47 protein-coding genes (1 of these 47 running past the window's edge) are annotated in these 56,583 nt (G+C 69.9%); 26 read left to right on the forward strand and 21 right to left on the reverse strand.

The features are described from left to right. Positions 1–66 precede the first annotated feature (66 nt). Positions 67–1,572 carry an HNH endonuclease signature motif containing protein gene (locus ACFO6S_RS09580; RefSeq protein WP_378416357.1) on the reverse strand — a complete coding sequence of 502 codons (1,506 nt, stop codon included), beginning with the start codon at positions 1,570–1,572 and terminating at the stop codon, positions 67–69. Between the two features lie 437 nt (positions 1,573–2,009). On the opposite strand from ACFO6S_RS09580, the gene ACFO6S_RS09585 reads away from it, so the two are divergent. Further along, a complete protein-coding gene (locus ACFO6S_RS09585) occupies positions 2,010–3,185 on the forward strand; it encodes a winged helix DNA-binding domain-containing protein (protein WP_378416359.1) in 1,176 nt (391 codons plus the stop codon). Between the two features lie 5 nt (positions 3,186–3,190). Here the strand turns inward: ACFO6S_RS09585 and ACFO6S_RS09590 are convergent, their stop codons facing one another. Continuing rightward, positions 3,191–4,702 (reverse strand): acetyl-CoA hydrolase/transferase family protein, encoded by a 1,512-nt coding sequence (locus tag ACFO6S_RS09590; protein ID WP_378416361.1) that lies wholly within the window; start codon positions 4,700–4,702, stop codon positions 3,191–3,193. A gap of 145 nt (positions 4,703–4,847) precedes the next feature. Between ACFO6S_RS09590 and ACFO6S_RS09595 the strand changes: the two genes are divergently transcribed. Then, positions 4,848–5,336: a nitrobindin family protein gene (locus tag ACFO6S_RS09595; RefSeq protein ID WP_378416363.1), complete on the forward strand. Its 489-nt coding sequence runs from the start codon at positions 4,848–4,850 to the stop codon at positions 5,334–5,336. A 34-nt stretch (positions 5,337–5,370) separates the two neighbouring features. On the opposite strand, the gene ACFO6S_RS09600 is transcribed toward ACFO6S_RS09595, so the two are convergent. Further along, positions 5,371–6,132, reverse strand: a complete 762-nt coding sequence (locus tag ACFO6S_RS09600; protein ID WP_378416910.1) for an SDR family NAD(P)-dependent oxidoreductase — start codon at positions 6,130–6,132, stop codon at positions 5,371–5,373. Positions 6,133–6,359: 227 nt separating this feature from the next. Between ACFO6S_RS09600 and ACFO6S_RS09605 the strand changes: the two genes are divergently transcribed. The 3 genes from ACFO6S_RS09605 (at position 6,360) to ACFO6S_RS09615 (ending at position 10,704) form a co-directional block, all read left to right on the forward strand. Then, entirely contained in the window at positions 6,360–6,761 is a 402-nt protein-coding gene (locus ACFO6S_RS09605; RefSeq protein ID WP_378416365.1) for a VOC family protein, read from the forward strand. A 107-nt stretch (positions 6,762–6,868) separates the two neighbouring features. After that, positions 6,869–9,082 (forward strand): thiamine pyrophosphate-dependent enzyme, encoded by a 2,214-nt coding sequence (locus tag ACFO6S_RS09610; RefSeq protein WP_378416367.1) that lies wholly within the window; start codon positions 6,869–6,871, stop codon positions 9,080–9,082. Between the two features lie 92 nt (positions 9,083–9,174). Beyond that, positions 9,175–10,704, forward strand: coding sequence for a hypothetical protein (locus ACFO6S_RS09615; RefSeq protein ID WP_378416369.1), 1,530 nt, complete (start codon positions 9,175–9,177; stop codon positions 10,702–10,704). Positions 10,705–10,732: 28 nt separating this feature from the next. On the opposite strand, the gene ACFO6S_RS09620 is transcribed toward ACFO6S_RS09615, so the two are convergent. Together ACFO6S_RS09620 and ACFO6S_RS09625 are read right to left on the reverse strand one after the other, a co-directional pair. Next, positions 10,733–11,422: a rhomboid-like protein gene (locus tag ACFO6S_RS09620; protein WP_378416371.1), complete on the reverse strand. Its 690-nt coding sequence runs from the start codon at positions 11,420–11,422 to the stop codon at positions 10,733–10,735. A gap of 32 nt (positions 11,423–11,454) precedes the next feature. Then, the gene (locus tag ACFO6S_RS09625) at positions 11,455–12,861 is read right to left on the reverse strand and encodes an ABC1 kinase family protein (RefSeq protein ID WP_378416373.1); all 1,407 of its coding nucleotides are present in this window, start codon (positions 12,859–12,861) and stop codon (positions 11,455–11,457) included. Positions 12,862–12,965: 104 nt separating this feature from the next. Between ACFO6S_RS09625 and ACFO6S_RS09630 the strand changes: the two genes are divergently transcribed. Beyond that, on the forward strand, positions 12,966–13,445 hold the full coding sequence (locus ACFO6S_RS09630) for a hypothetical protein (protein ID WP_378416912.1): 480 nt from the start codon (positions 12,966–12,968) through the stop codon (positions 13,443–13,445). A 25-nt stretch (positions 13,446–13,470) separates the two neighbouring features. On the opposite strand, the gene ACFO6S_RS09635 is transcribed toward ACFO6S_RS09630, so the two are convergent. Next, a complete protein-coding gene (locus ACFO6S_RS09635; protein WP_378416375.1) occupies positions 13,471–13,953 on the reverse strand; it encodes a 2-isopropylmalate synthase in 483 nt (160 codons plus the stop codon). A 282-nt stretch (positions 13,954–14,235) separates the two neighbouring features. Between ACFO6S_RS09635 and ACFO6S_RS09640 the strand changes: the two genes are divergently transcribed. Together ACFO6S_RS09640 and ACFO6S_RS09645 are read left to right on the forward strand one after the other, a co-directional pair. Beyond that, positions 14,236–14,949, forward strand: coding sequence for a hypothetical protein (locus ACFO6S_RS09640; RefSeq protein ID WP_378416377.1), 714 nt, complete (start codon positions 14,236–14,238; stop codon positions 14,947–14,949). Between the two features lie 228 nt (positions 14,950–15,177). Next, positions 15,178–15,945, forward strand: a complete 768-nt coding sequence (locus tag ACFO6S_RS09645; protein ID WP_378416379.1) for a hypothetical protein — start codon at positions 15,178–15,180, stop codon at positions 15,943–15,945. Between the two features lie 120 nt (positions 15,946–16,065). Here ACFO6S_RS09645 and ACFO6S_RS09650 read toward each other — a convergent pair whose 3' ends face one another. The 3 genes from ACFO6S_RS09650 to ACFO6S_RS09660 form a co-directional block, all read right to left on the reverse strand. Continuing rightward, on the reverse strand, positions 16,066–17,073 hold the full coding sequence (locus ACFO6S_RS09650) for an NAD(P)H-dependent glycerol-3-phosphate dehydrogenase (protein ID WP_378416381.1): 1,008 nt from the start codon (positions 17,071–17,073) through the stop codon (positions 16,066–16,068). A 108-nt stretch (positions 17,074–17,181) separates the two neighbouring features. Continuing rightward, entirely contained in the window at positions 17,182–17,841 is a 660-nt protein-coding gene (locus tag ACFO6S_RS09655; RefSeq protein WP_378416383.1) for a YdcF family protein, read from the reverse strand. A 91-nt stretch (positions 17,842–17,932) separates the two neighbouring features. Further along, on the reverse strand, positions 17,933–20,170 hold the full coding sequence (locus ACFO6S_RS09660; protein WP_378416384.1) for an MMPL family transporter: 2,238 nt from the start codon (positions 20,168–20,170) through the stop codon (positions 17,933–17,935). 226 nt (positions 20,171–20,396) lie between these two features. Here ACFO6S_RS09660 and ACFO6S_RS09665 point away from each other — a divergent pair, with 226 nt between their 5' ends. Continuing rightward, the gene (locus ACFO6S_RS09665) at positions 20,397–22,169 is read left to right on the forward strand and encodes a cholesterol oxidase substrate-binding domain-containing protein (RefSeq protein ID WP_378416386.1); all 1,773 of its coding nucleotides are present in this window, start codon (positions 20,397–20,399) and stop codon (positions 22,167–22,169) included. Between the two features lie 31 nt (positions 22,170–22,200). On the opposite strand, the gene ACFO6S_RS09670 is transcribed toward ACFO6S_RS09665, so the two are convergent. Beyond that, positions 22,201–22,716, reverse strand: coding sequence for an Lrp/AsnC family transcriptional regulator (locus tag ACFO6S_RS09670; RefSeq protein ID WP_378416388.1), 516 nt, complete (start codon positions 22,714–22,716; stop codon positions 22,201–22,203). A gap of 125 nt (positions 22,717–22,841) precedes the next feature. Here ACFO6S_RS09670 and ald point away from each other — a divergent pair, with 125 nt between their 5' ends. Continuing rightward, on the forward strand, positions 22,842–23,945 hold the full coding sequence (gene ald / locus ACFO6S_RS09675; RefSeq protein WP_378416389.1) for an alanine dehydrogenase: 1,104 nt from the start codon (positions 22,842–22,844) through the stop codon (positions 23,943–23,945). A gap of 31 nt (positions 23,946–23,976) precedes the next feature. Here the strand turns inward: ald and ACFO6S_RS09680 are convergent, their stop codons facing one another. Further along, entirely contained in the window at positions 23,977–25,497 is a 1,521-nt protein-coding gene (locus ACFO6S_RS09680; protein ID WP_378416390.1) for a flavin-containing monooxygenase, read from the reverse strand. A 235-nt stretch (positions 25,498–25,732) separates the two neighbouring features. On the opposite strand from ACFO6S_RS09680, the gene ACFO6S_RS09685 reads away from it, so the two are divergent. From ACFO6S_RS09685 to ACFO6S_RS09695, 3 genes are all read left to right on the forward strand, one after another. Next, a complete protein-coding gene (locus tag ACFO6S_RS09685; protein ID WP_378416392.1) occupies positions 25,733–26,533 on the forward strand; it encodes a crotonase/enoyl-CoA hydratase family protein in 801 nt (266 codons plus the stop codon). 68 nt (positions 26,534–26,601) lie between these two features. Next, a complete protein-coding gene (locus tag ACFO6S_RS09690) occupies positions 26,602–27,243 on the forward strand; it encodes a ribonuclease H family protein (RefSeq protein WP_378416393.1) in 642 nt (213 codons plus the stop codon). Positions 27,244–27,307: 64 nt separating this feature from the next. Continuing rightward, on the forward strand, positions 27,308–28,849 hold the full coding sequence (locus tag ACFO6S_RS09695; RefSeq protein WP_378416395.1) for an AMP-binding protein: 1,542 nt from the start codon (positions 27,308–27,310) through the stop codon (positions 28,847–28,849). A 14-nt stretch (positions 28,850–28,863) separates the two neighbouring features. Here the strand turns inward: ACFO6S_RS09695 and ACFO6S_RS09700 are convergent, their stop codons facing one another. Together ACFO6S_RS09700 and ACFO6S_RS09705 are read right to left on the reverse strand one after the other, a co-directional pair. Further along, positions 28,864–29,757 (reverse strand): amidohydrolase family protein, encoded by an 894-nt coding sequence (locus ACFO6S_RS09700; RefSeq protein WP_378416397.1) that lies wholly within the window; start codon positions 29,755–29,757, stop codon positions 28,864–28,866. 306 nt (positions 29,758–30,063) lie between these two features. Further along, positions 30,064–33,525, reverse strand: coding sequence for an indolepyruvate ferredoxin oxidoreductase family protein (locus tag ACFO6S_RS09705; protein ID WP_378416399.1), 3,462 nt, complete (start codon positions 33,523–33,525; stop codon positions 30,064–30,066). Between the two features lie 164 nt (positions 33,526–33,689). Between ACFO6S_RS09705 and ACFO6S_RS09710 the strand changes: the two genes are divergently transcribed. Further along, complete coding sequence (locus ACFO6S_RS09710; RefSeq protein WP_378416914.1) at positions 33,690–34,205, forward strand: Lrp/AsnC family transcriptional regulator; 516 nt, start codon at positions 33,690–33,692, stop codon at positions 34,203–34,205. On the opposite strand, the gene ACFO6S_RS09715 is transcribed toward ACFO6S_RS09710, so the two are convergent. After that, positions 34,184–34,978 (reverse strand): helix-turn-helix transcriptional regulator, encoded by a 795-nt coding sequence (locus ACFO6S_RS09715; protein WP_378416401.1) that lies wholly within the window; start codon positions 34,976–34,978, stop codon positions 34,184–34,186. The genes ACFO6S_RS09710 and ACFO6S_RS09715 overlap by 22 nt on opposite strands. A 125-nt stretch (positions 34,979–35,103) precedes the next feature. Between ACFO6S_RS09715 and ACFO6S_RS09720 the strand changes: the two genes are divergently transcribed. The 5 genes from ACFO6S_RS09720 (at position 35,104) to ACFO6S_RS09740 (ending at position 39,698) form a co-directional block, all read left to right on the forward strand. Further along, positions 35,104–36,270: an LLM class flavin-dependent oxidoreductase gene (locus ACFO6S_RS09720; RefSeq protein ID WP_378416403.1), complete on the forward strand. Its 1,167-nt coding sequence runs from the start codon at positions 35,104–35,106 to the stop codon at positions 36,268–36,270. Then, positions 36,267–37,313, forward strand: a complete 1,047-nt coding sequence (locus ACFO6S_RS09725) for an alcohol dehydrogenase catalytic domain-containing protein (protein ID WP_378416405.1) — start codon at positions 36,267–36,269, stop codon at positions 37,311–37,313. Before ACFO6S_RS09720 ends, ACFO6S_RS09725 begins: the two co-directional genes overlap by 4 nt. Then, positions 37,306–38,082, forward strand: a complete 777-nt coding sequence (locus ACFO6S_RS09730; protein ID WP_378416407.1) for an SDR family NAD(P)-dependent oxidoreductase — start codon at positions 37,306–37,308, stop codon at positions 38,080–38,082. The genes ACFO6S_RS09725 and ACFO6S_RS09730 overlap by 8 nt, the downstream gene beginning before the upstream one ends. Before the next feature lie 102 nt (positions 38,083–38,184). Next, complete coding sequence (locus tag ACFO6S_RS09735; protein WP_378416408.1) at positions 38,185–38,730, forward strand: NADPH-dependent FMN reductase; 546 nt, start codon at positions 38,185–38,187, stop codon at positions 38,728–38,730. Between the two features lie 41 nt (positions 38,731–38,771). Further along, positions 38,772–39,698: a DNA-3-methyladenine glycosylase family protein gene (locus tag ACFO6S_RS09740; RefSeq protein WP_378416409.1), complete on the forward strand. Its 927-nt coding sequence runs from the start codon at positions 38,772–38,774 to the stop codon at positions 39,696–39,698. A 69-nt stretch (positions 39,699–39,767) separates the two neighbouring features. On the opposite strand, the gene ACFO6S_RS09745 is transcribed toward ACFO6S_RS09740, so the two are convergent. Further along, positions 39,768–40,391: a TetR family transcriptional regulator gene (locus tag ACFO6S_RS09745; protein WP_378416411.1), complete on the reverse strand. Its 624-nt coding sequence runs from the start codon at positions 40,389–40,391 to the stop codon at positions 39,768–39,770. An 82-nt stretch (positions 40,392–40,473) separates the two neighbouring features. On the opposite strand from ACFO6S_RS09745, the gene ACFO6S_RS09750 reads away from it, so the two are divergent. Continuing rightward, positions 40,474–41,661, forward strand: a complete 1,188-nt coding sequence (locus ACFO6S_RS09750; protein WP_417715001.1) for an alpha/beta hydrolase family protein — start codon at positions 40,474–40,476, stop codon at positions 41,659–41,661. Between the two features lie 91 nt (positions 41,662–41,752). On the opposite strand, the gene ACFO6S_RS09755 is transcribed toward ACFO6S_RS09750, so the two are convergent. Both ACFO6S_RS09755 and ACFO6S_RS09760 read right to left on the reverse strand, forming a co-directional pair. Continuing rightward, entirely contained in the window at positions 41,753–42,496 is a 744-nt protein-coding gene (locus ACFO6S_RS09755; RefSeq protein WP_378416415.1) for an SDR family NAD(P)-dependent oxidoreductase, read from the reverse strand. Between the two features lie 31 nt (positions 42,497–42,527). After that, positions 42,528–43,451, reverse strand: coding sequence for a 3-oxoacyl-ACP reductase (locus ACFO6S_RS09760; RefSeq protein WP_378416417.1), 924 nt, complete (start codon positions 43,449–43,451; stop codon positions 42,528–42,530). Positions 43,452–43,774: 323 nt separating this feature from the next. On the opposite strand from ACFO6S_RS09760, the gene ACFO6S_RS09765 reads away from it, so the two are divergent. Together ACFO6S_RS09765 and ACFO6S_RS09770 are read left to right on the forward strand one after the other, a co-directional pair. Continuing rightward, the gene (locus ACFO6S_RS09765; RefSeq protein WP_378416419.1) at positions 43,775–45,262 is read left to right on the forward strand and encodes an MFS transporter; all 1,488 of its coding nucleotides are present in this window, start codon (positions 43,775–43,777) and stop codon (positions 45,260–45,262) included. Between the two features lie 170 nt (positions 45,263–45,432). Continuing rightward, the gene (locus tag ACFO6S_RS09770; RefSeq protein WP_378416420.1) at positions 45,433–47,064 is read left to right on the forward strand and encodes an acyl-CoA synthetase; all 1,632 of its coding nucleotides are present in this window, start codon (positions 45,433–45,435) and stop codon (positions 47,062–47,064) included. An 85-nt stretch (positions 47,065–47,149) separates the two neighbouring features. On the opposite strand, the gene ACFO6S_RS09775 is transcribed toward ACFO6S_RS09770, so the two are convergent. The 3 genes from ACFO6S_RS09775 to ACFO6S_RS09785 form a co-directional block, all read right to left on the reverse strand. Continuing rightward, the gene (locus ACFO6S_RS09775; RefSeq protein WP_378416422.1) at positions 47,150–49,384 is read right to left on the reverse strand and encodes an Ig-like domain repeat protein; all 2,235 of its coding nucleotides are present in this window, start codon (positions 49,382–49,384) and stop codon (positions 47,150–47,152) included. Positions 49,385–49,720: 336 nt separating this feature from the next. Continuing rightward, the gene (locus ACFO6S_RS09780) at positions 49,721–50,209 is read right to left on the reverse strand and encodes a nuclear transport factor 2 family protein (protein ID WP_378416424.1); all 489 of its coding nucleotides are present in this window, start codon (positions 50,207–50,209) and stop codon (positions 49,721–49,723) included. Between the two features lie 35 nt (positions 50,210–50,244). After that, positions 50,245–51,114 carry an LLM class F420-dependent oxidoreductase gene (locus tag ACFO6S_RS09785; RefSeq protein WP_378416425.1) on the reverse strand — a complete coding sequence of 290 codons (870 nt, stop codon included), beginning with the start codon at positions 51,112–51,114 and terminating at the stop codon, positions 50,245–50,247. Positions 51,115–51,325: 211 nt separating this feature from the next. On the opposite strand from ACFO6S_RS09785, the gene ACFO6S_RS09790 reads away from it, so the two are divergent. After that, on the forward strand, positions 51,326–52,210 hold the full coding sequence (locus tag ACFO6S_RS09790; RefSeq protein ID WP_378416427.1) for an IclR family transcriptional regulator: 885 nt from the start codon (positions 51,326–51,328) through the stop codon (positions 52,208–52,210). A 25-nt stretch (positions 52,211–52,235) separates the two neighbouring features. Here ACFO6S_RS09790 and ACFO6S_RS09795 read toward each other — a convergent pair whose 3' ends face one another. Continuing rightward, positions 52,236–52,751: a flavin reductase family protein gene (locus ACFO6S_RS09795; RefSeq protein WP_378416429.1), complete on the reverse strand. Its 516-nt coding sequence runs from the start codon at positions 52,749–52,751 to the stop codon at positions 52,236–52,238. A 155-nt stretch (positions 52,752–52,906) separates the two neighbouring features. On the opposite strand from ACFO6S_RS09795, the gene ACFO6S_RS09800 reads away from it, so the two are divergent. The 3 genes from ACFO6S_RS09800 to ACFO6S_RS09810 form a co-directional block, all read left to right on the forward strand. Beyond that, positions 52,907–53,776: an alpha/beta fold hydrolase gene (locus tag ACFO6S_RS09800; protein WP_378416431.1), complete on the forward strand. Its 870-nt coding sequence runs from the start codon at positions 52,907–52,909 to the stop codon at positions 53,774–53,776. 5 nt (positions 53,777–53,781) lie between these two features. Beyond that, entirely contained in the window at positions 53,782–55,479 is a 1,698-nt protein-coding gene (locus tag ACFO6S_RS09805; protein WP_378416433.1) for an FAD-binding protein, read from the forward strand. Between the two features lie 66 nt (positions 55,480–55,545). Further along, on the forward strand, positions 55,546–56,583 hold the 5' portion of the coding sequence (locus ACFO6S_RS09810) for an acyl-CoA dehydrogenase family protein (RefSeq protein ID WP_378416435.1). The gene runs 141 nt beyond the window's last position; the window shows 1,038 of its 1,179 coding nt (coding positions 1–1,038); its start codon is at positions 55,546–55,548; its stop codon lies beyond the right edge, outside the window.

Raw genomic sequence — 56,583 nt, forward strand, 5'->3', positions numbered from 1 at the left:
GAGGTCGAGGCTTCTCCGCCGCATGATGCAGACCGGTTGTAGGTAGGCATTCAGGCCTTCGCCTGGTCAGGTTCCGTGGATCTCGCGCCGGTTGTGAGCCGGCCGTGGTCTTCGCGCCGGGTCGACCCAGGCGGGTGGTGTGAACCACGGGAATCCGTCTGATTCGATCTTCACTGCCCAGTGGTTCTTGTGGATGATCGTGTGGTGCTTCTTGCACAGCAGCACCAGGTTCGACAGTGCGGTGGGACCACCGCTGGACCAGTGCCGAATATGGTGGGCGTCGGTCCAGGCGGCGGGGCGTCCGCAGCCGGGGAACGCGCAGCCGCAGTCCCTGGCCGCCAACGCCTTCCGCAGGCTTGGTGTGACGAAGCGGGTGCTGCGGCCGACGTCGAGGGGGTTGCCCTCCTTGTCGACGAACACGGCGGTGACCTTCGCGTCGCAGGACAGGTGTGCCGCGATGGCGGCGGACACGGGTCCAGCCCATGGCATGCTGGCGTGCGGGACGCGGCGGTATCGGCGGGGTGGTCTGGATCCGGAGGGGCTGGTGCAACTGCCGGTGCCGGTGCCGGTGCCAGTGCCAGAGCCGGCGGGGTGGCCGCTGTTCCGTACGGAAGGTCCAGCCGCATCGGTATGTCCGGTTGCGTTGGGGGAGCGGTAGTCCCAGCCGTTCTTCGTCCATGCCCCGGTCGCGGGTGTCGACGCGGTCTTGGCGACAGCCTCTTTGAGGGCGTCGAGGTCGATGGTCACGGTGACGTGCGGTTGTTCGCTGCCCTCGACCGGTCCTCGGGCGTTGTCGAGGTGCCCGCGGATGATCTGCTCCAACGCATCGGCGCGGCGCTTGGCGGCGGAACGCGGGTCGCGGATCGGGTTGCCGTCGTCGTCGGTGCTCGGGTGCGGCTTCGACAGGCCCGACAGCGCGGTGTTCAACGCCTCACCGACCTCGGCGTCGAACGATCCCTTCACGTGCACGCGCCCGCCGAGTGTGGCGGAGGCGTGGAACTCGTTGAGTTCGGGGTTCTCTCCGTCCGGTGGCACGGTCCCGTCGAGTTGCAGGAGCAACTCCAGTGCGCGGGCGCGGCGGCGGAGGACGGTGGCGTTCTCGAGTTGGGCGGCGATGAGGAGGTAGGCCTGGCAGTCGTCGGGTCGGCCGGTTTCGGGGTCGGGGTGGTCCCAGTCCGTCGCCGCCACATCACCGTCCGGCTGGCCGACGGTGAGTCGTTCGAGTCGGGCGAGGAAGTCGACGATCACCTGCACGTGTCCGAGTTCGATCCGCCCGGCATCCAGCGCCTCGGCCATCCGCGGGCGCAACGGCAGTTCCCGTCCGAGCCTGACGATCTTGCCGGCGTGCCCTGCCGTCATGCGGGTGGTGTCGGACAGCCAGGAGGTGGTGTCATCGGCACCGAGATGGTTCGGCACGCACCTCTGGTCGGCCTCGTGCACCAACCGGACCCGCAGAGCCTCCAACTCGAGGATCTTCGATGACAGCTCCGGGACCGTCGACGCGAGTTCGGTTTCGTCGAGTCGCCATGCCTCGACCCCGCTGGGGTCGGTGAGCATCTCGACGAGATCCATACACCAAACGATACTCGCACGCATGTTCGACTGCAATGATGTTTTGCCAGGTGAAGGATGTGTTGGCGGGTGAGAATTCTGGGGGAGACGGTGTCCGCGATGACGAAGCGGATCGCGGCGCCTGACCGCTCCAAGTCGATCGAACCCGATGGCCGCGCAGTGACTGACCGGAGCCGGTCACGGGCGGCGGGGCGGACCGCTCTGCCCGTGGTCGGCGCCGCCGGACCGGTGTCCTGCTTTCTGGGCGACCCGCTTCGTCGGCGGCGCTGAGGGCGAGTCGAATCCGGATGGTGATGCAGTCGAGTGGAACGTGACGAGGTGCGGGTGCAGCTTTCTCTCTCTTCAGTCCACATGCAGCGGGCGAGCACGAAATTGGCTGGAAGGACCGGTGGCCGACTGTGCCCGCGTGCCCGACCGTCGCGGTGCAGAATGGGCGGGTGCCGATCAGAATCGACGACGACCAGCGCCGCGCCCGACTGGCCCGACGCCACCGCCTGACCCCGGAGGCCCGCGCCGAGAGCGTTACGGAGGCGGCGAGAAGCCTTGTCTGCCTGCATGGTACGGATCCATCGACGATCTACCTGTCGGCCTGGGCGCGGGTCGGCGGCATGACCGTCGAGGACCTCGACCGCGCGCTGTACGCGGACCGCACCCTGGTCAAGCACCTGGCCATGCGCCGCACCCTGTTCGTGTTCCCGCGTGAGTCGCTGCCGTACGTGCAGGCCGGCGCCAGCGACCGGGTCGGCGATGCGGAGCGGCGCCGGTTGGTCCGCGAGGTGGAGAAGGCGGGTGTGTTCGCGGACGGCGCGGCCTGGCTCGATGCGGCCGGGGACGCGGTGCTCGACTCCCTCGCCGCCAGCGATCCGACGTCCTACACCGCACTGCGAGAGCAGATCCCGTTGCTGCACGGCTCGATGACCTATGGCGAGGGCCGCAGTTGGGGCGGTCAGGTGTCGGTGGGTCCGCGGGTACTCACGGTCCTGTCCGCGGAGGGTCGAATCGTGCGCGCCACCAACGACGGGCACTGGCGGTTGTCGCGGAACCGGTGGGCGACAACCGAATCCTGGCTCGGCGCCCCGGTCGAACGGGTGTCGGCCGCCGACGGTGCGTCCTGGCTGGTCGCGGAGTGGTTGCGCGCCTTCGGGCCCGGCACCGAGGCCGACCTCAAGTGGTGGCTCGGGTCGACGGCGACCATTGTCCGGAAGGCGCTCGCCGGCCTGGACATTGTCACCGTCGACCTGGACGGTCAGACCGGATACCTCCTCGCCGACGACCAGGATCCGGTGGCGCCCGTCGCGCCGTGGGCGGCCCTGCTGCCCGCGCTGGACCCCACCACGATGGGCTGGCGGGACCGGCAGTGGTACCTCGGACCGCACCGGGACCTGCTGTTCGACACCGCCGGCAACGCCGGGCCGACCGCCTGGTGGGACGGCCGGATCGTCGGCGGCTGGTGGCAGGACGAGGACGGGCAGATGGTGGTCCACCTCCTCGACGACGTCGGCTCCGAGGCGCGACGGGCCCTGGACGATGAGGCCGTGCGGCTGTCCGCGTGGTTTGGGGGAGTCCGGGTACTGCCGCGGTTTCCGTCACCGTTGGCGAAGCTGCACGCCTGACCGCCTCAGTGCTGCATGGATCCCGTCGCCAGGTACCGCTGGTGGAACGAGAAGGCCTCGCCGAGCAGGTGCGGGGTCTGTCCGGCACCCGGCTGGGCCTCGGCCCGGGCCAGGTAGTCGTGCAGCATTTCCCGGAAGTCCGGGTGCGCGCAGTTGTCGATGACGACCTTCGCTCGCTGCCGAGGGGACAGGCCTCGCAGGTCCGCCAGGCCCTGCTCGGTGACGATGACCTGGGTGTCGTGCTCGGTGTGGTCGACGTGCGGGACCATCGGGACGATCGAGGAGATCGCCCCGCCCCGGGCGGTGGACGGGCTCAGGAACATCGACACGTAGCCGTTACGGGTGAAGTCGCCGGATCCGCCGATACCGTTCATGATCTTCGTGCCCATCACGTGCGTCGAGTTCACGTTGCCGTAGATGTCGGCCTCGAGCATCCCGTTCATCGCGATGATGCCGAGGCGGCGGACCACCTCGGGATGGTTGCTGATCTCCTGCGGCCGCAACGTGATGTGGTTGCGGTAGAAGTCCACGTTCGCGGTGAACTCCTCGAGGCCCTTCTCCGACAGGGCGAGGGAGGTGGCCGACGCGTGCGCGACCGCACCGTCCTTGATCAGTCGCAGCATGGAGTCCTGGATGACCTCGGAGTAGCAGGTCAGGTCGCGGTAGCCGCCCCGGTCGAGTCCGCCGAGCACGGCGTTGGCGACGTTGCCGATGCCGGCCTGCAGCGGCAGCAACGAGTCGGCCGGCATGCGCCCTGCCTGCACTTCGCGTGCGAAGAAGTCGAGTACGTGCCCGGCGATCGCGAGGCTGACCGCGTCCGGTTCGGTCAGCGGGCTGGCGCTGTCGGGGCAGTTGGTCTCGACCACTGCGACCACCTTGTCCGGGTCCACCCGGAAGGTCGTCTGGCCGATCCGATCCTCGACGTGGTTGATCTCGAGGGGCTTGCGGTGCGGCGGTAACGCGGTGCCGTAGTAGATGTCGTGGATGCCGTTCATCGCGTCCGGCACCCACGAGTTGACCTCGAGGATCACCTTCTCGGCGACGTCGAGCCAGGTCTTGTTGTTGCCCACCGAGGCGGACGGGATCAGCTCGCCGGACTCGGTGATGCCGGCGACCTCGACCACGGCGACGTCGACGGTTCCGTAGTAGCCCTCCCACACCTGCTGCGCGACGTGGGAGAGGTGGATGTCGACGTAGTCCATCCGGCCGTCGTTGATCTTGCGACGGGCGGTGGCCTCGGACTGGTACGGCATCCGCAGGGCGATGCCGTCGATGTCGGCGAGCATCCGCTCGGTCTCGGCCGAGACGGACGCCCCGGTGAGCAGGTTGATCGTGAAGTTCTCGCCGGCGCCGCGGGCCTGGTGGATGCGATCCGCGAGCGCTGGGACGATCGCCTTGGGGGTGCCGGCGCTGGCGAAACCGCTGATGGCGACGGTGTCGCCGGCGTGGATGTACCGGACCGCGTCGGCGGCGGTGGTGACCTTCTCGCGAAACGCCGAGCTACGAATTCTTGCCATTTCCGCCCCGGATTCTGTTTCGTCGTGTATAGGAGTCACCGGGACAGGCTAGCGGGTGAGATCCGGGCCACCGCACGCGCCGCCGTCCACTACCGTGGTCGCGGACCGCACGATCGTGAAGACCCGGGCACCGGAGGAACTTGAAATGACCGACGCCGTGGACCGCTCGACGCCCCTGGATCCGCTCGGTTCGCTGGCGTCGTTTGCCGGGCGCTGGGTCGGCGGCGGGGACGGCCACTACCCGACCATCGACGACTTCTCCTACGAGGAGGAGATCGAGTTCACCGCGACGCCGGGTAAGCCGTTCCTCGGGTACCGCTCGCGGACCTGGTCGCCGGGCCGGGGGCGTCCGATGCACACCGAGAACGGCTACCTGCGGCGTGCCGCGGGAGAGGCCGTCGAGCTGCTGGTCAGCCAGCCCACCGGATTCGTCGAGGTGCATCGGGGCGAGGTGCGCGACGGGGTACTGGAGCTCACACAGCTGACCCTGAGCGCCTCGCCGGATGCCAAGCCGGTGCACGAGATCCGGCGGCGGCTGGTGGTCGATGGCGACGAGCTGCGGTACGACATGTGGATGTCGCATGCGCAGACGCCGATGACCCACCACCTGCAGGCCCGGTTGCAGCGCGGCTGAACCGGACCCGCAGGCGGGCCGAGCGGGACCGGTGTCAGCCCCAGCGGGACTGCCCGCCGTCGAGCGGGATGGTCGCGCCAGTGAGGTATCCGGCGTCCGGGCCGACCAGGAACGCGACGGCCTGGCCGATGTCGGTCTCGGCGTCGCCGATCCGGCGCATCGGGATGCTCGCGACGAACGCCTCGGCCTCCTCGGGGCGGGCGTCGGCCCACCGCTGCAGAGCGGGCGTCTGGGCGTGCGGGGCCACCGCGTTGACCCGGATGCCGTCGACGCCCCACTCGCAGGCCGCGGCCCGGGTCAGGGCGCGCACCCCCTCCTTGACCGCCGCATACCCGCCGTAGGTGCTCGCGTCCCACCGCACCGCGACAGAGCTGACCATGTTGACCACCGCGCCGCCGCCGCGGGCCTTCATGTGCGGGTAGCAGGCCTGCATGGTCCTTAGCGTCGCGACCGGTCCCGAATTCAGCCCGGCCGCGAGCACGTCGGGGTCGAGGTCGAGCACGGGGCCGAGCGGGTTGAGGCTCGCGTTGTTGACCAGGATGTCGAGCCCACCGAACCGCGCCACGGTCGCGTCGACGGCGGCGGTGATCTGGTCGGCATCGGCGATGTCGGCCAGGATCGGCTCGGCCTGTCCGCCGAAGCTGCGGATGCTCTCGCAGGTCTCGACCAGCTTCGACTCGGTCCGGCCGACGACGGCGATCGCCGCGCCCTCCTTCGCCAGGGCGAACGCGACGCCCTGGCCGACGCCCTGCCCCGCCCCGGTGATCAGTGCGATCTTTCCGTCCAGCTTGCCCATCATTTGCCCTTCCGCAGGTTTCCCGTCGCGCCGACGTCGGTCCGGTGCCGGCACTGTTCGAGGAGGAAGTGAACCAGTCGGCCACCGGGTGCGGGGCGAGGCTCTCGTTGGCCGGGAGTGCGCTGACCAGCGGGCCGATGAGTTCGCGTTGCGGCGTTGGTCTGTAACTGCGAACGTCCTCACGGATGAGGATGTGAACCGTCGGACCCATACGAAGGAGCCCCACAATGTCTCGAATGCTGTTCGTGAACATGCCGGTGAAGAACATCGACGCGACCCGGAAGTTCTTCGACGGACTCGGTTTCGGGTTCAACGAGACCTTCAGCGACGCGAACTGTGCCTCGATGGTGATCAACGACCTGACCACCGTCATGCTGCTGCAGGAGACGCGGTTCCGCGACTTCATCTCCGACGACATCTGCGACACCTCGAAGGCCCGCGAGGCGCTGCTGTGCATCTCCGCGGACAGCCGTGAGGAGGTCGACTCGATCGTCGACACCGCCATCGGTGCCGGTGGTTCCGCCTGGATGGAGGCGCAGGACCAGGGGTTCATGTACGGCCGCGCCTTCCAGGACCTGGACGGGCACGTCTGGGAGGTCATGTGGATGGACCCCGCCGCAGTCGGCTGACGCCGTGGTGCGGGCGTCTGATCCCGACGGCGCTACGGTGCCCGCGCCGGCCGTCGGCCGCCTAGGCTCGAACTGCGCGTAAACCCCACGAGGGCAGGACGGTTCGCATGGCCGAATCGATCGACGAGCGGTTCGTCGAGTCCGTCGGGGCGATGGCGAGCCCGCTTCCCGGTCGCTCGCCCGCCCCGACGGCACCCGGGTGCGAGGGTTCGGCGCTGACCGCGGTCCGGTGCCTCGAGCTGTTCGACGCCCAGTTGGGCAGCAGGCACCTGGACCTGGTCGCGCGTGCGCTGCGGGCGCGGGGCCGCGGCTACTACACAATCGGCTCGGCGGGCCACGAGTCGAACGCCGCGGTGGCCGGTGCCCTGCGTCCCACCGACCCGGCGCTGTTGCACTACCGCTCGGGGGCCTTCTTCCTCGAGCGGGCCCGTCAGTGTGGCGGCGAGGACGGGTTGTATGGGGCACTGCGGGACGTGCTGCTCGGCGTGGTGGCGGCCGTGTCGGACCCGATCTCGGGAGGCCGGCACAAGGTCTTCGGACGCACGGACCTTGCGGTGATTCCACAGACCTCGACGATCGCCTCGCACCTGCCCCGGGCGGTGGGGGTGGCGTTCGCGCTCGAGCGCGCGTCCCGGCTCGGTGTCGCGGCGCGGTGGCCGGCGGACGCGGTGGTGGTGTGCAGCCTCGGCGATGCGTCCGCGAACCACTCCACCGCGGTCGGCGCGATCAACACGGCCGCGTACGCCGCGTCCCGGGGCCTGCCCCTGCCGCTGCTGCTGGTGTGCGAGGACAACGGGCTCGGAATCAGCGTGCCGACGCCGCCCGGCTGGATCGAGTCGGCGTACTCCGGGCGGGCCGGCCTCGAGTACGTGGCGGCGGACGGTGCCGACCTGGCCGCGACCTACGACGCGGCCCGACGCGCGGCCGAAGTTGTTCGCGGACTTCGTCGCCCGGTTTTCCTGCACCTGCGCACGGTGCGATTGCTGGGGCACGCGGGTTCGGACGTGGAGTCGGCGTACCGGACGCCGGCCGAGATCGGGGCGGACTGGGACCGGGACCCGCTGCTCGGCACCGCACGACTGCTCGTCGCCGCCGGGTGGCTGAGCCCGGCGCAGGTGGTCGAGCGGTACCGGCAGATGGGGGAGCGGGTGCGGGCACTCGGCGAGGAGGTGGCAACGCAGGCGCCGCTGACCTCGGCGGCGGCGGTGATGGCGCCGCTGGCCCTGCCGGCCGCGTCCGCGGTGGCCGACGCCAGCCGGAGCCTGTTCGGATCTTCCTCCGGTCCACGGGAACTCGACGAGAATAGCGAGCAGGTCACGCTGGCGCAGTCGATCAACCGCGCGCTTGGCGAGGTGCTGGACCGGTGCCCGGAGTCGGTGGTCTTCGGCGAGGACGTCGGCCGCAAGGGCGGCGTGTACGGGGTCACCCGAGGCCTCGCCGCACGGTTCGGGAGCGCCCGGGTATTCGACACCCTGCTTGACGAGCAGGCGATCCTGGGGCTCGCGGCCGGGGCTGGACTGGCCGGCCTGCTGCCCGTCCCCGAGATTCAGTACCTGGCCTACCTGCACAACGCCGAGGACCAGATTCGCGGCGAGGCGGCAACATTGGCGTTCTTCTCCGACGGCCGGTACCGGAACCCGATGGTGGTGCGGGTCGCCGGGTACGGCTACCAGGAGGGATTCGGCGGTCACTTCCACAACGACGACGCGGTCGCGGTGCTCCGCGACATCCCGGGGATCGTGGTGGCCTCCCCGGCCCGACCGGACGATGCCGCCGCGATGCTGCGCACCTGCGTGGCCGCGGCCCGAGTAGGCGGCACAGTGTGCGTGTTCCTCGAACCCATTGCGCGCTACCACACCCGTGACCTGTGCGAACCCGGTGACGGCCGCTGGTCGGCGCGGTACCCGGCGCCGGACACGCACGTGCCGATCGGTCGGGGGCGGACGTACGGCACCGGCACCGACCTGACCATCGCCACCTTCGGAAATGGCCTGTACCTGAGCCTGCGCGCCGCGGAACGGCTGCGGGGCAAGGGGATAGGAGTGCGGATCCTCGACCTGCGCTGGCTGGTCCCGCTGCCCGTCGAGGACCTGCTTCGCGAGGCCGCCGCGACCGGCCGGCTCCTTTTCGCCGACGAGACCCGGCGCTCGGGCGGGGTGTCGGAGGGCGTCCTGGCCGCGATGGTGGACCACGGCTTCACCGGTGCGCTGGCCCGGGTCACCAGTGAGGACAGCTTCGTCCCGCTCGGCGACGCGGCCCGCCTGGTGCTGCTCACGGAGGACGCAATCGTCGACGGCGCCGCTGCGCTGCTGCGGGAGTAGCGAAACCCGCCGGAATGCGACGGTCGAGGTGGCATGATCTGCCCATGTTGGACAGTCGCCCAGTACGGAGTCGGTACGGACTACTCGCCGCATTGACCGCCGCCGCGGTGCTTGCCGGGTCGGGCACCGCGATCGCGGACCCGTCGAGCGCCCTCGGTTCCACGGGCGCCGGCTCGGCAGACGGCGGCGGTTCGCCCGCCGCGTCGGTGCTTACGCCGCAGGGCGACCCGCGGCAGGTGCCCGCCGAGTTCTTCGGCCTCAACGGCGCCCGCATCATCTCCCCGGAGAACGCCGCCCAGTGGCACGACCCGGTCTTCCGCCAGGCGCTGAGCGGCATCGAGGCCGGATTGCTGCGCGTACAGGGCGGTACCACCTCGCAGTGGATCGACTGGCGCACCGGACTGTTCGACGAGCGCGAGGGCAGCCTGTTCGTCGGCCAGAACGAGGGCGGACAGCCGTTGCTCCTCGCCGACTGGGCGCAGCTGGCGCGCGAGACCGGCGCGACACCGATCTTCGACCTCAACGTGCTCACCTCCACCCTCGGCGAGCAGATCGAGATGCTCAGGGCAGCAAAGCAGCTCGGCATGGAGGTGCGGTACGTCGAGCTCGGGAACGAACTGTGGGACCCGGCAAAGTTCTACCAGCAGGTGTACCCCACCGGTGCCGACTACGCGAAGGCCATGAACGGCTGGATCGTCGCGTTGCGGGCGGAGTTCCCGGGCATCGAGATCGGGGTCTTCGGGGCGGACGAGTCCTCGATGGTGACGACGATCCTCGGCGAGCGACTGCAGGGGTGGAACGCGGGGCTGTACGCGAACATCGTCGGTGCGGACGCCGTCGCGATCCATCCGTACTGGGTGCCCGACCCGGTCCAGGCGGACATCGGGGCAACCGTCGCGGGCGGGACCTTTGCGTGGAATGCCTTCTCGGAGAAGGTGCTCGACAAGGTGCCGGCGGCGATGTCGGTGTGGCTGTCCGAGTACAACCAGATCAGCCTGCCGCTGGGCGAGATCCCGGGTTTCCCGCCGCACCTGATCCCCGGTGTGCCGCAGACCTGGGCCGTCGGACTCGGGGTGGCGAGCTTCGCGCTGGCCAGCCTCACCGAACCGAGGGTGGCCATGTCGGTGATCCACGCAGCCATCGACGGCCAGCCATCGGAGCGGTCCCGGGCGGCAAACGGCAACGAGGAGATCCACGCGGTGCTGGCCGACGGCTCCGGCGGGTCGACGGAGTTCGGGCGGACCGCGATCAACGAGGTCCTCACGCCGATCTACGCCCGCGCTCGCGGCGGCGCGACCGTCCAGGAGTTGCGGGCGGAGTCGGCGCCGACGGTGACCGCGACGATGCTCTCCCCGCTCGGTGTCTCGCAGGTGCCGGCGGTGGTGGGCGCCGCATTCCTCGGCCAGGATCCCGGCGCGTTCCTCGTCAACCTGAGCGATCGACCCGTCCGGGTGACCCTGCCTGCCGCGCTGTCCGGCGCGTTGACGGCGGACACGCTGAGCGCCCCGCCGTTGTCCAATCCCGCCTTCACCCCGGCCGACACGGTGAGCAGTTCCCGCACCGAGGTAGCCGGGGAGGCGGTGCTTCCGCCGTACTCGTTGACCGAACTTTCTGCGCCGTGACCCGGCCGACCGGTGGAGCCGGGTCGGCTCACACCGCGGGGTTCAGCGATCGGTAGAGGGACTGTGCGGCGGCCACCGGGTTCCACCCGCCCGGCCGTCCCCTGGTGAGCGGGTAGCAGGCGAGACCGATCCCGACGGCGCTGAGATGCCCGATGTCGGTGAAGGTGGGCCCGGCCAGCACCGGCACGGTGAAGAAGACGAGCACGCCTGCGAGGTAGAGGTACCGCCAGGGCTTCACGATCAGGTAGGTCAGCACCGCGACCACCCCGGCCAGGCCGTAGCTGACACCGACGTCGAGGGTGAACGCCGCGGACTCGCGCGCGTGCCCGTGTCGGATCGCCCAGTACAGGACGCCCTCGCTGAGGTAGGTGGCGCCGACGTGCGCGGTCACCACCACGGCCAGCCAGCGCAGCGTGCCCAGCCAGCGCTCGGCGGGCACGTGGAAGATGTTGTAGACCACGAAGTAGAGCAGCCAGCCACCGCCGGCTAGCCAGAACGCGCTGGTGATCAGCACCCGCAGCGGATCCTCGGCCAGGTGGTGCAGGTTGGTCGAGCGGTTGCCGAGCACCTGCCGTTCGGCGCCGGGGGACAACAGGTGGACGACGATCGTGGTGACCAGCAGGATGGCGAGCCAGGCGAAGGTGCCGGGCGCGCGCCGGACGTACGCCCACACGGCACGGGGCAGCGGCGCCAGACGCCCGACGACGGAATCCGTCATGCGCCAAGTATGCGCGCGGATCCTCGACGCGTTCAGTCCTCGGGCAGGGTGATCCCGAGTTCGTCGCACCGGTCCCGAACCGCCTCGGGGAAGACGTTCCGGAACAGGAACAGGTCGCGGCCCATCACCCAGCCCGGGGCCAGCCGCGTGGCATACCGCTCGAAGTAGCCGAGTTGCTTGCCGAACAGCACCAGCTCCTCCGGGCTGCTCACGCCCCACAGCTTCCCGATCTCGATCAGGGCCATGATCAGCGTGCTGAGCTTGAGCTCGCCGAGGTCGTTCGAGAACACCGGTGCCAGCACCGCCCCCACCTGCACGCCGATCTCCTCGTCGCTGGCGTCGAGCTCGGTGGTGTAGCCGAGGCCGCGGAGGCTGCGGGCCACCCGGGAGAAGTCGCCGTCGAGCAGCGTCGCGTAGAACATGTCCCGCAGGACGCCCCGCCAGGCCTCGGGCAGTTCGCCGACGATGCCGAAGTCCAGCATCGCGATCCGGCCGTCGTCGAGCACCCACAGGTTGCCGGCGTGCACGTCACCGTGGAACGGGCCGTGCACGGTGATCGCCTCGACCCAGGCCTTGACGCCCCGGCGGATCAGCAGCTGGGTGTCGTCCCGGTCGTCGGGGTCGATCCGGTCCAGCGGGGTGCCGTGCATGCGTTCCATGCAGATCACGTGCGGACCGCAGTACTCCCAGTACACCTCCGGCGCGGTGACCCCACGGTTGTCGCCGAACGACCACAGGGCCTCCCGGAACCTGCTCTGCCGGTCCGCCTCGACGGCGCTGTTGAGTTCGGTCATGGTCGCGCGGTGCAGGTCGCGGATGATCGCGGTGGCATTGGCGATCCGGAAGAACTCGCTGAGTCGCTCCAGCAGTCGCGCGCCCCAGTACGCGGTGCGCAGGTCCACCAGCATCCGGTGATAGATGCCGGGGCGCTGCACCTTGATCACGGCCTCCCGGCCGTCGGGCAGCACGCAGCCGTGCACCTGTGCGACCGACGCGGCCGCGAGCGGGGTGTCGTCGAACTCGGCGAACAGCGCCTCGACGGGTCGCCCGAGGTCCGCCTCGATCACGGACCTGGCGGCCTCGGCGGAAACCGGCGGCACGTCGTCGAGGCAGCGCAGGCAGGCGTTCGCGAGCGGTGCCGGGAAGACGCCGGGGGAGGACGCCATCAGCTGGCCGAGCTTGACGAACGTGGGGCCGAGCGTCTCGAACGCAGTGACCACGCCCTCGGCGGCGGCGTCGGCCCAGCTCGTCGTGCGTCTGGTGAAGGGCCTGGCGACGACGGCGAACAGCACGCACCCGGTGAGGACGGCGGAGACCACCAGCGCCCGCCACAGCTGGGCCGGGCCGAACCGCTCCAGTTCGGGCAGGTGCACGGTCAGCGCGGGGCTGGGGGGACCCGACGCGTGCGGATCGACGGGACGCAGGAACTGTTCCGGCACTTCGCTGACACCTCGATTCGGGTCCGGGGCCGTCAGCCTAGGGGTGTGGGCGGGATCCGTCGAGGGGGTCGGGTGTCCGTAGAGTCAGGACGGTGAAAAGCCCCGTGTGGCCCCAGGCCTGGCCCGTCGCGGCCCGGACAATTGCCGATGCCACCGAGCTGGCGGTCGCGGCCGTCGTGGCGCAGGACCCGGAGGCGTTCGAGGAGCAGGCCGGCCGCCTCGGTGGGCTGGACTTCGAGCAGGTCGGTGCGGTCCACTCCGCGATGATCCGTGAGGTGCTCGAGCGGCTGCACCCGGACGGGTTGACCGGCGACGACGTCCAGGCGGTCCTCGAGCGGTGCGCGCGCTCCGCGGTGGCGTGGGTGCCCGGCCTCGAACCCGCGGTGCTGGCCGTGGTGCTGACCGGCTCGCTCGGGGTGTCGGACCCCGAGGAGGACGCCCGCCGCATCGGCGCCGTCGCCTTCGTCCGCGGCGCGGTACTGGTCCTCGCGGACCTCCTCGCGGCCGCCAAAGAGCCTGCGCGCGAATACCTCCTGCGGGCGATCGGCGAGATCGCCCGCGCCGAGACCGTCGAAATGCCCTGACCGGACCTGGGCCGAGCCGACTCGCTCAGCCGTGCAGCAGGTTCGCCCCGGCGATCATCGCCCGGACCGAGGAGTCGGTGGCGGTGCCCGCGATCCCGAATGCCCAGTGCCGACGGCCGGCGTGCTCGCACCGAAGGAAAGTCACGGTGCGGCCGTCGGGGAGCGACTGCTGGTGGAACTCCAGGATCTCCAGCGCGAACCCGGCGTCGTACAGCATCGCGGTGAGCGCGGCGACGGGGCCGCAGGCGATTGCGGTGGCCGGCGCGATGGCGTTGCCGAGGCCGAGGGTGGCCTTGAACTCGCTGCGCCCGGCACCCAGGCTCAGCGCGGACCAGCGGCCGAATCGGATCGGCCCGTTGGTGGGTGAGTAGCTGTTCGAGAAGGCCTGCCAGGTCATGCCGAGGGCCTCGTCCCGCATGGCGCGGGGCAGCGGAGTGCCGAATTGCTGGGCGAACGGATCGTCCGCGATGGCGGTGGGATGAGGAATGAATGCGCGGTGTGTGTTCATGGTCCGGGTCTTCCTGGGTGAAAAAGGGAGGACCAACGCGTAGCTCAACGACCCGCAGCGAGGGGTCGGTCCGAATCAGACCCCGCTACGGCGGCGAACTACGAGAATGCGCTTCATGGGCACCGAACCTAGTCCTGATCGCGACCCGGTGCAACCCCCTTCGATCCAGCGGCGGGCGGACTGCCCCGGTCGCCGGGCGGACGGTTAGCTACCCGGCGGCAAACAGACCGGACGGGTGTCTTACCATGACAAGTTCCGAGTGTCAGCCGAATGGAGATCTGAATGTCTCGCCCGATGATCCGCCGCACCGCATCCGTCGTCGCCGCAGCCGCCCTGGTTGCCGGTGGCATGTCCCTGGGAGCCGGAACCGCAGCGGCGAAGCCCGAGGGCTCCTGCACGGTCAAGAACGTCACCGTCGCGAAGAAGGTGCTCAACGGGGGCGAGGTGGCGCCGGGCGGCAAGGTTCGCATCCGCACGGTCTACTCCGTCAGCTCCGGGATCGACCGCCTGATCACCAAGGTCACCGACATCCATCCGGAGGGCTTCTCCTATGTGAACAAGTCCGCCACCCTCGATGCCTGGCATCTCCTCGGCCTCGGCCAGAAGACGGAGTCCGTGGACCCGGCTGTCGACGCCGCCGGCAATTCCGTCTCGGTGTCCAACGGTGCCGCCTGGTCCGTCTCGACGACCGACAACAAGACGCTGACCTTCGAGGCCGACTACCTCGCGCCCAAGGACGCCAAGGTCGGGTCGGAGCTGCCGGTCGGCGCCGGATTCGCCGCAGCGGTCCTCGGTGACAACAAGTGCGAGGAGATGGCCACCGTCACGATTCGCAACAAGAACATCGTCGAGGGCGCGACCGGCGGATCCGCCGACCTCGGCTTCGGTTCCGCCGACACCGAGGGCGGCTCGGGCTCGGCGGGCTCGGCCGTCATCACCGATCCGGCCGGCTTCATCGGCAGCATCATCGGAAGCGTGATCAAGAGCGCCAGCTAGCTTTCGGCATCTAATCGAGGGCCGCCCGGGAGAACTCCCGGGCGGCCCTTGTCGTCTCAGCACCCCGGCGGCCAGGAGTGCGGGAGGCCAATGCACGGCGAACTGCTCATGTTGGACGGTCGTTCATGTTAAGAATGGGCGCCACTCGACTGTCGGCAGGACTACTGCCGGGTCGGTCCCAGTCGGCTGGTTGCCCCCCCCCGTGCCCCCATTCTCTGGAGATCTCCAATGAATCGTCATTCGATGCGCCGCTTCGCATCCGTCGTCGCCGCCTCGGCCCTGATCGTCGGCGGCGTGGCCGCCGGTGTCGGTACCGCAGCCGCCGCCGGGTCCGCCGACCTCGGCAACGCCGGATCCCCCGGCACCACTGCGCCGGTCGAGCAGGCGCCGCACTCGGTCACCCAGACCGAGTCCAACATCTCGGTGACCAAGGAGGTCGTCGGTGACGGCACCGCGGCGCCCGGTCAGAAGGTGACCTACCGGACCACGTTCACGGTCGCCAGCGGCCTGGACCGCCCCATCACCAAGATCAAGGACGTTCACCCGGCCGGCTTCGAGTACGTCGAGGGCAGCGCGAAGGTCAACATGTGGACCGTGGCAGGCCAGAAGGACGTGGAGGTCACGCCCGAGGTCAACGCCGCAGAGAACTACATCCGGGTCTCGAACCCGGTCGGCTGGCCGGTCTCCCTGATCGGCACGAAGACGCTCACCTTCGAGGCCACCTACCGGGTGCCCTCCGAAGCGACGGTCGGCAGCGCGCTCGACAGCGGACTTTCCTTCGACGTCCTGACCTTCTTCACCAGCCGGGGCTGGAACCCGATGGGCGTGTTCGTCACCATTCGTGACGCCAGCCTCGGTGAGGGCATCGCGTCCGGTTCGGCCGAGCTCGGGCTGGGTTCCTCGGACGGCAACGGTTCCGCTGGTTCCGCGATCATCAACGATCCGAGCCAGTTCGTGGCCGACGTGATCGGCAAGACGTTCAAGAGCGCCAGCTAATTCGTCGCTCGACGCAGTGAGGGCCGCACCGGGAATCCCCGGTGCGGCCCTGTGCGTCGTGCGAGTTGTGCACGGCAGAAGCGTGTTCGAGCCCGCGGAGGGCGCAACCTCGGCCGGAGCTCACGCCATCTCGTGCTCGCCCCCAGGCGCGACCTTGCGCAGTCCGCGGTAGGCGTCCGCGGGGGTGCGACGACCGGCCACGACCGCCTCGACCTCCGCGGCGATCGGCATCTCCACGTCGAAGTCGCGGGCCAGTTCCATCACGGTCGGTGCGGTCTTCACGCCTTCGGCGACCTGACCGAGTTCGGCGACTGCCTGCTCGACGGTCAGTCCCCTGGCGAGCGACTCGCCGACCCGTCGGTTGCGGGAGGCGGGGCTCATGCAGGTGGCGATGAGGTCGCCGACGCCGGTGAGCCCGGCGAAGGTTCGCGGGTCCGCGCCCATCGCCTCGCCCAGTCGGGTCATCTCGGCGAGACCCCGCGCGAGCACCATGGCGCGGGTGTTGTCGCCGACACCAAGGCCGTCCGCCATCCCCGACGCGATGGCGACGATGTTCTTCAGTACCCCGCCGAGCTCGCAGCCGAGCACATCGGTGTTGCGGTAGACCCGGAAGACGGACGAGGCGAACAACGGCTGCAGCGCGGTGGCCACCCGCTCGTCCTGGGTGGCGACGACGGCCGCGGCCGCCATGCCGTCGGCGATCTCCCGGGCGATGTTCGGGCCGGCCAGCAGCCCGACTGGATGCCCGGGCAGGCATTCGGCGATCACCTCGGTGGGGCGCTGCCGGGTGCCGGGTTCGAGGCCCTTGGCGAGCGAGAGCACGGGCACCCAGGCGCGGACGTCGTTCCTGATCTCGTTCAGGGTGCTGCGCACCGCGTGCGAGGGCACCCCGACGACCAGCACGTCGGCCTCGCGGGCGGCCTCGGTGAGGTCGTCGGTGGCCCGCAGGTCGGGCGGCAGCACACGGTCGCCGAGGTAGCGGGAGTTGCGGCGGTCGGTGTTGATCTCGTCCGCCGTGTCGGAGCCCCTGGCCCACAGCAGCGTCGGGGTGTTGTGGGCGGCGAGGCCGGCCACCGTCGTGCCCCAGGACCCGGCGCCCAGCACGACCACCCGTACCGGCCGCGACATCAGCGATCACCCTGCGAGCGGTCGACTCGTACCGTCATCAGGTCAGGATCCCACCGCGGCGCCGAGCCCGGTGCGGGTTTCTGCGAACTCACCGGTGTCCTCGCGTCCTCAGAAGGGGGCGACCACACCGGCGATCGGGATCCGTCCCGCGACCGCGACCCGGAAGTCGACCATGGCGCGCTGCAGATGGTCCGGCGAGGTCACCACGACGGCGCCGGCGGCGCCGCGCTGGGCCAGGATCCGGTTGGTGTTCTGTGCGTTCTCGACCGTGGAGCGCGAGGTGCCCTCCTCGGTGATCCGGTCCGCCCCGATGCCGTTGGCGACCAGCCAGTCACGCATCGCGCGGGCCTCGGTGACCCCGGACTGGGGCACCCCGCCGCTGACGATGATCGGCGAGAACGGGAACTGCTGGGCGAGTAGCTGTGCCGCCCGCAGACGGGATTCGAGCACCGGTCGGATGGTCCCGTTCGGGAACAGCCCGGCGCCGAGCACGACGATGTTGGTGCCGACCGGGTTCAGCGCCAGGGCCACCGGCGACTGCGTGGTCAGGGTCTCCAGTCGGGTGCACACGAGGATCACCTCGCGCACCGGCGACTGGCATCCGCCGAATGTGGAGAGCGCGCCGTTCACCAGCGTGGTCGGCGACAGCAGCGGGTCCACCGAGGACGCGGCCTGGGCGGTCGCGGGAACCGCCGTCGCGGCGGCCGCGACGAGCAGCGCACCGACGAGAACCCGACGAATCTGACGTGAGCGTGAACGTGTCGACATGGCACTCCTACTGAAACCGAGGGATGTGGGCGGGCTGACAGTCCGCATGCGAGTGTGCCTCAGCGAACCCGCATTTGCTCGGTGGCCACGCTCAGTGTCGGGATCGTGCCAGCGCCGACGGCCACCAGATGGCCCGGCCGATGTCGTGGGAGAGCGCGGGTACCAGGATGCTGCGCACCACGATGGTGTCGAGCAGAACCCCGAACGCGACGGCGAACCCGACCTCCGCCAGGAACACCAGGGGCAGCACGCCGAGCACGGCGAAGGTCGCGGCCAGCACGATGCCTGCCGAGGTGATCACCCCGCCGGTGACGGCGAGTCCGCGCAGCACGCCTTCCCGGGTGCCGTGGCCGAGCGACTCCTCGCGGACCCGCGTCATCAGGAAGATGTTGTAGTCGATGCCGAGCGCGACGAGAAACACGAAGGCGAACAACGGGAACGACTGGTCGGCACCCGCGAAGTGGAACACGTGGGTGAACATGAAGCCGCACACGCCGAGGGTGGCGGCGAAGGACAGCACCACGGTGGCGATGAGGATCAGCGGCGCCAGCAGCGCCCGCAGCAGGACGGCCAGCACCACGAAGATCACGGCGAGCACGATCGGGATGATCAGGTTGCGGTCGTGGACCGAGGCGGCCTGCACGTCCAGGGTTGCGGCGGACGTGCCGCCCACCTGGGCGTCGGCCCCGGCGACGCCGTGCACGGCCGCCCGCAGGCGTTTGACGGTCTCCAGTGCCTGCGGGGAGTCGTAGGCGTCCGCGAGGGTGACGTTGACGACGGTACGGCCGTCGATCGGCGCCACCGTGAGTGTCGAAGGCGGGCAGCCGGGTTGGGCCTGCCGCGGCAGTTGGCCGCCGGAGAGCTGGGTCAGGGCGGCGAGCTTCGAGTAGTCCACCTGCACGCACACCGACCCGGGCGCGGTCGCGACGCCGTCGACCCGGCCGGCCGCGTCCATCACCTGGTCCAGCTGGGCCACGTTGGTGGTGATCACCGCGGGCGCCCCGGTTCCGGGGTCGAACTTGGCGTCGTAGATCCGCTGTCCCGCCACGGCGTCGGGGGTGTTGGTGAAGTTCTCTGTGGTGGTGAGCCCGTCGGTGCTCAGGCTGCCGATCCCGACCGCGAACAGCACGACGAGCAACGCGGTGGCGCCGATCCACGCGGGCCGGTCGCGTCGACCGACCACCTCGGCGATCCGTCCCCACATGCCGTGCGTCGCGAGGTCCGCGGCATGGTCGACACGGGGAATCCGGGGCCAGAACACCCATCGTCCCGCGACGGCCAGGAACACCGGAAGGAACGTCATCATCACCAGGTAGGTACAGCCGATTCCGATCGCCGCGACGGGGCCGAGGCCCTTGTTGGAATTCAGTTGGGAGAACGTCAGGCAGAGCAGGCCGAGGATCACGGTCAGGGCGGACGCGCTGATGGCGCCGGCGGACTCACGCCAGGCCCGGATCATCGCGTCGAACCGGTTCGGGTACCGGTGCAGTTCCTCCCGGTAGCGGGAGATGAGCAGCAGCGCGTAGTCGGTGCCCGCGCCGAGCACCAGCACCGAGAGAATGCCCTGGCTCTGCCCGGTCAGCGTGATCACCTCGTGCTCGGCGAGGAAGTAGACGGCCATCGAGGAGAGGCCGAGCGCGAGCACCGCGGACAGGATCGGGAAGAACCACAGCACCGGTGAGCGGTAGACGACCAGCAGGATCAGCACCACCACCAGCAGCGCGGCGCCGAGCAGGGCGCCGTCGATGCCGGCGAAGGCGTCGATCAGTGCGACGAGCAGCCCGCCGGAGCCCGCGGGCAGCACCACCAGGCCGGTGTCGGCGGTCGCGGCGGTCGCGGTGTCCATGACGGCCTGCTCGGTCCGGGCGAGAGCCTCGCCGTTGACGGCGGTGCCGTCGGTATCGGTTGCGGCCAGCGGGACGAACAGCGCGGCGGTGGTGCCGTCGGCCGAGAACTGGACCGGCGTCATGCTCGACTTGTCGACGCCGTCCACGCCGGCGACCTCGGTGGCGGCCCGTGCGACGGCCTCCCGGTCGGCCGCGGTCAGCGGCCCGTCGTCGCGCTGGAAGACGACGAACCCCGGGACGGTCGTGACGGTGACGAACTTCGCGGCCTCGTCGGCGACCTTCGTGGACTCGGCCGACGCGGGCAGGTACGACGCATTGTCGTTCTTCTGGACCTCGGTGAGCTTGCCCTGGAATGCGCCGCCGGCACCGCCGAGCAGGAATGCCAGCGCGGCGAGGACGATGACCGCGACCACCGGCCAGCCACGCCGAGGGCGCGGCGGTGCGGCCGGGGCGGTCTCGATGCCGGGATCGGTTTCGGTCATGTGTGTCCTCGAATGCGCTCAACGGCGGAGGTCAACGCGCTTCAGTAGACCACGCTCGGACGCGCCGCGAAACTTGAATCCAGGGCGTGCGGGAACGGAATTCGGCGGAGGTTTGCCATTTACCGACATTGTGTCGGGAACATGTTCTACCTTGTTGCCGCGTCCGTCGTTCGACGGGAGTCGGGCACGGCGGGCGCCATCCACTCCACGGAAGGGTAGAAATTCGATGGAAGATCATGGCGCCGACGCAGCGCGGGCCGTTGGCCGCGCGGGAGGCCTGTCCCGGCGCGGCTTCCTGACGGCGGCGGCGGGGGCCACCGCCCTCACCGCGCTGGCCTGGACACCCGCCCGGGCGCTGTCCTCGGACGACCCCGAGTCCACGTTGCCGGTGCCGCAGGCGTTTCCCGACGACATCCCGCTCGTCCAGCAGGGCTACGAGAACTGGGCTCGCGAGATTGTCTTCGACGAGGTGTGGACCGCCACGCCGCGCGACGCCCACGACGTGGTCCGACTCGCGAACTGGGCGTGTGCGAACGGATACCGGCTGCGGCCCCGCGGCACCATGCACGGTTGGAGTCCGCTGACCCTGGTGCCCGGGCAGGACGTCGATCGGGTCGTGCTGGTGGACACCATGGCCAGGCTGAACTCGATCGAAGTGAGCCCCGGCGGCAGTCCGGCGACGGTCACGGCAGACGCGGGTGCCAGCCTCGGCGAGATCCTCGGCCGGTTGCAGGATCACGGTCTCGGCTGGGCCAACTCGCCGGCCATCGGCGAGCTCTCCATCGCGGGCGTGCTCGCGATCAACGCCCACGGTGCAACGTTGCCTGCGGACGGCGAAACCGCGCTCCCCGGAGCGTCGTTCGGCACGCTGAGCAACCTGATCACCGCGCTCACGGCGGTGGTGTGGGACGAGGGCTCGCGGCAGTACCGGCTCCGGGACTTCACCCGCGCGGACGCAGGCATCCGCCCGCTGCTCACCCACCTCGGTAGGTCGTTCCTCACCTCCGTGACGCTGCAGGCCGGGCCGAACTACCGGATGCGCTGCGAGTCGATCGTCGACATTCCGTGGCAGGAGTTGTTCGCCCCGGCGGGCACACCGGGCCGCACCTTCGAGAGCTACATCGCGAAGTCGGGCCGTGCCGAGGCGATTTGGTTCCCCTTCACGCAGACCCCGTACCTCAAGGTGTGGACGCCCACCCCGACCAAGCCGCCGCAGTCACGCGAGGTGACCGGTCCGTACAACTACCCGTACGCCGACACGATTTCGAAGCCGGTCACCGATCTGCTCGCCCAGATCCTCGACGGTACCGGTGCGGTCACCCCGCTGTTCGGCAAGACCCAACTGGGCGTCTTCCAGACCGGACTGGCCGCCACCGATGGCGCGGATCTGTGGGGTTGGTCCAAGGACGTGATGTTCTACCTGCGGGCCACCACCGTGCGGATGAACGCGGGCGGCGGCGTGGTGATCACCAGCCGGGCGAACATCGCGCGGGTGATCAACGAGTTCACCACCTGGCACCACGCGCGTCAGCGCCAACTCCAGTCCGAGGGCCGGTACCCGATCAACGGCCCGTTCGAGGTGCGCCTCTGCGGACTCGACGACCAGTCCGAAGTCATGGTGGAAAGTGCTGGCCCGCCGACCATCTCGGCGCTCCGTCCGCGGCCGGACCATCCGGAGTGGGACACGGCGATCTGGATGAACGTGGTCGGCGTCCCGGGCACGCCCGGTCAGGCCGCGTACTTCCGCGAGATGGAGCAGTTCATGCGGGCGAACTACCGCGGCGACTACGCCACCTTCCGGCCGGAGTGGGCCAAGGGGTGGGCGTTCACCGACGAGGCCGGGTTCGTGGATCAGCCGACGATCGAGTCGGTCATCCCGGAGACCTTCCGTGCCGGCGTCCCGTCCGGCGACAACTGGGACTCCGCACGCGCGGCGTACAACGCGCACGATCCGCACCGGGTCTTCTCGAACCCCTTGCTGGACAAGCTTCTTCCGTGAGGCGAAGTGGCCCGGCATCGGCGCCGGGCCACTACTCGCGAGGGCGGGGCCGGATGTGCTCGAAGACCAGCGTGGTCTCGGTCGCGGCGACGTCCGGCCGGGCCGAGAGGTGATCGAGCACGAAGTCCCGCAACGCGGCGGTGTCCCGCATCGCCACGTGCAGGAGGTAGTCGTCGGCGCCGGCGATGAAGTAGACGTCGAGCACTTCCGGCGTTGCGGACATCCGCTCGGCGAACCGGGCCATGTGCGGGCGGGCGTCGGCGCGCAGCCGGACCGCGATCATCGCCTCCAGGTCGCGGCCGAGAGCCGCGGGGTCGACGTCTGCATGGAACCCGCGGATCACGCCCCGCTCGACGAGTGAGCGGACCCGGGCCAGGCAGGTCGACGGCGCGATCCCGGCCAGCTCGGCGAGCGCGTTGTTGGGCGTGCGCGCGTCGCGGGTGAGCTGGGCGAGCAGCGCGTGGTCCACCTCGTCGAGCCGGACCTGCCGAACATCGTTCGGTCGCGGGCCACGAGAGCCCGGCATGGCCGAAGATTCCCGATTCATACACCGATTCTAGAGAATATCCAGCGGATTTCTAGGCGTGGAACCAATGGAAATTCATACTTTGATCAGCGCCGATCGCGCTCGTCGAGATGAAACCAGCCCCTCCCACCCCTGAAGGAGCCGTCATGAGGATCGCAGTCCCCCGCGAGGTCAAGCGCCACGAGTACCGGGTGGCGCTCACACCCGGGGGAGTTCACGAACTGGTCACCCGTGGGCACCGGGTGTTCGTCGAGGCAGGCGCCGGTGTCGGCTCGACCTTCACCGACCGGGACTACTCCGACGCCGGCGCGCAGGTGCTCGACGACGCCGACGAGGTGTGGGCGGCGGGTGAGTTGTTGCTGAAGGTGAAGGAGCCGGTGGCACAGGAGTATTCGCGACTGCGCGCGGACCAGGTGCTGTTCACCTACCTGCACCTGGCGGCGTCGAGGGAGTGCACCGACGCGCTGCTGGCGGCGGGGACCACGGCGATCGCCTACGAGACCGTCCAGACCCCGGACGGGACGCTGCCGCTGCTCGCCCCGATGAGCGAGGTCGCCGGCCGGCTCTCCGCGCAGGTGGGGGCCTACCACCTGATGAGCAGCGCCGGCGGGCGCGGCGTGCTGATGGGCGGGGTGCCCGGGGTGAGCCCCGCGCAGGTGACCGTCCTTGGCGGCGGTGTCGCAGGTCAGAACGCGGCGGCCATCGCGGTCGGGATGCACGCCTCTGTCACGGTGCTCGACCTCAACCCCACCCGGCTGCACGAGATCGACGACCGCTACCGCGGTCGGGTACGGACGATCGTCTCGAACCAGCTCGAAGTCGAGCGCGCGGTGCTCGGCTCGGACCTGGTGATCGGCGCCGTCCTGGTGCCGGGCGCGCGGGCGCCGCGCTTGGTGGGCAACGAGCTGGTCGCCCGCATGCGGCCCGGTTCGGTGCTGGTCGACGTCGCCGTCGACCAGGGCGGCTGCTTCGAGGACACTCGACCGACGACCCACGACGCGCCGACCTACCGTGTCCACGAGTCGGTGTTCTACTGCGTGGCGAACATGCCGGGGGCGGTGCCGCGCACCTCCACCCTGGCGTTGACCAACGCGACGATGCCGTACGTCGTCGCGCTGGCCGACCAGGGCTGGCGCCGCGCCACCGCCGCCGACCCGTCGCTGGCGGCGGGGCTGAGTACCCACGACGGGGTGCTGCTCTCGGAAGCGGTCGCCAACGCCCACGGTTATCGGGCGCAGCGGGCGGCCTGACGGCGTCCCGGCACGAACCGGGCGGCCGGCGCTAGGTGCTGCGGGTCCCGGACCGAGGGGCGCCCGCCGCGGCGCGTGGGGCCGGCGGCTGCCGGACGACCTTGACGCCGACCGGTCGCGCGGCCGGACGCGGCAGCGTGACCTCCTCGGCCGTGCGGCGGCGCGTGGGCGGCATCGCGGGCGGCACCGTCGACGGCCGCGTCGAGAAGTCGTTCTCGAGAAAAGACTCGAATGAGTCGTCGAGGATATTCATCCAGTCGTCGTGCAGCGGTGGAGAAATGGTGCCGGTGAGGGTGGAAGCGTAACTGCGGTTCCGGTATCCCATGATGTCTTTTTTCTTGTCGAGCTTCCACTGCTTGAAAAGCTCACCCTGCTTCTCGACATGGAATTCCGGGTAGTCGGTCCGGTCGACCAGATCTCGAATGTAGGCCGCCTGGAAATCGATTTCGTCCGCCGCGGATGCCAGCCGCTCTTCGCGTCCGCGCCAATTGTCGACGTCGAGGTCCTGAGTTTTCCTGTCGGGTAGCGTGATTCGGCCGAGAATTACATCGCGGGCGTACCAGGCCTGCGCGTCGAACATGTTGAATGTGAAGTACTGGTCCTGCATGCCCAGGTACATGAGCCTGGGGTTGTCCAGGAAGAAGATGCCCTTGTAGATCTCGCGCGGGTACAGGCGGTTGTTGGTCCGCAGCGTCAGTTCGTCCGGCAGGAACGGGAAGTGGTGCTGGTACCCGGTGCACAGCACGATCGCGTCCACCTCGCGGGTGCTGCCGTCCTGGAAGCTGGCGACATTTCCGTCGATCCCGGTGACCAGGGGCACCTCGGAGAAGCCCTCGGGCCAGGCATGGCCGAGCGGGTTCGAACGGTAGCTGAAGGTGACCTCACTGGCGCCGTACTTGTGGCACTGGGTCCCGATGTCCTCGGCGGAGTAGCTGGCCCCGACGAGGAGCAGTCGCTTCCCGGCGAACTCGCGCGCGTCCCGGAAGTCGTGTGCGTGCAGGACGCGGCCGGGGAACTGTTCCAGGCCGTCGAACTCCGGCACGTTCGGTGTCGAGAAGTGGCCGGTCGCGACGATGACATGGTCGAACTCGCTGGACTCGAGGGCCCCGCGGTCGTGGTCCATGACGGTGACGGTGAACTTCTCGGTCTGCTCGCTGTAGCTCACCCAGCGCACCGCGGTGTTGAACCGGATGTACTTGCGGACGTCGGACTTCTCGACGCGGCCCATGACGTAGTTCTGTAGGACGGCGCGCGGCGGGTACGAGGGAATCGGACGACCGAAGTGCTCCTCGAAGGAGTAGTCGGCGAACTCCAGGCACTCCTTGGGGCCGTTCGACCACAGGTACCGGTACATGCTGGCGTGCACGGGTTCGCCGTTTTCGTCGAGCCCGGTGCGCCATGTGTAGTTCCACATGCCGCCCCAGTCGCGCTGCTTTTCGTAACACACAATGTCGGGCATCGGCCCCGGACCTGAATTTCGTGCCGACTCGAATGCTCTCAGCTGTGCGAGGCCACTCGGTCCGGCTCCCAAAATCGCGATCCTTGGCGTCAATTCTTTCTCCCTTTATTAGTTGTCCGTACCTCCCTGGGTATCATGAACGTCGCTGGTTGGGCCAATTTCGATTTGTGTGCATGGGCGAATTGTCCACTCTCCGTTGCTCGACCGGCGAACGCTCTACCAGCGGGTATCCCGTACGAAAGTCGTCGGTCGGCGAATCGTCGCGTGTGACCGTTCACTCGTGGTTGGTCACGGCCTATCCTGGCCTCCGACTGCGAAGGAGCGGCTGATGACCGAGGCGCTGACCGTGCAACGCGACGGCGACATCCTCACCTGGACGCTGAACCGTCCGGAGACGCGCAACGTGATCTCCGAACCCGACATGGTGGCGGCCCTCGAGTCCGCTGTCGACGCGGTGAACACCGACCGCACCGCGCGTGTGGTGGTGCTCACCGGGTCGGGACCGTCGTTCTCGTCGGGCGGCAACGTCAAGCACATGCGCGACCGGACCGGCATGTTCGCGGGCACGTCCGCCGAGCTGCGCAACGGCTACCGGCACGGGATCCAGCGGATCCCGAGGGCGCTGTTCCACTGCGAGGTGCCGGTCATTGCGGCGGTCAACGGGCCTGCCGTCGGCGCCGGCTGTGACCTGGCATTGATGTGTGACATGCGTATTGCGTCGACGGCGGCGACGTTCGCCGAGAGCTTCGTGCGGCTCGGCATCGTGCCGGGCGACGGCGGCGCCTGGTTCCTGCCGCGGGCGGTGGGGGCGGCGCGGGCCGCGGAGATGGCCTTCACCGGCGACGCCGTCGACGCCGCGACCGCGCTCGACTGGGGCCTGGTGTCCCAGGTGGTCGAGCCCGAGCGGCTGCTGCCTGCCGCCTACGAGCTGGCGCGTCGGGTGGCGGTGAACCCGCCGCAGGCGCTCCGGATGACCAAGAAGCTGCTCCGGGAGGGCCAGCACCAGAGCCTCGAGAGCCTGCTCGAGTTGTCGGCGTCGATGCAGGCGCTGGCGCACCACACTCGCGACCACCGGGAGGCGGTTGCGGCGATGCTCGAGCGCCGGCCGCCGGAGTTCACCGGGGAGTAGCGGCGCCGGCGGAGCGCTGTGACCTCGGTTGCGGCATTTGTCGGCGGATAGTCGTATGGTGTCTCACCGTGATCATCGTCAGCACGGACGGCTCCTGCCTGCGCAATCCCGGTGGTGCTATCGGCTGGGCGTGGGTCAATCACTTGGGCCCGAGCCGCTCGGGTGGCGAGCACTCGGGCACCAACCAGGTTGCCGAGTTGCGGGCCGTGCTCGAGGCGATCAAGGCCCATCCCGGCGACGAGCCGATGCTGATCGAATCCGACTCCCAGTACGCCATCAAGTGCGCCTCCGAGTGGGTGTCGGGGTGGAAGCGGAACGGCTGGCGGACCTCGTCCGGCGAGCCGGTCAAGAACCTCGACCTGGTTCGGGGCATCGAGGAGGCCATCGACGTGCGGACCGGCCCGGTGCGCTTCCGGTGGGTCCGCGGGCACGTCGGCAACCACTACAACGAGGAGGCCGACCGGCTGGCCGGTGAGGCAGCCCGCGCGATCGCCGCGAAGCCGGCGCGAGCCGTCGTGCCGAAGCCGGTACCTGTCGGCGCGGGCGCCGGAGTCACCGAGGCGGGCGCCTCCACCCCGGCGAAGACGGTCTCGCGTACCCGCACCCGCGCCGTCACCGCCAGGCCGAAGCGTGTCCCCGCGGCGCCGGTCGAGTCTGAGCCGATGCTGTTCGACATTCCCGCCCCCGAAGGCGCGCTCACCCTGTTCTAGGCGTGGGTGGACCCGTTCTGGGGTAGACAGTGGCGGAACCGTCGTTAACAGCGAGGAGCCGCTCGTGTTTCCTGGGAACTTCGTCTCCACCGCGCCGGACAAGGCCGCGATCATCAGGCCGGCCACCGGCGAACAGCTCACCTATCGCCAACTCGACGAGCGTTCGACCCGACTCGCCAAGTACCTGCGGGCGGCAGGGCTACGGCCGGGCGATCACATCGCCCTGGTGTCGAGCAACGACCTGCGGGTGCTGGAGGTGTACTGGGCGGCGCTCAGGTCCGGCCTGTACATCACGGTGGTCAACTGGCACCTGACCGCGGCTGAGGCCGTGTACGTGGTCGAGGACTGTGGCGCCCGGGTGTTGATCGCGTCGGCCGACGCGGCCGTGGCCACCGGCGTCGGCACCGCCGGTCTTCCGCTCGTCGGACACCGCCTCGTGTACGGGGGTCCGGTGGCCGGATTCGATGACTACGAACAGGCTTTGGCTCGTTTCGACGCGTCTCCACTGGTCGACCAGCCGCGAGGTCAGGACATGTTGTACTCGTCCGGGACGACGGGTCGCCCGAAGGGCATCAAGCCGAAGCTGCCCGAGGGGCAGGTCGACGAGACCATGGACCCGTACACGGCGGTGTTCGCGCCCATGTACGGCTTCGCGGAGGACACCGTGTACCTCTGTCCGGCGCCGCTCTATCATGCAGCGCCACTGCGTTTTTGCGGGACCATCACCTCGGTGGGTGGGACCGTGGTGCTGATGGACCGGTTCGACGCCGAACGTGCGCTGGAGCTGATCCAGCGCCACCGGGTCACGCACAGTCAGTGGGTACCGACGATGTTCGTTCGGATGCTGAAGCTGCCCAAGGAGGTTCGTGACTCCTACGACGTGTCCAGCCTGCGCTGCGCCGTCCACGCGGCGGCCCCGTGTCAGCCCGAGGTGAAGAGCGCGATGATCGACTGGTGGGGTCCGGTGCTCTACGAGTACTACGCCTCCACCGAGGGCTCGGGTGCCACGTTCATCGACAGCGCGCAGGCGCTCGCGAAGCCCGGATCCGTTGGGCGCGACGGTGTTGTGGGGACCGTGCACATCTGCGACGAGGCAGGCGTCGAGCTGCCGACCGGCGAGACCGGCACCGTCTGGTGGGAGCGTGACGAGCGGCCCTTCGAGTACCACAACGACGCGGCCAAGACCGACGAGGCGACCCACCCGGACCATCCGACCTGGACCACGAGCGGCGACATCGGGCACATCGACGCGGATCGCTTCCTCTACCTCACGGACCGGCTGGCCTTCACGATCATCTCCGGCGGCGTCAACATCTATCCACAGGAGTCCGAGAACGTGTTGACGCTGCACCCGAAGGTCTACGACGTCGCGGTGATCGGGGTGCCGAACCCGGAGATGGGCGAGGAGGTCAAGGCGGTGGTCGCGCTCGAGCCCGGGATCGAACCCAGTCCGGAACTCGAACGCGAACTGCTCGACTACGTCCGCGAACGGGTCTCACACTTCAAGGCTCCGAGGAGCATCGACTTCACCGACGACCTGCCACGCACCCCGACCGGCAAACTGGTCAAGCACGCGCTGCGCGCTCGGTACCTGCCGACGACGTAGCGCGGACGTTCGGGTCAGAGCCCGAACAGCGCGGCGGCGTTGTCGTGGCACACCCCGCGGACCCACTCGTCACCGAGTCCGAGCCGGTCCACCGCCTCCAGGGAGTGTGCGTACGGATACGGGATGTTCGGGAAGTCGCTGCCGAACAGGATCCGGTCCCCGAGGGCGCGCAGTCGCTCCAGTTCCGGCGCGGGCAGCGGCGCGGCGTCGTTGATGAAGTCGGTGAACGCCATGGTGGTGTCGAGGTACAGCCGCTCGTGGCGGTCGGCGAGGTCGAGGAACTCCGAGTACTCCGGCATGCCCATGTGCGCGATCACCAGCCGCAGTCGCGGGTACCGGGCGAGCAGGGCGGCGATCGGCCCGGGCCCGGTGAACCGGCCGGGAGCCGGACCGGAGCCGCAGTGGATGACGATCGGGGTGCCGACGTCCTCGAGCAGTCCCCACACGCGGTCGAGCAGCGGGTCGTTGGGTTCGTAGTCGCCGACCTGGATGTGCGACTTGAACACCCGGGTCCCGGCGTCGAGCGCGGCGGCGACGTATTCCGGCGCGGACGGCTCCGGGTAGAAGGTGGAGGTGTGCAGGCAGTCCGGGTTCCGGGCGGCGAACTCGACGGCCCACTGGTTCAGCCAGGCGGCCATGTCGGGCTTGTGCGGGTAGATCATCGAGGTGAAGGCGCGGACCCCGTAGGCCCGCAGCCGGTCCAGCCGCGCGTCCTCCTCTAGCCGGTACCGAATCGGCCATTCCATCCCGGTCAGTGGCCCGGCCGAGTCGAAGTACGCCCACACCTTGTCCATTACCGACTTCGGCATGAAGTGGGTGTGCACGTCGATGATTCCCGGCAGGTTCCGGTCCCGCAGGAAGGCGGTCACCGCGTCCACGTCTGCCTGCCGGTTGTCCACGTCGCTCATCGACTCACCATGTCACGTCGTGCCGTCCCGCCGCCGGGCCGGTCGACAGGACGGGCCGCCGTGCTTACCTTGGCTGTGGCGCCGACAGGCGCATTCCTCAATCTCTGAAAGGCATTCAATGATCACGAACTTGGTCAACCTGGTCCTCGGCGCGGTCGGCGGCGTTTCCGCGGGCAGCAGCGGATACACGATCGCGCCTGGCACCCTTCCCTTCGGGAGCTGACCGCACGCTGAACCCCGAACGGGCGATTGCCGGGACGACGGCCGAGTGGCCTCCCCGGTAACCGCCCGTTCGGCGTCGGAACGTCATGGCAGGTCGATGCCGAACTCCGCCAGCTTCTCCCGGTACACCTCGACGTTGCCGAGCTTGACGGACTCGTACCCGCGCACCAGGTCGGGCAGGGCGGCGACCGCCGCCGCGCGGGCGTAGGACTCCGCGGTCAGCTCGGCCGCCAGCTCGCGCACGGTCACGCGGTAGTGCGCCAACAGTTCTCGTTCCACCCGTCGGACGTGGGCGTAGCCGAACGGGTCGAGGCGGGTGCCGCGCAGGACCTTGCCCTTGGCCAGGAGCTTCAGCGCGACATGCGACTTCGGCCCGAGGCCGATCTTCTTCTTCCGTCCCACTGCCCGCAGCGCCGGCGGGTGCAACTTGTACGTCAGGTTCTCGCCGCCCGGCACCTGGGCGGCGACGTCGGCGAGGAAGCCCGGGTCCACCAGCATCCGGGCCACCTCGTACTCGTCCTTGTACGCGGTGAACTTGAACAGTCCCCGGGCCACCGACTCGGAGAAGTCGGTTCGCTCGGTCACGGCGCGTTCGGCCGCCCACACCGACTGCACCGCATCGACGTAACTCCGTGCCGCCGCGACGTTCTGGAACTCAATCAGCTGCGCGGCCCGCAGCTCGACCAGTCGGCGGACCTCGCCGCCCAGGGTGGTGTCGGTGAACAGTTGCGCCGGGGCCGTGGCCTCGGCGCGGGTGCCGCGTGCCGGCCGGGCGGCCGCAGCGAAGGCGTCGGGGTCGGCGATTGCGACCCGGCCCCACCGGAACGCCGCGACGTTGGCGTCGACCGCCACGCCGTTGATGCCGATGGCCTCCTCGATCGCGGCGGCGGGCAGCCGCAGCCCACCCGACTGGAAGGCGGCGCCGATCAGCAGGAAGTTCGCCGCCGCGGTGTCGCCGAACAGTTCCTGGGCCGCGGCCAGGGCGTCGAAGGATCGCAGCGATCCCGACACCGAGCCGAGCCGGGCGAGCAGCAGCGCCTCGTCCGGGTAGCGGACGGACTTGTCGTAGACCATGTCGCCGGTCGGTGACTGGCTGGTCGAGGCGATCGACACGGTGGCGGCGGCGTCGCCGTAGCCGAGGTTCTTGTCGTCCGTCGCGGTGAGCAGGTCGAACGCGACGATGCAGTCGGCGCTGCCGGGGGTGAGTCGGTTGGCCGGTTCGAGTTCGCCCGCGCAGAAGCGGAGGTGGGAGACCACCGGGCCGGCCTTCTGGCTCATGCCGATCTGGTCGAGGCTCTCGACCTGCAGGCCGGCCCGCAGTGCGGCGGTCGCCAGCACCTGGTTGACGGTGACGATGCCGGTGCCGCCGATCCCCGCCAGGAAGACGTTCTGGGTGTCGGTCAACGGGCCGCGCTCGGGGTCGAGGCAGGAGGGCGGGACCGGCGTCGCGGTGCGGGCGGGCTTGGTCTTGCCGGGCACCAGTTCGACGGTCACGAAGGAGGGGCAGTCCCCGTCCAGGCAGCTGTAGTCGGTGTTGCAGGAGGTCTGGTCGATGCGGGTCTTGCGCCCGAACTCGGTGTCCACCGGCTGCACCGACAGGCAGTTCGACTTCACGCCGCAGTCACCACAGCCCTCGCAGACCGCCTCGTTGATCACCACGCGGGTGTTTCGGGTCGGCAGGGTGCCGCGCTTGCGCTGGCGCCTGGCGTCGGCCGCGCAGTGCTGGTCGTAGATCAGCACGGTGACGCCCTCGACCTCGCGTAGCAGCTTCTGCGCCTCGTCGAGGCGGTCACGGTGCCAGAGCGTGGTGCCCTTGGCGAGTGCACGCTTGTTGTGCCGCTTGGGTTCGTCCGCGCAGATGATGATCTTCTTGACGCCCTCGGTGGTGAGCTTGTGGGTGAGCGCGGCGACCGTGAGCGCGCCCTCGGCGTCCTGCGCGCCGGTCATTGCGACCACGTCGTTGTAGAGCAGCTTGTAGGTGATGTTCACCCCCGCCGCGATGCACGCCTGCACCGCGAGCTGACCCGAGTGGAAGAAGGTGCCGTCACCGACGTTCTGGAACAGGTGCGGCACGTCGGTGAACGGCGCCTGGCCGATCCACTGACTGCCCTCGCCGCCCATCTGGGTCAGGCCGGTCACCGCGCTGTCCTCACGGCCGGACATCGTGACCAGGGTGTGGCAGCCGATGCCGCCGCCGCCGATCGATCCCTCGGGGATTGCGGTGGACCGGTTGTGCGGGCAACCGCTGCAGAAGTACGGGGTCCGCTTAGCGGTGAGCACCTCGAGCGAGAGTTGCGGCGGCAGAGCCTTCTTCAGTGCCACGCGGTCGCGCAGCACCCGGCGGAGCGGCCCGAGCAGGCGTCCGGCGGTGAGCTCGCCGTCGACGGGCATCAGCGGCCGGCCGGTGGCGTCGCGTTTGCCGAGGATCTGCGGGGTGTGCTCGGTGCCGTAGAGGATCTCGCGGATCTGGGTCTCGATGAAGGCCGTCTTGTCCTCGACCACGATCAGCTGGTCGAGGCCGGCCGCGAACTCCGTGACCTTCCGGGCGCCGAGGGGAGTCGGCATGCCGATGCGCAGCAGTCGGATGCCGGCGCGGTGCAGGGCGGCCTCGTCCACGCCGAGGTCGAGCAGGGCCTGACGCAGCGAGTCGTAGGTGGTGCCGGTGGCGGCGAGGCCGATCCGGGCGCCGGACGGGTCGACCTCGATCACGTCGAGGTCGTTCGCGGCGCCGTAGGCGTGCACGACGGCCAGCCGCGGTCCGTACAGGTCCGCCTCCGCGATCACGCTGTCCGTCGGTACCGCCATCGGCCGCTGCCGGTACACGAACGGCCTTCCCTCCCATTCGATCTGGGGCACGGTGATGTCCAGCCGCGACACGTCGCCGTCGACGGTCCAGGCGCCGTCGGCGACGTCGGCGACGACCTTGAGCGCGACCAGGCAGCCGGAGGCGCGGGAGAGTGCCACGCCGTGCAGGCCCATGGTGATCATCTCTTCGGCATTGCGCGGGAACAGGACCGGGATGCCGAGCGCGGCGAGCGAGCGTTCGCTGACGGCGGGCACGGTCGAGGACTTGGAGGCCGGGTCGTCGCCGACCAGCAGCAGCACGCCGCCGTTGGGATTGACGCCGTACATGTTCGCGTGCCGCAGCGCGTCGGTGGCCCGGTCGAGGCCGGGTCCCTTGCCGTACCAGACGCCCACGACGCCGTCGTGCGTCGCGGTGCCTGCCGGCAGCGTCGCCTGGCTGCCCCAGACCGCAGTCGCGGCCAGCTCCTCGTTGAAGCCGGGGACGAAGGTGATGTCGTGCTCGGCCAGCACCTGGGGCATGCCGTGCAGCATCTTGTCGACGCCGCCGAGCGGGCTGCCCTGGTAGCCGGAGACGAAGGTGGCGACGCGTCGGCCGGCGCGGATGTCGCGGACGTGCTGCTCGACGAGCTGACGGGCGATGGCCTGCACACCGGTCAGCAGCACCGGTCCGGCGCCCGAGCGGTAGCGGTCGCCGAGGTCGTAGGGCTGCGCCTGGTCTTCGCGTTCCACCAGTTCGGTCATGGTCTGCCACCGTTCCTGCGCGGCGCCTTTGTGAAGCTGTGCGCAATCTCTAGAGCAAGGGGTGCAGCAATAGTTCGCCCGGGTGTCGCGGCCGTCAACAACTCGCTGTCGAGCTACGCGCTACGATCAGTTGTGACGCACGACACATGAGGGAGGTCGCCGTGGTGATCAGCATCGACCGGCTCGACGCCGCACTGCTGGAACTGCTCACGGCGGACCCGCGGGCCCAGATCATGGACCTGGCGTCCCGGCTCGGCGTCGCGCGCAACACCGTTCAGTCGCGGATGCGCAGGCTGGAGGAGAGCGGCGTGGTCGCCGGGTACCGGCCCGAGGTGGACCTGCCCGCGCTGGGGCTCTCGGTGCAGGCCTTCGTGGGTGCCGAGACCGAACAGGGCCGCATCCGGGATGTGGTCGAGGCGCTGCGCGGCGTGCCGGAGGTGCTCGAGGTGCACACCACCACCGGACGCGAGGATCTGTTGATCCGGATCGCGGCGCCGTCGCACGAGGAGTTGCTGCACGTGCTCGAGCGGATTCTCGGGCTGCGCGGCGTCGCGCACACCACCACCACGCTGGCCCTGACGACGCCGGTCCGGTACCGCACCCAGCCGCTGCTCGACCACCTCACCCGCGAGTCGGGGCACGGCCGGTCGGCGGCGGCCTACCGGGGCGAGGACGGCTGAGCCGGGTGCCCGAGCTCGCGCAGCACGGCCAGTGCCAGTCCGGTGCGCGAGCCGTGACCGGTGGCCGCGAGGATCCTGCTGACGTACTTCTTGACGCTGTCCTCGGTGAGCGAGAGCAACGACCCGATGGCGGCGTTGCTCAGCCCGTCGGCGACCAGCCGGGCCACCTCGCGCTGCCGGCGGGGCAGGACGGCGAGCACCGGGTCGGGGGTGGCGGTGGTGGCCAGTCCCCGGGTCAGCACCGAGAGCTGACGGCTGAGCAGCCGCAGGGCGGCCAGGTCCCGTGGGCCGATTGCGTGCTCGTCGGTGTCGAACAACCCGACGAGTGCGTGTCCGCCGCCCGGCATCTCCAGGTGCAGGGCGCTCGCCGAGTGCATGTTCTGGGAGTACAGGTAGTCGCGGACGTAGCGCGCCGCCGCGTCGGGGAGATGGTGCATCTCCCGCAGCGAGGCGGCGCCGGTGTGCTCGAGCGTCCGGCGGGCCTGCGGGGTGGAGAAGATGTCCTGGCCCACCCACTGCCGGTGGTAGACGGCCCGCACCCGCTCCCAGGAGTCCACGTGGGGAGCGGCGGCGGCGGAGTCGGTGAACTGCGACGCGAAGGTCTGTCCGATGAAGCAGGTCGCATGTTTCACGGGGAACGTCGCGACCATCGCGTCGACGACTTGCTCGCGGAACTGGTCCACCGTGCGGGTCGGCGCACAGGCCTCGAGCACGCCGAAGACCCGCTCGTAGTCGCGGGTGGTCAGGGCGACATCGGACGCGTTGTCGGCCACCGTTGCTGTCCTCCGATCAGGGCCGCGGACAGGCAACTGTCCACCAAAGAGGACTTGTCCGCTTCTCCCCCGAAATCTAACGTCTGGCAGGCCGACATTCGGCCGAACCGAGCAAGGGAATCACGATGAGCAGACTTCGTTTCGGTGCATTCCTCGCGCCGCACCACGTGATCGGGCAGAACCCGACGGTCGCCCTGCAACGGGACCTGGAGCTGGTGGAACACCTCGACCGCCTCGACTTCGACGAGGTGTGGATCGGTGAGCACCACTCCGCGGGCAGCGAGATCATCGGTTCGCCGGAGATCTTCATCGCGGCGGCCGCCGAGCGGACCAAGCGGATCAAGCTGGGGACGGGCGTCACGTCGTTGAGCTATCACAACCCGCTGTGGGTGGCGGACCGGATGGTGTTGCTGGACCACCTCACTCGCGGCCGGGTGATGCTCGGCGTCGGGCCGGGCTCGCTGCCCACCGACTCGTCGATGATCGGCCTGGACCCCACCGAGTGCCGGGAACTGCTCGAGGAGCACCTGGACATCGTGGTCCGCCTGCTCGACGGGGAGAGCGTCACCGCGACGACCCGCACCCACACCCTCGTCGACGCCCAGCTCCAGCTGCGGCCGTACTCGCACCCGCGGTTCGACATCGTGGTGGCAGGCGTCGCCTCGCCGACCGGTCCGCGACTGGCAGGCAAGCACGGACTCGGCCTGCTCTCGATCGGTGCGACGATGAGCCCCGACGGCTACGACGCGTTGGGCAAGCACTTCGGCATCATGACCGAGCGGGCGGAGGCCTTCGGCACGACGGTCGACCGTGACCAGTGGCGGCTGGTGTGCCCGATGCACATCGCGGAGACCCTCGAGCAGGCGCGCGAGGACGTGCGCTACGGACTCGGCGCATGGGTCGAATACTTCGGCAAGACAGCAGCTTTCCCGCACTTCGGGTCCGGGGGCGCGAGCATGGACATGATGATCGAGTACATGAACGACTCGGGCATGGGCATCATCGGCACCCCGGACCAGGCCCGGGAGCTGATCGGTCGGCTGCAGGAGCAGACCGGTGGATTCGGCTCGATGCTGATGATGGCGACCGACTGGGCGAACCCCGCGGCGACCCGACGCTCGTTCGAGTTGATCGCGAACCAGGTCGCCCCGCACTTCCAGGGGCAGTCGCAGCCGCTCTACGACGCCGCGGACCGCGCAGGCCAGAGCCACGAGCGCCACAGCAAGGCACAGCTCGACGCCATCGAGCACATGACGAAGAAGTACAACGACGAACTGGCGGCCACGTCGTGAGGGCCGCGGTGCTGCACGGAATCGGCGACCTGCGGGTCGAGGACATCCCGACGCCTGCGGTCCCGGACGGATTCGTCCTGATCCGGGTTGCGTACAACGGGATCTGCGGGTCAGACCTCGGCGTCATTCACTCCTTCGGTGTCTCCGCGGTGGCGCACCCGCTCACCGGGGCGCACGGGCCGCAGGTGCTCGGGCACGAGTTCTCCGGTGTGGTCGTCGAGACCGGTGCCGGTGTCGACGGGATTGTGGTGGGTAATCGGGTTGTGGTGCAACCGAATTACCATTGCGGACGGTGCGCACGGTGCCGGGACGGGCTCGAGCACCTGTGCGAGATCGTCGCCTTCCACGGGTTGACCGCCGACGGCGGCGGGCTCTCGGAGTTCACCGCGGTACCCGCGGCCAACGTGCACGTGCTCCCGGACGAGGTGAGCCTCGAGCAGGCCGCGCTGGTGGAGCCGCTGGCCGTCACCCACCACGCGGTGACGCTGGCGCAGCCGCGGCCGGGGCAGTTCGCGCTGGTGATCGGCGGCGGCCCGATCGGAATCGGGACGGCGCTCAACCTGCGCTCGAGCGGCGTCGAGCGGATCCTGGTCTCGGAGGCCTCAGCGACGCGGCGGGCGATCGTCGAGGGACTGGGACTGGCTGTGGTGGACCCACTTTCGGTGGACGTCCGGACCGCCGTGCACGAGCGGACCGACGGCCTCGGCGCCGACATGGTGTTCGAGTGCGCCGGGGTCGCCGTCGCCGTCGAGACCGCGCTGGCGTCGGTCCGGGCCCGCGGGTCGGTGGTGCTGCTGGCCACCTACAAGGAGCAGGTCCCGCTCAACACGTACGCGCTGATGTTCTCCGAGGCGCGGGTGATGTCGTCGCTGGCCTACAGTCGCGACGAGGTCGCGACGGTCATCGAGCGGATGGCGGCGGGTGCGTACCCGCTCGACGGATGGGTCGAGCGGGTGCCGCTGGCGGACGTGCTCGAGGGTGTGGCCGATGCCGCGGCCGGACGACGGATGAAGGTACTCGTGGAGGTAGGCGGAGATGAGTGAGAGCCGATTCGCAGGCAAGACTGCGGTCGTCACCGGGGCGGCGTCCGGAATCGGGGCCGCGATCGCGACCCGGCTGGTGGCGGAGGGCGCCAAGGTCGTCGGCATCGACGTGTCGGTGGGCGGCCTGGACGAGCTGGCGAGCACGCTCGGTGCCGCGTTCGTCCCCGCCGTCGCGGACGTGACCGCCGAGGCGGAGGTCGAGGCGGCGGTCGGGACGGCGGTGGAGAGGTTCGGCGGACTCGACCTCGCGTTCAACGTGGCCGGCGCCGCGCGGGGTGGCCCGATCGTCGACCTGGCGGAGGCGGACTGGGACTTCACCGTCGACCTGGTGCAGAAGGGCGTGTTCCTGTGCACCAAGCACGAGGCCCGGCACATGCGGGAGCGGGGCGGCGCCATCGTCAACGTGTCCTCGCTCAACGCGCACGTGCCGATGTTCGGCGGCAGCCCGTACGTGACGGGCAAGGCGGGGGTGGAGGCGTTCTCCAAGAACGCGGCCCTGGAGCTGGCGCGGCACGGCATCCGGGTCAACACGGTGCTGCCGGGCCTGGTGGACACCCCGCTGGTGGCGGGGGTGATGGGCTACGAGCCGCTGCGCGAGCAGTTCCTGGCGATGATCCCGCTGGCCAAGGCCGCGACGCCGGAACAGATCGCCGGACCGTGCCTGTACCTGGCCAGTGACGACGCCGAGTACGTGACGGGAACGTCGCTGATGGTGGACGGCGGCTGGGAGCTGTCGGGCTACCCGGACCTCAGCATCTTCGCCGGCTGACCGACGGCTCAGCCGCGCGACGGCCGGGTGTCGTCGCGCGGCAGGGCTGCGGAAACTATTGCGCCACAACGCACAATCATCACGCTCAGGGGAGACGTGGCCATGCCCGACATCCTGTTGCTGACGGGGAGCCTGCGCGGCAGCTCGAGCAACTCTGCCCTGCTGCGGACCGCAGGCGCGCTCGTGCCGGACGGATTCCGTGGTGTGCCGTACGACGGCATGGCGCAGCTGCCGCACTTCAACCCGGACGAGGACAGAGATCCGCTGCCGCCCGCCGTGTCCGACCTGCGTCGACGGATCGCCGACGCGGCGGGACTGCTGATCTGCACGCCCGAATACGCTGGCGCACTGCCGGGTTCGTTCAAGAACCTGCTCGACTGGACCGTCGGCGGAGTCGAGATCTGCGACAAGCCGACCGCATGGATCAACGTCTCTGCCAACGCCACCGGGGCGGCCAACGCCCATGCGTCGCTGCGGCTGGTGCTGAACTACACCGGTGCGGCGGTGGTCGACGAGGCGTGCGTGCACCTGCCCGTGGTGCCGTCGATGATCGACGGCCGGGGCCTGATCGCCGACGTCGACGTTCGCGACGGGATCGGCCGCTCGCTCGCGGCGTTGGCGAGGAGCGCGGCGCTCACCGCAGGCTGACCGGGCACCCCGTCCACTTCCACCGGGCCTAGGGTGGTGCCATGACCGTCTCCGCCACCCCCGTGGAGACCACGCACCGCAGCCCCCGTCCGCTGTCGTTGACCGCGACGCTCGACCGGCTCGGGCATGGCCGCGGCGACCCGTGCCACCGGGTCACCCCCGACGGCGCGCTCTGGCGAACGTCGCTGATGCCCAGTGGACCCGTCAGCTACCGGCTGGTCCAGGTCGACCGGCACTCCGTCGCGTGCCGGGCCTGGGGTGCGGGCGCCGCGGAGTTCGCGACGACCCTGCCGGACCTGCTCGGCGAGCACGACGACGCGACCGGGTTCGCGCCGGAGCATCCGACGCTGGCCGAGGCGCTGCGCCGGCTGCCCGGGCTGCGGATCCCGCGGACCGGCCGGGTGTTCGAGGCGTTGGTGCCCGCGATCCTCGAACAGAAGGTGCACGGCATCGCCGCGCAGGCGTCCTGGCGCCGGCTGGTCACCGCGCACGGGACGGCGGCGCCCGGGCCTGCGCCCGACGGGATGCGGGTTCCGCCGTCCGCGCAGGTGTGGCGCCGCATTCCGTCCTGGGAGTTCCACCGGGCGGGCGTCGACCCGCGCCGGTCCCGGACCATCGTGACCGCCGCGGCCGTCGGGTCCCGGCTGGAGGCGGCCGCGGCGATGACGCCGGCGGCCGCCCTCGCCCGGCTGCGCGTGGTCGACGGGATCGGGGAGTGGACCGCGGCCGAGGTGGCCCAGCGCGCGTTCGGCGACGCCGACGCGCTCTCGGTCGGCGACTTCCACCTCGCGGCGACGGTCGGCTGGTCGCTGCTCGGTCGACCGCTCGACGACGCGGCGATGGTCGAGTACCTCGAGCCGCTCCGGCCGCACCGGTACCGGGTGGTCCGGTTGCTCGAAGTCAGCGGCCAGGCCGTCAAACCCAAGTTCGGGCCGCGCACCCCGGTGACGGATCACCGGGACCGCTGAACGGTCGGCGCCCGCCCGCGCGGACGAGCCGGCCGGCGGATCGAGCTCCGTTCCGGGTGACCCGGCGGCTCAGGGCGCCTCGAGCAGCGCCACCGCCATGCCGATCAGCTCCTCCTCCAGCGCGTCGAGCGAGGGGCTGCCGTCCGCGTCCGGCTCGCGTTCCCAGGCGGCCAGGGCGCCGATGACGAACCGGGCCGTCAGCGCGACCCGTCGACTGCGGGCCGCGTCGGGCAGGTGGGTCAGTTCGGCGGCCATGTCGCGGAACAGGTCGTTCACCACCAGCACCGAGTCCACTCCGGGCCGGATCTCGGGGGCGTCGGCCTGGAGGGTGAAGAAGTTCAGGGCCACGCCTGCCAGCCACTGTTCGTTGAACCGGGCCCAGTAGCTGGGGTGGTACCGGCGCAGGTCCGCGGTGAGCGGCCGCAGGTAGGCCTCGACCATCGTCCGCAGCCCGTAGTCGCCGCGAGTGCGGGCGTCGTCGATGAGGACGGCCCGAGCCTCGTTCACCGGTTGGGCGTGCAGTTGCCACACCGCGTCGAGCAGCCCGTTCCAGGAGCCGAAGTGGTACGTGACCGCGGAGTTGTTGCGGTGCCCGGCGGCCTTGACCACCTCGCTGGCGCGGACGCCGTGGAGGCCGCGTTCGGCGACGAGGCGCTCGGCCGCCCGCACCAGAGTGAGACGGGCTGTTGACATTGTGGTGCGCGTCACGGTAATAAGAAACCCTTCTTAACTTCCGCCAAGGCTACCGGCCCGGCATCCCGCTCGAGAGGCTCCCATGCGTCCATCCCGTGTTTCCGTCCGAATGATAGGCGCGCTGGCGCTCACCGCCCTCGCGGTGACCAGCTGTTCCAGCTCCGACGGGGACTCCGCCACCTCGGCGTCGCCCGTACCGAACGGCGGCGACGTGCTGTCCTCCACGCCGCTGACCAACGCCGCGCTGCTGCCGAGTGCCGGCCGCAGCGAGCTGATCACCTACGCGTCGGAGAACGGCGAGGGCAAGCCGATCGTGGTCTCCGGCACCGTGGCGATCCCGTCCGGGACCGCGCCGGAGGGCGGCTGGCCGGTGATCAGCTGGGCGCACGGCACCACCGGCATCGCGGACACCTGCGCGCCGTCGGGGGACACCGTCGACGGCGCCGTGCACGACTACGTCGGCACGGTCAGCGCCACCCTGGACCAGTGGATCCAGAACGGCTACGCCGTGGTGCAGACCGACTACGAGGGCATGGGCACGCCGGGCGACCACACCTACCTCAACGCGACGTCGGAGTCGAACGCGGTCACGGACATCGTGCGGGCCGCCCGCCACCTCGACCCCTCGGTGGGCAGCAAGTGGTTCGTCGGCGGGCACAGCCAGGGCGGTGCGGCCGCGATCAGCGCGTCCGACCAGGCCGTGGACCGGGCGCCCGAGCTCACCCTGCTCGGTGCGATCGCGGTCGCGCCCGGCAGCGGCCTGAGCCAGACCCCGCAGTACATCGCGAGCGGCAGCCAGGCGGTGGCCCCGATCCTGTCCTTCCTGCCGATCACCCTGCTCGGCGCGGCGGCGGCGGACACCGCCGTGGTGCCGGAGGAGATCGTCACCCCGGCAGCGGAGCCGCTGATGAAGGCGGCGCGGACCGGGTGCATTGCCGACATCCGCGCGGCCATCGGCGACATCCAGGTGAACTCGGTGATCCGTCCGGGTGCGGACCTCGGTCCGTGGACGGACTACCTGGCCAAGCAGGAGCCCTCGAACGCCAACCCCAAGGTGCCGGTGCTGTTCGCGCAGGGCTCCACGGACGCCCTCGTCACGCCGGCCGCCTCGCAGATCCTGGTGAAGCAGCTGTGCGAGAAGGGAACCGAGCTGGACTACCGCAGCTACGAGGGCGCCGACCACCGCGCCGCCGTCGCCGCCTCGTTCTCGGACGCCACCGCCTTCACCAAGGCGCTGCTGGCCGGCGAGCAGGTTCCGACCACCTGCTGACGCCCTGAAAACGAAGTGCCCCTTGGCTACTGGAATCCAGTGGCCAAGGGGCACTCGTGTCCGTGCCGCCTGCTCGGCGGCGCGGGGACGGTCAGCGCAACTTGATGCTGCCGCCGTCGACCATCAGGGTCTGGCCGGTCATGTAGCTCGCGTCCGCGCTGGCGAGGAACACCGCGACCCGGCCGATGTCCGACTCGGGATCGCCGAACCGGTGCAGCGGCGTCTTGGCGAGCAGTGCCTCCTCGACGCCGGGGTTGGCCTCGATGTAGGCCTGGACGCCCTCGGTCAGGGCGAGCGGCGAGATGATGTTGACGTTGATGTTGTCCGTCGCCCACTCGTTGGCCGCGACCCGGCTGATCGCCCGGATTGCCTCCTTCGCGGCGGCGTACGAGCCCTGGGACAGCTGACCCTCGATGCCCGCGCCGGAGGCGAAGTTGATCACCGAGCCCTCGTTCGCGGCGAGCTGCGCGTGCGCGGCCTGCATCAGCCAGAACGTCGGGTAGAACCCGGTCCCGAACGACAGGTCGAGCATCTCCTGCGTGGTCTCGAGCAGCGGGGCCTGCCGGGACGCGTGCGCGTTGTTGACCAGCACGTCGAGCTTGCCGAACGCCTCGACCGCGGCCGCGACGATCGCCGCCGCGCTCTCCTGCTTGGAGATGTCCGCGTTGAGGAACCGCACGGAGTCGCCCAGCTCGACCTCGAGCGCCTTGCCCGTGTCGTCGTTGATGTCGACGACCAGGACCTTGGCGCCCTCCTTGACGAACGCGCGGACGATGCCCCGTCCGATGCCGCCGGCTCCGCCGGTGACGATTGCTACTTTTCCGTCGAGCCTCATCGGTGGCCTTCCCTGTGGTGTCGGTGGAGTGTCAGTTGATCGCGAGCGCCGGCTTCTCGAGCTCCGCCACGCCGTAGGCCGCGTAGGTCTCGTACGGGCCGCGGCCGACGAAGTAGGACGAGAGCTGCTCGTCGAGCTCGTTGACGGTGAAGGCGGAACCTGCTGCGTCGAAACGGTTCTCGACCTGAGGTGCGGCCATCAGCGCGACCATCTTGCCGTAGACGACGAATACCTGGCCGGTGATCTCGTGCGAGGCGGGGGAGGCCAGGTAGCTGACCAGCGTGCCGACGCGCTCGGGGGCGAGCGGGTCGAGCGCACCGGCCAGGTCGCCGGCCTCGCCGAAGGCCTCGGCGGTCATCGCGGTCCGGGCGCGCGGGCAGATCGCGTTGGCGGTGACGCCGTAGCGGGACAGGCCCTGCGAGGTGGAGAGGGTCAGCGCGGTGATGCCGGCCTTGGCTGCGGAGTAGTTCGGCTGTCCGGCGGAGCCGAACAGGAACGCCTCGGAGGAGGTGTTGATGACGCGGCCGTAGACCGGTCCGCCCGACTCCTTGCTCAGGTTCCGCCAGTACTGGGCGGCGGCGACCGAGGTGGCGGCGTGGCCCTTGAGGTGCACGCGCAGCACGTCGTCCCAGTCCGCCTCGGTCAGGTTGAAGACCATCTTGTCGCGCAGGATGCCGGCGTTGTTGACGAGGATGTCGAAGGAGCCGAAGCTCTTGACGGCCTCCTCGATCATTCGTCCGCCGAGCGTCCAGTCGGAGACGTCGCCGGTGACACCGATCGCCTGGCCGCCCGCCGCGCGGATCTCCTCGGCGACCGCGTGCGCGGCGTCGCCCATGTCGTTGACGACGACGGCGGCACCGGCCTCGGCGAGGGCGAGCGCCTCGGCCTTGCCGAGTCCGGCACCCGCGCCGGTGATGACGGCCGTACGGCCTTCCAGGCTCACTGTTTCGCCCATGGGGGCCTCCTAAGTCGTTGGTGCCGGTGGCCGGTTGTCGCCGGCCATCCACTGCTCCGTCAAAACTAGTATTCATTCTAGTTTGTTGGCAAGGGGTGGTCCCGGATCGTGACGAACGGATTCGGTGATCGGGCGGGTCCGGCGCGGATGGGTCGGATCCGCGCCGTCCGGTCCGCGAAACGCCTAGGCGGACACGCCGACAATCCCGTCCCCGGTCCCGGCCAGTGGGAGTGACTCACGACACGTGAGAAGATCGTGGCAGATTTTCGCAATCAGCCGGGCAGAAGGCCCGGCGGTGGTATTGCGAGCGGTCCGGAGTCCCGATGAACAAAATGCCCCTCACGAACGGCGAGGCTGAGCGTGCGCCCCTGACCAAGGGCCGAGCCTTCCTCCTGTTGGCGCTGGTGATCCTGCTGGTCGAGGTGATCCCGCTGGCGTACAACTTCGTCACTCCGGCGCTGCCCGAGATTGCCGGGCACTTCCAGACCACCGCCGTCGGCTGGGTGATCACCCTGGTCACCCTGGTGCTCGCGGCGACCACGCCGATCATGGGCAAGCTCGGCGACATCTACGGCAAGAAGACCGTGATGCTCTCCGCGTCTGCCGTGTTCGGACTCGGCTGCCTGATCGCCGCGGTCGCGCCGAACTTCGAGATCTTCCTCGTGGGCCGGGGCCTGCAGGGCGCGGGCATGGGCATCCTGGTGCTGGCCTACGGGCTGATCCGTGACGTGCTCCCGCGTGAGCTGGTTCCGGTCGCGGTCGGCTTCATCGCCACCGGCATGGGCGCGAGCACCATCCTCGGCCCGATCATCGGTGGGTACCTGATCGACAACTTCGGCTACACCAGCGTCTTCTGGGCGCAGCTGGCGCACGTCGCGGTGGCCGGTGTCCTGGTGGCGCTGCTGGTTCCCGAATCGACCCTGCGCGTGAAGTCCCGGCTGGACATCGTCGGTGCACTGATCCTCGGCGCGGGCGCGTTCGTGCTGCTCTTCGGCATCGGCAAGGCGACCACCTGGGGCTTCTTCGACACCCGGACCCTGATCTCGGTGCTCGGCGGCCTCGTGATTCTCGGCGGGTGGCTGCTCTACGAGCGTCGGCCGGCCGAGCCGCTGGTGGACCTGACGCTGCTCTTCCACAAGCCCGTCGCCAAGACCCTCGCCGCCAGCGGGCTGGTGCAGTTCGTACTGATCAGCCACGCCATGCTGATCCCGATGTTCGTGATGACCGACCGCGCGCTCGACCTCGGCTACGGGTTCGGCCGCACCGCGCTCGGTGTCGCGCTGTTCACCATCCCCACCGGCATCGCCTCGATGATCGCCGGGCCGGTCGGTGGCCACCTCTCCCGGCGGACCGGTCCCGCGCTGGTGCTGGTCGTCGGTGCCGGCGCCCTCACCGTCGGTTCCCTGATGCTCGCGATGATGCACGACACCACCGCCCAGGTGATCCTCGGCCAGATCGTGATGGGCATCGGACTCGGCGCCGCGTCCTCGGCGCTGCCGAACCTGATCATGGGCACGGTGCCCGCGACGTCGCAGGGCATCGCCGGCGGCATGCTCAACCTGTTCGGTTCGATGGGCAGCGCGGTCGGCAGCCAGCTGGCGGTCGCGATCCTCACCGTCCCGGGCGTGCTGGTCGCGGCCAACCACCTGACGCAGTACCAGGAGTCCGGCTACGTCTACGCGTTCGCGGCCCTCGCGATCGCAGGCGGTCTGGCCGCCGCCCTCGGACTCTCGTTGCACAAGCACCGGCTCGACGCGGACGCGTTGGTCGCGGCGGACGACGCGCCGGCGGAGGTCGCGGCCGGCCGCTAGGTCGTGCTCCGCGGCGTGCGGTCGAACTGAGGGTCGAGGTAATTCGTATAACTCACGATTTCAGGCCGTGCTGCTGGCTAGTGTGGCGGCAGACACAGTAGTTGTCCGCAGACCCGAATCGAGGTTCTGCAACTAGCCGCAGTACGGCCGTACCCACCGAAAGGTCGACCATGTCGAGCTCGTCGTCCACCCGCAATCTCGCCGACATCTTCGAGGCCGTCGCAGACGCCATGCCGGACCGGGAGGTGCTGGTCTGCGGAGACCAGCGCCGCACCCTGGCCGAACTCGACGAGCGCGCCAACCGGGTCGGCCACCACCTGCTCGCCGCAGGCGTGCAGGCCGGTGACCACGTCGGCATGCACATGCGCAACAGCGTCGAGTTCGTGGAAACCCTGCTGGGGCTGCTGAAGATTCGGGCCGTCCCGGTCAACGTCAACTACCGCTACATCGACGCCGAACTGCGTTACCTCTACGCCAACGCGGACCTGGCGGCCGTGGTCGTCGACGCCGACTTCGTGGACCGGACCACCGCTGTTGCCCCGGACTGCCCGGTGCTGCGGCACGTGCTGGTGCTCGGCGAGCCGTCGGCGGAGTCCGCCGCCGCGCTGGCCGCGGTGGTGCCGTCCGTCTCCGACTACCGGCGCGACGTCGACTCCGCTTCCGGGGCCCGCGACTTCCCGGCCCGCAGCGACGACGACCTGTTCGTCATCTACACCGGCGGCACCACCGGCATGCCCAAGGGCGTGCTGTGGCGTCAGGAGGACTTCTTCCGGTCCGCGCTGGTCAGTGGCAACCAGTACGGCGACGGCTACGACGACGGGCCGACGCTGGCCGCCGCGCACGCGCAGAACCCCACCCCGCCGACCTTCCTGCTCACCGCGCCGCTGATCCACGGCGCGGCGGTGTACACGCTGTTCACCGGCCTGTTCATGGGCACCAAGACGGTGCTGATGCCGCAGTTCGACGCGCTGGAGTCGCTGGCGCTGGTCGAGCGCGAGAAGGTCAACATCTACATGATCGTCGGCGATGCGATCGGTCGGCCGTTCGCCGACGCGGTGGCCGCGCACGGCGGCGACTACGACCTGTCCTCGCTGTTCGTCGTCGGATCCGGCGGCGCGCTGTGGTCGCAGGTGGTGCGCGACCAGATCACCGCGCTGTTCCCGAACATCTACCTCAACAACGGATTCGGGTCCTCCGAGTCCGGCATGGACGGCAGCATGCAGGCGCTCGAGGACGGCTCGTTGCGGATGGCGCCGCGGCCGGGCGTCTGCGTCGTCGACGCCGACCTGCGGCCGATCGCGCCGGGCTCGGACGACATCGGCTGGGTGGCCCACTCGGGTCACGTGCCGCTCGGCTACTACAACGACCCCGCCAAGACCGCGTCCACGTTCCCCGTCGTCGACGGGGTGCGGATGTCGGTGCTGGGCGACATGGCGCGCGTCGAGCCGGACGGCTCGATCATCATCCTCGGCCGCGGGTCGGCGTGCATCAACTCCGGTGGCGAGAAGATCTACGTCGAGGAGGTCGAGGAGGCCCTCAAGAGCCACCCGGCGGTGTTCGACGCCCTGGTGGCGGGCCTGCCGGACCCGCGGTTCGGCCAGCGGGTCGCCGCCGTCGTGCAGCTGCGCGAGGGCGCGGCGGCCACGGTCGAGGAGCTCACCGAGCACTGCCGCGGCCGGATCGCCCGGTACAAGGTGCCGCGCGAGATCGTCGAGGTGCCGGCGATCCTGCGTTCGCCGTCCGGCAAGGCCGACTACCGCTGGGCCCAGACCACGCTGGAGAAGGACGCGACCAGCAGCTAGCGTCGCCCAGTTGAAACAGACGAGCCCCCGACGGATTTCTCCGTCGGGGGCTCGTCTCGTTTGTGATGCGGTCAGACCCGGGGGCCTAGCTGGATCCGAACAGACCTGCCAGCGATCCGCCCGCGGCGTTGCCGCCGCCCGGCGTCTCCTCGGCCGCGACGGTGACGACCTTGGTGACGGTGGTCGCGGTGCCGTTCACGACGGCCTCGGCAGTCAGGGTCTGGCTGCCGGCGGTGGGCGTCCACGCGCAGGTGGCCGTGCCGGCCGCGGAAACCGGTGCGGTGCAGATCGTCTCGGTGCCGTTCTTGACGGTCACCTCGGTGCCCGCGTCGGCGCCGGTGACCGTGACGGTTGCCCGGGTGCCTGCGGTGGGAGCGGCCGGGTCCACCGAGATGACCGCGGTGCCGACCGGGACCGCGTTGACGGTGACGGTGACCGGGCCGGAGGCCGGGCCGGCGCCGACGGCGTTGGTGGCGACCGCGGTGACGGTCAGGCTGCCTGCGGCGTCGGTGACGATGTCGCAGCTGAAGGCGCCCGCGGCGTCGGTGGTGGCGGTGCAGGTCTTCTCGCCCGCGGTGACCGTGACGGCGGAGTTGGCCTCGGCCTTGCCGGAGACGGTGACGGTGTCACCGGCGGTGACGGTGGCCGGGGTCGCGACGACGTCGGTCGGGGCGGCGGGTGCGGTCGGGGCCGCGGTGACCTCGACGGTGATCGGCGCGGAGGCCGGGCCGGCGCCGACGGCGTTGGTGGCGACCGCGGTGACGGTCAGGCTGCCTGCGGCGTCGGTGACGATGTCGCAGCTGAAGGCGCCCGCGGCGTCGGTGGTGGCGGTGCAGGTCTTCTCGCCCGCGGTGACCGTGACGGCGGAGTTGGCCTCGGCCTTGCCGGAGACGGTGACGGTGTCACCGGCGGTGACGGTGGCCGGGGTCGCGACGACGTCGGTCGGGGCGGCGGGTGCGGTCGGGGCGGCGGTGACGGTGCCGGTCTGCGGCGCCGAGGTGGACTCCGCGTGGGTGGCGTCGCCGAGGTACTTGGCGGTGATGGAGAAGGCCTGGCCGGCGTCGGCGGCGGACGGGGTCCACGCGTAGGTGGCGGTGCCGTCGGCGATGGTGCCGTTGCCCAGGACGGTGCCGTTGTTGGCGAACTCGACGTCGCCGGTGGCGCCGGCGGGGACGGTGGCCGTCAGGGTGGAGACGGCATCGGACTGCGGGGCCGGGGAGACGGCGACGTCGGTGGTCGAGGCGTGCTTGGTGACCTCGACGGTGGCCGGGGTGGAGACCGGGCCGGTGCCGACGGCGTTGGTGGCGACCGCGGTGACGGTCAGGGTGCCTGCGGCGTCGGTGACGATGTCGCAGTGGAAGGCGCCCGTGGCGTCGGCGGTGGTCTCGCAGGACTTGTCGCCCGCGGTGACCTTGACCGTGGAGTTGGCCTCGGCCTTGCCGGAGACGGTCACGGTGGCGCCGACGGTGACGGTGGCCGGGGTCGCGACCAGGTCGGTCGGGGCGGCGGGTGCGGTCGGGGCCGCGGTGACGGTGCCGGTCTGCGGCGTCGAGGTGGACTCCGCGTGGGTGGCGTCGCCGAGGTACTTGGCGGTGATCGAGAAGGGCTGGCCGGCGTCGGCGGCTGCGGGAGTCCACGCGTAGGTGGCGGTGCCGTTGGCGATGGTGCCGTTACCCAGGACGGTGCCGTTGTTGGCGAAATCGACCTTGCCGGTGGCGCCGACGGGGACGGTGGCCGTCAGGGTCGAGGCGCGATCGGACTGCGGGGCAGGGGAGACCGCGAGGTCGGTGGTCGAGGCAAGCTTCGCGACCTGGAACTTCGGGCCGACGTTGGCCGGCGAGGTGCCCGTGCTCTGGTTCGAGGAGATGTGGACACTCGAGAGGAGGTCAACGCCGGTCGCGCAGGTCGGGCTGATGTCGTACTGGACCTCGTAGCTCGGCGCCTCGCCCCAGGTGCCGGTCATGCGGACGGAGTCGGCCTGGGGATCGACGCCGGGGTTGTTGCCGTTGACCTTGGCAGTGCCGGGCACGTAGGTCAGGCACGGATCGTGGAGGTCCTTGATCGCACTGGAGATCACCACTTTCCAGCTGGTCTCCTGCAACTGGGCGCTCACCTTGATCCGGCTGCCGATCAGCGGATTGGTGCCGGTGCCGGTGGGGACGTTCTGGATCGTCCGGTTGATCGTCCATGAACCGGAGGTGGTCGTCTCCTGGACCGAGAAGGCGGATGCTGTCCCGGCACCGAAGGACGCGGCGAAGCCCGCGGCCATCGCTGCGGTGCTGGCGCCGGCCACCAGCCGGCGTACGTTCTTGTTCTTCAACTCGGCGAAACCTTCCTAGAGCAAATGCACCGGCCGCATAGTTGGACGATCGTCCCAATCTGGCCGCGATTCGTGTCACGCTACGGCATCTGCGGGTCGGTGATCAGGATTCGCCGGATATTTGCGCCGCGCCTGCGCGAGAGCCATCGAATGGCCAGCCGAGGCGGATGGGAACCCGGTGGGCGAGGGGCGATTTGCGTCCGCTCCGGGGGATGGTCGCCGAGCTGCGCCGGGTCCGTCGGCCGGTGCGGGGTGGTACGACGCAAGTCGCCGGCCCGCCTCGAAAGGCGTTCCGGCGACTTGCCTTTGGCCGACCTGCTGGGGTCAGTCCCGGGTTCAGGCCTCGGCGGTCACGCCGGCCGCGAGGATCTCACGGGCCGAGTCGCGGCCGTCGAGCACTCGGCTGGTGCGCACGGTGCACTTCCACTGGCCGTCGATCTTCTTCATTTCCCAGCGGTTCGCGGTAACCCGCAGCACGGTGAAGCCGGGGGCGTCCTGGTCCTTGATGATCAGCTGCGACTTGCAGGTGGCCACGGCGGTGTCGCCGTCGATCGTGACGTAGCCCGGCTCGAGGATGTGGCCGCAGCCGCCCATGATCCAGTTCTGGTGTGCCTGTGAGCGGACCATCGCGGCGATCTCGGCGTGCCCACGCATGATGCCGGTGTCGACGTCGTAGATGCCGTCCTCGGCCCACACCCGGGTGACGGCATCGACGGAACCGCTGTCGATGGCGGGGCCGTAGGAGGCCATCAGCTCGAGAATCGCCAGTCGGTCCTCGAGCTTGGTGATCCGGTCGGCCAGGTCCTGCAACGTCAGGTCGGGCATGGGGCGCTCCTTGTGAAAGTGGTCGGTGTCGGGGGTCAGGTGAAGTCGATGCCGAGCGGAACCGCCAGCGCCTTCAGCGCCTCGAGTTGGTCGACATAGTGCTCGACGCCGGTCGCGGCGACGGTGACGCTGGCGATGGTGGCGCCTGCGTCACGCAACCGTGAGAGCGAGGTGGCCGTGCGGTCCGCGTTGCCGGTGGGGTCGAGGGCTCGACCCGCGTTGAGCACCACTTCCATTCCCTCGGGCACCGGGGCCTTGGCGAGCATGTCGGCCAGGTCGCCGAGGGGCAGGCCGAAGGGCACCCAGCCGTCACCGAGGGTGATCGCGCGGCGCAGCGACCGCGGCGTGCGGCCGCCGATCCACAGCGGCACCCGGTCCTGAACGGCGTGCGGCTCGACCACGAAGTCCTCGAAGTCGTAGAACTCGCCGTGGTACTGCGGATTGGGGCTGCCCAGCGCGGCGCGCAACGCGCGCAGGGCGTCGTCGGCCCGTGCGCCCCGGCCCTCGAACTGTGCCCCGATCAGGTCGAACTCCTCGCGCAGGCTGCCGACTCCGAGGCCAAGGGTGACGCGGCCACCGCTGATCCGGTCGAGGGTGCCGTAGCGCTTGGCGATCTCGAGCGGGTGGTGGTAGCCGAGCACCAGCACCTGCGTGACCAGCCGGAGTCGGCTGGTGCGGGCGGCGAGGAATCCGAGGGTGGCGAGCGGATCCCAGTAGGTTCCGCCACGCTCGGCGGCGATCTCGACCGGTACCGCGATGTGCTCGCTACAGGTCATATGGTGGTAGCCGAGCCGGTCCGCGGCCTCGGCAATCCGGGCGACCTCGTCGATGCCGGCACCGACCTCCCAGTCTGCGCGGGTGGTTGGATGCTGGATCAGCACTGGGCTGACGATGCCGATCTGCATGGGTTACTCGCTCCGTGGATGGGGGTGGCGCAGTGCCACGGTTGATTGTTTCCTATCGCAGTATCGGCAGGTCCGGGCCTTGCCTCCCGGTGGGCGAGACGGGCAAGTCGTCTCCCGGGACTCCCAGTCAGTGGGAGTAGTTGCTACAATTCTAGAAATCATTTCAGTTTTGCAGATCGGGTGCTCTCGATCCGGACCGTGAGGAGACGCCATGACGGTGCTCACAGATGCCTCCGCACAGCGGGGCAACCGCGACGCTCCCCCGTCGATGGTCGAGCGGATGACGCTGATCCTGGACGCGTTCGACGGCAGGGCCGCACGGCTGACGCTCGAGGAGGTGGCCCTGCGGTCGGGTCTGCCCCGGTCGACCGTGCACCGCATCCTGGACTCCCTGGTCAAGCTGAACTGGGTCGAGCACGCGTCCTTCGGCTACCGGCTCGGGCGGCGCGCCCTCGGGGTCGGCGGGGACGGCGGGCACGCCGAGCTCCGCGAGGTCGCCGCGCCGCTGCTCCACGAGCTGCACATGCAGACCGGCATGGTGGTGCACCTGTCCGTGCTGGCCGGCAACGAGGTGGTCTACCTCGACAAGATCGGCGGCCGGCTGGCCGCCGCCATTCCGTCCCGGGTCGGTGGCCGCGTCCCCGCCCAGTCGTCCGCCTGCGGCAAGGCGATGCTCGCGTGGCTGGACCCGGAGCAGGTGGACACGCTCGTCGGCAACAACCTCGTCCGCATCACCGAACGCACCATCGCAGACCTCGGGATCCTGCACCTCGAGCTGAACCGGATCCGGCAGCGCCGTGGCCTGGCGTTCGAGCGCGAGGAGTCCGCTCGCGGCGTGGCCTGTGTCGCCAGCGCGGTGCGCGGACCCGAGGGGCCGGTCGCCGCGATCTCGCTGTGCGGAGGCTCCCGCAATGCGCAGCTCGAACGGGTCGCCCCGCTGGTGGTCGACGCCACCCGTGAGATCGCCCGGACGCTGTACCCGGAGCTCGGCAGCCCGCGTCGGGGAGCGCAGCCGGTGCCGGTGGTCGACACGGACAGCTGGTCACCGGAGGCTCGGGCGCGCCTGCTGTCCGTGCAGAGCGGTGGCTGGATCTGATCTGCCCCCACCCGCGTTCGGCAGGCTAGGCGCCGGAACCCAGCCCGAACTGGCCGCGGAAGAACACCATCGGTGCCGCGGCGTGGAGGTCCTCGAGCTCGAGGACCCGGCCGATCACCACATCGTGGTCGCCGGCCACGTGCACCGCATCGACCTCGGCGTGCACCCGCGCCAGCACCTGCGGCAGCGTCGGGGTCTCCCAGCGGGACAGGTCCCAGTCGAGGTCGTCGAACTTGCGGCCTCGGCTGGAGCCGAACCGTCCGCACATCTCGTCCTGCGCCTCCGCCAGGACGTTGACGGTGAAGCGTCCGGACCGGCGGATCCGGGGCCAGGCAGAGCCCCGGTGGTCTGCGCAGAACAGCACCATCGGCGGTTCCAGGGACACCGAGGCGAACGACTGGCACGCGAACCCGATGGGTCCGTCGTCGTCGAGGCCGGTCACCACGGTGACACCGCTGGCGAACTGGCCCATGACCCGCCGCATCTGAGCGGGGTCGGGGGCGGGGGCGTTCTGGGCGTCTACCTGTGCGTCTACGAGCATGCGTCGAGCGTAGGAAGGGCCGGTGCCGGCGTCGGCGCAGGTCCCGATGAGTGGAACCCGTCCGGCGCGCAGTGCGCCCGACCGGGGGCGCATTCGGATCTCGCTGATCGGGATGGCGGGGGACTAGAAGGGATGGTGCTGGCAGCGTGTGTTTCATGACGAGCGAACTCACCTACGAGGGCACCCTCCGAGAGGTCACGACCGACCGTGGCGTGCTGCGATACCACGAGGCCGGAGACGGTCCGCCGCTGCTGCTGCTGCACGGTTCCGGCCCGGGTGTCACGGGGTGGCGGAACTACCGCGGGGTCCTCGGTGACTTCGCGGAACACTTCCGCTGCCTGGTGCTCGAGTTCCCGGGGTTCGGCGTCAGCGACCCCGGTGACGGCAACCCGATGGTCATGGCACTGGCGTCGGTGGGCACTTTCCTCGACGCCATCGGCATCGAGGGGCCGGTGCACATGATCGGCAACTCGATGGGCGGGATCGTGGCGACCAACGTCGCCATCCACCAGCCCGAGCGGGTCGACAAGCTGGTCACCATCGGCGGAATCGGCAAGAACGTCTTCGCGCCGGGCCCCGGCGAGGGCATCAAGCTGCTGATGGAGTTCACCGACAACCCGACCCGCGACGGCCTGGTCCGGTGGCTGCAGTCGATGGTCTTCGACCCGGCGGTGGTCACCGAGCAGCTGATCGAGGAGCGTTGGGCGCTCGCCACGGAGCCCACCACGCTGGAGATCGCCGCACGCATGTACAGCTCGAAGGCCTTCGCGGCCAACTCCGCCGCGGCGAAGGCGGCCGGGACGACCCCGTACTGGGCCCAGCTGCACAAGGTCAAGGCGCCGACGCTGCTGACCTGGGGGCGCGACGACCGGGTCAGCCCCGTCGACATGGCGATGCTGCCGATGCGCGACATTCCGAAGGCGGAACTGCACGTGTTCCCCAACTGTGGCCACTGGACGATGATCGAGGCACGCGATGCCTGGGTGTCGGCCGTGCTGGCATTCCTCACTCGCAAGGACGGATAGACCACATGAGCAACTGGGACAACTTCGACCAGGTCGTCGACTTCCTCGTCGTCGGCAGCGGCGGCGGCGGCATGAGCGCCGCCATCGCGTCGGCGGACAGCGGCCTCGACACGCTGGTGATCGACAAGGGCAAGACCTTCGGCGGTTCGACCGCGATCTCCGGTGGCGGCATCTGGATCCCGAACGCTCCGACGCTGGTCCGCAAGGGCGCGCAGGACGACCCGGCGGTCATCCGCCGGTACCTCAAGAACCTCACCGCGGGCTCCGGTGTCAGTGACGCGCGGATCGACGCGTACATCGACGGCGGCCCGAAGCTGATGGAGCTGCTCGACACCAGCCCGCACATGAAGCTGTACTGGGTGAAGGGCTACTCCGACTACCACCCGGAGAACGACGGCGGCAGCGCCCTCGGACGCACCATCGAGTGCATGCCGTTCGACACCCGCAAGCTGAAGGACGACGAGAAGTTCCAGCGTCCGAACAGCATGAAGGGCCCGCTCGGCCTGTGGGTCACCTCGAAGGACTACCACGACCTGGCGATGGTCAAGCGGACGTGGGCCGGCCGTCGGGCCTCCATGGTCGCGGCCTGGCGGGTGGCGTCCAACGTCGTGCGTCGTCGGCACATGTCGACGGGCGGCCGGGCCCTGGTGGCCCGGATGCGCATGGTGCTCAAGGAGGCCGGCGTCCCGTTGTGGCTGCAGACCTCGATGACGGAGCTGGTGACCGACGCGCACGGCGTCGTGATCGGTGCGGTCGTCGAGCGCGAGGGCAAGACGGTCCGGATCGGCGCCCGGCGTGGCGTGCTGCTGGCCACCGGCGGCTTCGACCACAACCAGCAGATGCGTGATCAGTACCTGCCCGAGCACGGCCGCGCGAACATCAGCGCGGGTGCCCGGGAGAACGTCGGCGACGGCATCGTCGCGGGCCAGAAGCTCGGCGCCGCAGTCGATCTGATGGACGACGCCTGGTGGATGCCGTCGGTCTTCCATCCGATGGGTGCGGTGATCCCGCTGGTCTCCGAGCGGTGCATCCCGCCGTCGGTGATCGTCAACAGCCAGGGCGAGCGCTTCACCAACGAGTCCTCGCCGTACGTGAACTTCGTGCACGACCAGCTCGAGGGCGGCCACGTCCCGGCCTGGTTCATCATGGACACCAAGGCGAAGAACCGCTACCCGTTCGCGCAGGTCCTGCCGAACATGCCGTTCCCGCAGGGCTTCTACGACTCGGGTGTGGTGCACAAGGCCAACACCCTGGCCGAGCTGGCGGAGAAGGTCGGGATTCCCGCAGACAAGCTGGCGGCCACGATCGAGCGCTTCAACGGTTTCGCGCGCAGCGGCACGGACGAGGACTTCGGCCGGGGCGACAGCGCCTACGACCGCTACTACGGCGACCCGACCATGAAGAACCCCAACCTCGACGAGATCGTCAAGGGCCCGTTCTACGCGATTCGTTGCGAGGCAGGCGACCTGGGAACCAAGGGCGGCTTGGTCACCGACGAGAACAGCCGGGTCCTGCGGGCCGACGGCACCGCGATCGACGGTCTGTTCGCGACGGGCAACACCACGGCCTCGGTGATGGGCAACGAGTACGCCGGCGCCGGCGCCACCATCGGACCGTCGATGGTGTTCGGATACATCGCTGCGCAGTACGCCGCCGCGAATGCCCTCCCACTGAGCGAGAGCGCACCCGCGGCATCCAGCTGAGGCTGGGACGTTCGTCAGCAGTAGGCGGCTCGCCGCCAGATAACACACAAGAGAGCCGAGGAAGTCATGGGTCAGGTTCAGGAACGCATCGCGCAGTACGCAGACGAGATCCGCGCCGAGGGCGCCGAGGGCGACAAGCTCATGCGCCTGTCGGACACCTCCGCGAAGCGGCTGCGTGAGTCCGGCGCCATCCGGATGCTGCAGCCGAAGAAGTACGGCGGCCTCGAGGTGCACCCCCGCGAGTTCGCCGAGACCGTCATGTCCGTCGCCGCGATGGACGGCGCCACCGGCTGGGTCAACGGCATCGTCGGCGTCCACCCCTGGGAGATGGCGTTCTCCAGCGAGCAGCTGCAGGAAGACATCTGGGGCCAGGACAACGACACCTGGGTCGCCTCGCCGTACGCGCCGCTTGGCGTCGCGAAGCCGGTCGACGGGGGCTACATCCTCAACGGCCGCTGGCAGTTCTCCTCCGGCACCGACCACTGCCAGTGGGTCGTCCTGGGCGCAATGACCGGCGACGAGAACGGCAAGCCGCTGATGCCGCCGGTGCAGATGCACGTGTACCTGCCCCGCGAGGACTACGAGATCGTCGAGGACTCCTGGGACGTCATCGGCCTGCGCGGCACCGGCTCCAAGGACGTCATCGTCAAGGACGCCTTCATCCCGACGCACCGGACGATCCTGGCCAGCGAGGTGATGAACGGCAACGCCCAGCGCGAGTCCGGCCGCACCGAGACGCTCTACAAGATGCCGTTCTCGTGCATGTTCCCGCTCGGCATCACCTCCGCGGTGATCGGCATCGCCGAGGGCGCGCTGGCCTGCCACATCGAGGCGCAGAAGACTCGTGTCGCGATCACCGGCACCAAGATCAAGGACGACCCGTACGTCCTCTACGCAATCGGTGAGGCGGCCGCGGAGATCGCGGCCTCGCGCGCCGCGATCCTCGAGACCGTGGACCGGTTCTGGGACATGACCGAGAAGGGCACGGAGATCGACTTCGAGGCCCGGGCCATCGGTCGTCGGACCCAGACCGCGGCGGCGTGGCGTGCGGTGCGTGCCGTGGACGAGATCTTCGCCCGGTCCGGTGGCAACGCCGCGCACTAC

It is taken from the genome of Rhodococcus kronopolitis (assembly GCF_042654025.1).
In the GTDB taxonomy this organism is placed as follows: Bacteria; Actinomycetota; Actinomycetes; order Mycobacteriales; family Mycobacteriaceae; genus Rhodococcus_G; species Rhodococcus_G kronopolitis.

Excerpts from the sequence above, each read along its gene's own strand:
- ACFO6S_RS09580 (WP_378416357.1), bottom strand. The coding sequence starts at position 1,572 with ATGGATCTCGTCGAGATGCTCACCGACCCCAGCGGGGTCGAGGCATGG.
- ACFO6S_RS09590 (WP_378416361.1), bottom strand. The coding sequence starts at position 4,702 with ATGGCAAGAATTCGTAGCTCGGCGTTTCGCGAGAAGGTCACCACCGCC.
- ACFO6S_RS09595 (WP_378416363.1), top strand. The coding sequence starts at position 4,848 with ATGACCGACGCCGTGGACCGCTCGACGCCCCTGGATCCGCTCGGTTCG.
- ACFO6S_RS09600 (WP_378416910.1), bottom strand. The coding sequence starts at position 6,132 with ATGGGCAAGCTGGACGGAAAGATCGCACTGATCACCGGGGCGGGGCAG.
- ACFO6S_RS09605 (WP_378416365.1), top strand. The coding sequence starts at position 6,360 with ATGTCTCGAATGCTGTTCGTGAACATGCCGGTGAAGAACATCGACGCG.
- ACFO6S_RS09610 (WP_378416367.1), top strand. The coding sequence starts at position 6,869 with ATGGCCGAATCGATCGACGAGCGGTTCGTCGAGTCCGTCGGGGCGATG.
- ACFO6S_RS09620 (WP_378416371.1), bottom strand. The coding sequence starts at position 11,422 with ATGACGGATTCCGTCGTCGGGCGTCTGGCGCCGCTGCCCCGTGCCGTG.
- ACFO6S_RS09635 (WP_378416375.1), bottom strand. The coding sequence starts at position 13,953 with ATGAACACACACCGCGCATTCATTCCTCATCCCACCGCCATCGCGGAC.
- ACFO6S_RS09640 (WP_378416377.1), top strand. The coding sequence starts at position 14,236 with ATGTCTCGCCCGATGATCCGCCGCACCGCATCCGTCGTCGCCGCAGCC.
- ACFO6S_RS09645 (WP_378416379.1), top strand. The coding sequence starts at position 15,178 with ATGAATCGTCATTCGATGCGCCGCTTCGCATCCGTCGTCGCCGCCTCG.
- ACFO6S_RS09650 (WP_378416381.1), bottom strand. The coding sequence starts at position 17,073 with ATGTCGCGGCCGGTACGGGTGGTCGTGCTGGGCGCCGGGTCCTGGGGC.
- ACFO6S_RS09655 (WP_378416383.1), bottom strand. The coding sequence starts at position 17,841 with ATGTCGACACGTTCACGCTCACGTCAGATTCGTCGGGTTCTCGTCGGT.
- ACFO6S_RS09660 (WP_378416384.1), bottom strand. The coding sequence starts at position 20,170 with ATGACCGAAACCGATCCCGGCATCGAGACCGCCCCGGCCGCACCGCCG.
- ACFO6S_RS09665 (WP_378416386.1), top strand. The coding sequence starts at position 20,397 with ATGGAAGATCATGGCGCCGACGCAGCGCGGGCCGTTGGCCGCGCGGGA.
- ACFO6S_RS09670 (WP_378416388.1), bottom strand. The coding sequence starts at position 22,716 with ATGAATCGGGAATCTTCGGCCATGCCGGGCTCTCGTGGCCCGCGACCG.
- ald (WP_378416389.1), top strand. The coding sequence starts at position 22,842 with ATGAGGATCGCAGTCCCCCGCGAGGTCAAGCGCCACGAGTACCGGGTG.
- ACFO6S_RS09685 (WP_378416392.1), top strand. The coding sequence starts at position 25,733 with ATGACCGAGGCGCTGACCGTGCAACGCGACGGCGACATCCTCACCTGG.
- ACFO6S_RS09700 (WP_378416397.1), bottom strand. The coding sequence starts at position 29,757 with ATGAGCGACGTGGACAACCGGCAGGCAGACGTGGACGCGGTGACCGCC.
- ACFO6S_RS09705 (WP_378416399.1), bottom strand. The coding sequence starts at position 33,525 with ATGACCGAACTGGTGGAACGCGAAGACCAGGCGCAGCCCTACGACCTC.
- ACFO6S_RS09720 (WP_378416403.1), top strand. The coding sequence starts at position 35,104 with ATGAGCAGACTTCGTTTCGGTGCATTCCTCGCGCCGCACCACGTGATC.
- ACFO6S_RS09730 (WP_378416407.1), top strand. The coding sequence starts at position 37,306 with ATGAGTGAGAGCCGATTCGCAGGCAAGACTGCGGTCGTCACCGGGGCG.
- ACFO6S_RS09735 (WP_378416408.1), top strand. The coding sequence starts at position 38,185 with ATGCCCGACATCCTGTTGCTGACGGGGAGCCTGCGCGGCAGCTCGAGC.
- ACFO6S_RS09740 (WP_378416409.1), top strand. The coding sequence starts at position 38,772 with ATGACCGTCTCCGCCACCCCCGTGGAGACCACGCACCGCAGCCCCCGT.
- ACFO6S_RS09745 (WP_378416411.1), bottom strand. The coding sequence starts at position 40,391 with ATGTCAACAGCCCGTCTCACTCTGGTGCGGGCGGCCGAGCGCCTCGTC.
- ACFO6S_RS09750 (WP_417715001.1), top strand. The coding sequence starts at position 40,474 with ATGCGTCCATCCCGTGTTTCCGTCCGAATGATAGGCGCGCTGGCGCTC.
- ACFO6S_RS09755 (WP_378416415.1), bottom strand. The coding sequence starts at position 42,496 with ATGAGGCTCGACGGAAAAGTAGCAATCGTCACCGGCGGAGCCGGCGGC.
- ACFO6S_RS09760 (WP_378416417.1), bottom strand. The coding sequence starts at position 43,451 with ATGGGCGAAACAGTGAGCCTGGAAGGCCGTACGGCCGTCATCACCGGC.
- ACFO6S_RS09765 (WP_378416419.1), top strand. The coding sequence starts at position 43,775 with ATGAACAAAATGCCCCTCACGAACGGCGAGGCTGAGCGTGCGCCCCTG.
- ACFO6S_RS09770 (WP_378416420.1), top strand. The coding sequence starts at position 45,433 with ATGTCGAGCTCGTCGTCCACCCGCAATCTCGCCGACATCTTCGAGGCC.
- ACFO6S_RS09780 (WP_378416424.1), bottom strand. The coding sequence starts at position 50,209 with ATGCCCGACCTGACGTTGCAGGACCTGGCCGACCGGATCACCAAGCTC.
- ACFO6S_RS09785 (WP_378416425.1), bottom strand. The coding sequence starts at position 51,114 with ATGCAGATCGGCATCGTCAGCCCAGTGCTGATCCAGCATCCAACCACC.
- ACFO6S_RS09790 (WP_378416427.1), top strand. The coding sequence starts at position 51,326 with ATGACGGTGCTCACAGATGCCTCCGCACAGCGGGGCAACCGCGACGCT.
- ACFO6S_RS09795 (WP_378416429.1), bottom strand. The coding sequence starts at position 52,751 with ATGCTCGTAGACGCACAGGTAGACGCCCAGAACGCCCCCGCCCCCGAC.
- ACFO6S_RS09800 (WP_378416431.1), top strand. The coding sequence starts at position 52,907 with ATGACGAGCGAACTCACCTACGAGGGCACCCTCCGAGAGGTCACGACC.
- ACFO6S_RS09805 (WP_378416433.1), top strand. The coding sequence starts at position 53,782 with ATGAGCAACTGGGACAACTTCGACCAGGTCGTCGACTTCCTCGTCGTC.